Genomic DNA, 49,402 nt, shown 5'->3' on the forward strand with positions numbered 1-49,402 from the left:
GAACATAAGACGCCGATACATTAAGTAATCCTTACCTTTTAATCTGCAGATTGGCGAAAGCAAATACAATAGCTTCACTATCATGATAAGTGGGCTGGCGAAGGGTGTCAAGTAAGTTTTTTCGTTTCTGTGGGCTACCTGGTTTTCCTACTGAAATTTTGAAAAATGTAATCTACTCCTATATTCAAATATATCAAGCAGTAATTCAAAATCAGCCATTGCGCCTTTTGCGTTATTATACGCGAGATTGAGCAGCTCTTTGTCCTGATATAAATCAGCAAATTTAAATTCCATACATCCTGATTGTTTTGTGCCTAAAATATCTCCACTGCCTCTTAGCATCATATCCCTTTCAGCAATGTAAAATCCATCTTGTGACTCACACATGATCTTTAACTTTGAAGATGAGCTTTTACTTAAATTATCGTATAATAATACACAAAAAGATGGCTTGTTTCCTCGCCCTACTCTGCCTCTTAACTGATGCAATTGTGATAACCCAAATTGCTCTGCATTTTCTATAATCATGATGGTTGCATCTGGCACATCTATACCAACTTCTATCACAGTGGTTGCAACAAGCAGAGAAAATTCATTCCTTTTGAAGGAAAACATAACTTGATCTTTCTGCTCCTGAGTCAATTTTCCGTGTATTATCCCGACTTTATCAAGAAATGTTTTTTGTAATTCCTGAAAACGCATCTCTGCTGCAGCAATATTGGTCTCTTCGTTTTCTTCTATATATGGACAAATCCAATATGCTTTTTCGCCCCTGTTTATAGCACCTTTTAGCTTTTCAATAACATCTGGCACCCTACTAATGTTCATAGTTACAGTTTTTATTGGCAATCTGGATTTTGGTTTTTCTTTCAAAATTGAACATTCAACATCACCATACATAGCTTGCTGCAAGGTTCTTGGAATGGGAGTTGCAGTAACGAAAAGTATATCGGCATTTTCTCCTTTTCCTACCAAGCGATTTCTCTGCATCACTCCAAATCGCTGTTGTTCGTCTATGACTGCAAGCCCTAAATTTTTAAATGTAACGTTAGCTTGAAATAGTGCATGAGTGCCAATCACTATATTTAAAACACCACTTGCAAGTTCGTTCATGATAATCTTTCTTTCCTTGCGCGAAGTTTTACCAGTAAGCAGCGCAACTTTTATATCGGTACAGGATAAAACTTCCTCAATCCAATTATAATGTTGCTCCGCCAAGATAGTAGTCGGTGCCATTAGAGCTGCCTGCATGTTGTTTTCTACCACATTTATCATTGCAAAAAGTGCAACTACGGTTTTGCCACTACCAACATCACCTTGCAGCAAGCTTATCATGCGATACTTGGATTTTTGTCTCTCTGAGATCTCATCTATTGCACGAGTTTGATCATTTGTTAATTGAAACGACAATTCATTTAAAACTTGCTCTTTGTATTTACTCAATATTATAAATTCTCTTCCCCTTTCTTTCACATGATTTTTTCTTGCAAGTTTCAGCGCTAGCTGATACGCAAACAATTCATCATAAGCAAGCCTTTTTCTACAAACCTCAGCTTCCACCAATGAGCTTGGTCTGTGCAACTTTATGATGCTTTCCCTCCAACTTAACCATTTTTTTTGCTTGATTAATGTATCATCTATCCACTCTGGTAAATCAGGCAATTCCTTTAGATTAGAGCTTATTATGTTCCCAATGCGCTTATTGGTAATGCCACGGCATAATTGGTAAACTGGCTCTATGCAAGCTATTTCTTTAAATTGGTTGATGTCAAGCGACACGTAATCTGGATGAGTAATTTGCCAATGTTCAGCAAATTTTTCGAGTTTGCCACTGATGATCACATTCGCTCCAATTGGAAATAGTTTATATAAATACTTAACTGAGTAATTAAAAAAGACTATGAATATATACTGACTCTCACTTTCAACGACTATTTTATATGGTCTACCTCTAAAAGTGGGCGACTGATGCTCATAAACTTTTGCAATGAAAGTTGTAAATTCTCCAACTCGAGCATCAGATAGTAACTTGCTTCTATCCACATAACTAAGTGGCTTATAAAACAGCAGATCCACCACCTTGTCCCCACCACAAAGTTTAGGCAATATTGCGGAATGGAACTTAGGTATATTCTCCAGCCTGCTATTTAGAAAAATCTGATTGCTCATTGAGATTCATACATGTGTAAAACTGTTATAGAGCCTTTTTAAAATCTTGTCACCTTATGGTCAGGTATGCACTATAGCTAGCACAGCTCTCTAACGTTATACCGCGATTCATTCGCGGTATCTCAGCCGCTAACACGTAACGGAATGACGAATTTGTTGTTTTTAAAATCGTCGGTAAGCCTAAGTTACCCCTAACTATATTTGCTATCATAGGGCTTATAGTAGGTATTTTATTAACTTATTAATCATTTTTATGTATTATTATACCATTAGCAGTCTATATCAAGGTATTAATGATGAACGGCTCTACACCAAAAGAAAAGGAAAATCCAATAGTTACACTAAGAGCTCAAGCAGAAAAGTTTGGTTTTAGCAGGTTGAGGGCTGGTAAAGATAATGCTGAAGCGAATTCTGGTGCAACTATGTACGTAGATCTTCCAAGAATGAAACTTGTTATTCAGAACAAAGTTATAACAAAAGAGCTTGTTGATGAATTATATAATAAACATACCAACCTCATTTCAAATGACAAAAATAAGTACCGCCAATTTGTAAAACAAGTTTTTACAGAGCTATTTGAATATGCTGAAGCAGAAGTTCCAAATGATTCTATTCTAGAAGAACTAATCACTAATTGTAACCAGGCTGCTTATGTGGGTGCATTGTATGGTAAAGGAGGACCTATCCTTCATTTAGCTGAAACATATGGGTTATTGTTTCAGTCTAATCATGTAACACATATTAATTGTAGTGATCCAAGTCATGCGGCAATCAGAATTGAAGAAAAAATTGCAGTTCGCACTTTTGCAGAACTGGAAGAAGAATTATGTAAATTGGATAGCTCGCTAGAATTCACACTTAAGTCTCAAGGTGATAAAAATGTAACATATGAAGATGGTAAATTGTCACTTACTGTTCCTAAGAGACTGAAGGACTATAATATAGGTGATAAAAACTTGTTTGACGTTATAAAAGAGTGTTTTCAGAAATTTTGCGAGAGGCTTGGATTTTTTAAAATAAAAATAGAGCATGGCTTGGATAAGCCACCAAAAGTGAACAGCCATCTGGAAAATATGGAACCGCCCATTCATAGCAATGAGTATGGAAATACACCTGGAAACTAACAATTAAAATATTTCAAGCGCTGTTAGCTCATTTGCACAATCAATGACTTCAGAACTTGGGAACTGGTTTTTAAACCAAGTGTACTGGCGTTTTGCGTAGTGTCTTGTGTTTGTTTGAGCAATCTGTATCGCTTCGTCTAAAGTAATCTCACCTTTCAAATACTTTACAATTTCTGGCACTCCATGTGCTTTCATAGCTGGCAAATTTGGAGCTAAGTTCAGACTAAGTAGCTTTTTTACTTCATCAATTGCTCCATTTTCGATCATTTTGATAAAACGAGAATTTATTTTTTGGTATACATCCTCACGTTTAGGCAAAATTGTATATATCTTAAAATTATCGAATAAAGGAGGCTGTCTATTTTCTTGCCATACAAAGATTGTCTTACCAGTTTCAGTGATAACTTCAAGTGCTCTTGAAAGACGGTGCGAGTCATTAATACAGATTTTATCTTGAACTTTTGAGTCTTTGCTTAATACTAATTTATAGAACTCCTCTTTACTTAAATTTTTCCTGAGCTCACTTACGTTTTTTCTCACTTCCTGACTTATTTGTGGCATTGATGATAAGCCTTTGATGAAACTGCTGATGTAAAGCCCGCTTCCTCCAGTGATGATAGGTATTTGAGCATTTTCTAATGCGTGATTAACTTCTTTTTCTAAATCCTCTAACCATAGACCCACGGAATAATTTTCTTTTGCTGAAACATAACCATATAATTTATAAAATTCTTCTTGCTTTAGTGGTTGAGCAGTAATTATGGGAATTTCTTTGTATACCTGCTTTGAATCACAATTTATTATACTAATATTTCCATATTTTTCTCTCAGGTTATCGCATAATTCTGATTTACCTGAGGCCGTAATTCCTGTAATAATTACTATATTATTTTTCATTTATATTAATTTAATTAACATATGATAAAGTGTAGTAAAAGTTTGGATTCTACAATCTAAAGTTTGGAGATTTTTATGGCAGAAAACAACGACAATAATTCATTTGCTAAGCATTTCACAAACAGGACTCCTGGCGGTACAGGGGAAGGTTTTTCCAGTAAGTATTCGTCTCAAAACACCAAAGAACGGGCATTAGGGGAAAAAGGAAAAATTTCTGAATTAGCAGGCAAAAAAACCGAATCCAAGGAAGCTTTTTCTGAAAGTGGCGGCATAAAAAGTAAAAGCAGAACTGTCAATGAAAGATCTTTTGCTGATGCAACAAAAAGAAGTAGGTCAGATCTTATATACTTAGTCCGTGGTAAAGATCGTGGAAAATCAGCGTGGCATTATGTATTAGTTGATAAAGAGAAAAGAGAAATGTTTCTAGCAAAAAGCAGAACTGGCTCTATAGATGTTGCAGACTATGGAGAGATTTTGTATTCAGGATGGGGAGAGGATCCACCACAGGCAATAATTGATAAAGTCAATGAAGAGTTTGGGTTGTAGCAAATCTGCATAACAAATGGTAAGCTGCGTTGCATTACGTTTACAAAAACTAGCAGTTACTATATAAGATACAGTGCAACAAAACTGATCTAGTTGTTATGAATAAGTTTTTAGCTATATGGTATCTAAAATAATAAATGCAATACAGAACAATTTATTAGTGTGTTTTCCAACAGAAACAGTGTATGCTCTTGCTTGTAATGCACTAGATAATGAATCTATAGGAAAAATATATCAGATAAAGAAACGCTCTCAAAATAAACCACTGTCTATATTTGTTAGTGATATTTACAATTTGACAAAAATAGCAAAGGTAAAGGAAAGATATATTGATTTAATAAACCACTTTTCTCCTGGACCAATTACCTATATTTTACCACTTAAAAACAACAACATATTGCCAAACGAATTCTTTAAAGATAGTATAGGTATCAGAATTCCTGAGCATCCTATTGCAATTTCAATACTAAACAAACTGAAAGTTCCAATAGTTGCAACTAGTACAAATATTTCAGGAAAAGAAAGTGTATGTAAGGCAAACGATATACCACAATCCATTAAGCAACATTTATCTGTAGTGATTGAAGATGACGAACTAGTTTCTGGTATAGAATCTACTATTATTGACTTAACCGAAGATAAGATTAAGGTTTTAAGGGAAGGTGCAATTTCATTACAAACAGTAAACAACGCATTTTCAAACTAAAATCTATAGGAGAAAGAATGAAAAAAGTAATAGGCCACAACCAAGCCAAAAAAAAAATAATGAACAACTTATCTGTTCAGTCTTGGCTGATCTGTGGTAAAAAAGGTATAGGAAAAGCAACACTTGCAAAATCCTTCTCCAATTGGTTACTCATAAAAAACTATAATGAAGTAGCATTGGACTTACACATTGTTGAAGGTGATACTATCGGAATAGAAAAAGTCAGAGAAATGAAAAACTTTCTACACTTAAGTCCCATTCAATCAGAACACAAAATAGCTATAATAGATAGCTTAGAGGCAATGACTAATAACGCTAAAAACGCAATATTGAAAATATTAGAAGAGCCGCCAAAAAATTCTAAGATATTTATAATTAGCCATAAGCCATATGATATACAAACCACTATCCGGTGTAGGTGCTTTCAGCTAAATTTACTCCCATTAACTTATGATGAAACAAAGCAAGTTGCTTCATCTCAATGTAAATTTGATAATCAAACGTTTGACGAAATGATTACTTTATTTCCTGGAATGCCAGGAATGATAATAAATACAATAAGTAGTGATGCTTATGAAGCATACAAATGCTTTTATAAATTTCTTCATGATTTAAAGAATCCCAATATGATTAATAAAGTAATTAATAGCGAAATCGAACTAGAACTAGCATCATATATAATTCAGGCCTTCATTTTAGAAAGCATAAAGAGAGAGGTAAATGGTGTTGAAATTCTGCTAAGTCAGTGGAAAAAAATAGATGAACTTTTCGTTGCCGCAAAGCAACTCCACTTAGATAAAAAGCATGTTTTAGCTAATGTAGTTAATATCATGACATAAGTTTACAAAGTATAATACTTTTAACATAAATTCATGATAAAATTCTGTTAATTTAATACTCGAAGTATATAATTTGACTGATAATAAATTAACTGTATGGCAATCAATAGAAGTTTTGACGAAAGCCATATTGAACATGCAGAAAAAATTAAGCTTAATTAAGAATATAGCTTCAGATCAAGACATAACCCTAGAAAAAGGAAAGGAGTTGTTAAGTGGCATTTATGAAGCAAATTTTAAGCTAAACAAGACAATCAATATAGCTACTTTGCCAAAAATTGGCTATCATATGCTAAATGGTGAGCTTGTTGTACGTAATCATATTACGGAAGAGGAAGTAAAGATTCCTGGAGATTTTCATTACCTTAAAGTCGTAAAATCCGATCATGATAATTATAAATTAACGTTTTGTAATTTTTTAGGTAATGAGTTTTTTGAATATAAAAAGTATGATCCACAATATTCTGGTATTTCAGATGAATATAAATTTGTGGATTTTGGTAGTGTAAAAAAGACTCATAATCTAAAATTTAAGGAATACATTGGTCATGCACCTAAATTTTTTGCTGCAGAAGGGCCTATTGAGCCTGGATCCCAAAACCATGTAATTGATCTATTTGAGCTAGTCAAAAGTGGTAAAGGTAGAAAAGTGGGAACCTTTGCTGATGAATTTGGTTATTTTGATGATCAAAATAAATTACATTATTATAATTATCACAAAAGTGTAGAAAGTAATACTTATGATCCTGAAAATTTCAGTGTAAAAATGATAAATATAGATGTGAGCAAAATCGATAAATTCTACCTCATTGCAGAACAAGGTGATATAATCATTCATCCTATTTGGGAAAATTTAGACATATTTTAAAGTTTTTTTTAGAGTATCTAAGCTTATTGTTATTATAATGATCCGATTAGGTCTGGTAGTATTGTGTTATGGAAGATAAATTGCTTGAATCAGTAAAAAACAAAAGTTATTTCAGTAAAGCAGTCGAATGGTACTGCCATAGGTATCTGTTTTGTGTAGCAGAAAGATCTTGGATGGCATTAATAGTATCGCTTCTCCTAGTATGCTTATGTTTATTAACATTAAACATATACCTGTTATTTCCTATTAAAAAAGATTTAAATTTTGTGAAGTATATGAACCACACAGAAGATGAGTTCTCTGCAATGCATAAGCTTAGTTTCAGTAAAAAGGAAGATGAATACACTTCCACAGCGAGGTACTTAATAAGTAAATACATTGAAATATACGAGTCCATTAAGATCGTTGAACCGAAGTACCAAGAAAATTTTATAAGAAACAATTCTATACATAAAATCTATCAAGGCTTTCAGGAAAAAACGAATAATGAAGCTGGTAATTTGTCTTTATCTAAAAGAAAAATCGCCAACATAAATGTAATAACATTATCTATTGATCGATCGACCAAGGACTTAGTTACATTTGCTGGAAATGCTACTGTAGTTTTTACAACCGAGCAAAATAAGGAGGATACTGTGGAGATTAGCTTCACTTTGTCGAATATAAAAGCAACTCTGGCTGGTATAATACCATTTAAATTTATTGTTAATGGTTATAAATACAGATTTTAAAATATTACTTGGTAGCTAAAAAAAATAACCAAAGTGCACATAGCAGTAATAACTGGAGGTAAAACTAGAAGAATTGGTGTTTTTTTAATAAAGTAATTCTGAGAAGGTTTTAAGAAAAAGGCGTTGTAAATTATCGGTAAAAAGTACAGAGCGTTGAGTATAGTACTAACAATTAACACTAGAGTGACAAACACAGAAAGTATTACATTGCCAGAGTTGAAAACAGCTTGAAAAATGAGAAATTTACCCCAAAAAGTCGGAGCAGGCGGCACCCCTATCATAGACAATGCACCTATAGCAAATGCTGTCATGCTAATTAGCATACTGCGTCCTATACCGTAAATCTTATCTATATATTTCTCACCTGCTCTCGTTATTATTGCTCCGGCAACGAAAAACAAAGTGATTTTTGCAAATGCGTGGCAAACTAATTGAAAAATTGCAACCCTCATGCTGAGATCACTAAAAATTGAAGCGAATAATATAATATACGACAATTGAGAGATGGTAGAGTAAGCAAGCAATTTCTTTAATTCTTTTTGCTTTAGTGCAATCAATGATGCAGTAATAATAGTAAATCCAGCAGCGTACGGAAGCCACCCTCCAGCAAACCAATTTTGCTGCACAAAACGTTGCATATTATCGACGCCGAAAGTGTATAATATAACTTTGATGATGATGAAAACTCCGGATTTCACAACAGCAACAGCGTGCAGTAGTGCACTCACAGGAGTTGGTGCAACCATTGCTTTTGGTAACCAAAAATGCATTGGCATTAATGCAGCTTTTCCTATTCCGTAAATCAGCATAGCAAAACACACTGCAATGAAAGTGATGAGTGAAGTATCAAATTTGAATATTCCACCGCTTACAAAGTCTAAAGTAAGAAATTCATGATATAAAAGGCCTATTGCAGGAAAAAATAATACCAAAGAAGAGAAAAATAGCACGCCAAAGTAATAGCGTCCTGCAATCATTGATTCATTTGTTGAGTTGTAAGTAACCAGAGGGTATGTACTAATAGTTAGAAGCTCATAAAAGACAAATGTAGTGAGCAAGTCTCCAGAAAAAGCAATAAACATTGCACAGCCAATCGATATTGAAAAAAAGCATAGAAAACTTGAGTGATTGCTATCAGCATAGTTATTCTGCATATAACATATTGCATATATACTGGTCAGCACCCATAAAAACGATATTAATAAACTGAATATTACTCCGGTAGACTCTAGCTTTAAACTAATGTGCAAATTATTACCAAAATCCATGAGAATAAATTGAGAATGATCACCATATACCCAATATAAAGTGCACAGACACGTATACGTAAACAGAAGTACAGAAGAAGTGACAGTAATACTATTGTTCACTCCGGGCCATTTACCAGTAAAAAAAATAACTAACGCACTTAAAAGTGGAATCAACGCAGTAATTAATAAATAATTCTCAGTAATTGAAAATGGTAAGGAAAGAGACGTTAAAACACAGTCCATTAAATAATTCATCTTTTTGTTTGGGTAAAGCTAGAATTATACTAAAATCATAGAAAAACCGCTATGTTTTTTTTGCAAACTAGTCGTTTGTGTATGCTATAGCTATACTGCGATTCATTCCACAACTGTACGAACATTTGTTTTTGTTAAACACAACAAAGATGTCATCCCAGTGCCCTGACTACTTGGATCCAGGAAAGTTTGCTTGTGAGCAAGCAAACTAGCATAGAAAAACGTTTTCGATGAGATTGCAGAAAACCAGTGTCTGGGCACTGGGATGACAAAGGAGGACAGTGTCAAGCACTGACCATTTGCTGTGCAGTTTACCTTTAAAAATGAATGTTCATACAGTAAGCCATAAGATGACAAAAGAGTAAACTTTATCTGTGTGAGCTATAGACGCAAATTACAACAAATGCAGTAGCGTAATCTCCATCGTCACTTAAAGAAAGATGAATTTTGGAGATAAAATCCTTGCTAACGGTAAGATATGGCTTGCCTCTTACATCATTGTATATTTCTATATCTTTCATTGTAATACCCTGACCACTACCTCGTGCTTTAACAAAAGCTTCTTTTGCTGCAAAGCGTTTAGCAAAATACCTTGCTCGCATTTCTTGACTATTATACTTTCTACTTAGCTCTATTTCCTTTTCAGTGTAGATTCTATTGAGAAATTTTTCCCCGTATTTTTGTAATATTCTCAATATTCTTGGTATATATACTATGTCAGTGCCGATACCGTGTATCATTTTGCGCTAAAGTGATTTATTGCTTCCTCAATCTGCATTTCCTTTACCTCTCCAGTTGCTCTATTTTTTACTTCAACTATATTTTCACTTACTGCTTTCTTTCCGACAATTATTTGCCACGGCAAGCCTATCAGATCCATTCTAGAAAATTTTACTCCTACACTCCCTTCCGTATCATCGTAAAGCACTTCATCGCTCTTCAAAGCTTTGTATATTTTATCTGCAGCCTCCGTTACTTTCGTTTGTAAATTGATTAAACCAATTCTGAAAGGAGCTACCTCCTCCGGCCAGATAATTCCCTTATCATCATGAAAAGCTTCTATTATCGCACCAACAAGTCTTGAAACCCCAATGCCATACGAACCCATATGTATATTGACATTTTTTCCATCTTGAGAAGTAACACTTGCCTTCATAGGCTTTGAATATTTGTCGCCAAAATAAAAAATATGCCCTATTTCAATACCTTTACTAACATTTAACTGCTCTTGTGATATAGGGCAAGTCTCAGGATCATGCATATCATCTGCAACTGCGTATATACTCTTTAAACTTTCAATATCTTCACTCTCTAGTAGTTCAGAAAATTTATTGTCATAATATAAAGTGCTCTCACCAGTGTTTGCCAATATATGAAACTCGTGGCTCAAATTTCCTCCAATTGGCCCCGTATCAGCTCGAACTCCAATTGGAGTAAATCCCATGCGTTTGAAGATTTTTATGTAAGTTTTGTACATCAAATTATATGAATTCAGTGCATCTTCGTAATCTACATCAAAACTGTATGCATCCTTCATCAAAAATTCCCTGCCCCTCATAACACCATAACGTGGTCTTACCTCATCACGGAATTTCCATTGAATTTGGTATAAACAAAGTGGCAAATCTTTGTAACTTTTTACCACATCTCTAATTAAATCAGTTGCTATCTCCTCATGCGTTGGACCAAAAAGCATATCTTCCTCATGCCTATCCTTTATGCGTAGCATTTCCTTACCGTAATCATCGTAACGCCCTGATTCTCGCCAAAGACTTGCTGGTTGCACACAAGGCATTAATGCTTCAATAGCACCGGATTTGTTCATTTCATCTCTGATAATATCTTCAATATTCTTAAGCACTAAGAGACCAAGTGGTAACCACGTATAGATGCCAGATGCTATCTGCTTTATTAAACCTGCACGCAAAGAATATTGATGGGAGATAATTTTAGCATGGGCAGGCTTTTCCTTTAGAGTTGGCAGGTAATATTTGGATAAGCGCATATAATAGATCTGATTGTATTAAGTAATCTTAATACAATCAGACCTGTAGGTAAACTTATTTTGAAAAGGAAGGGAAGTGCATGGCTGACCATTTCATAGTTATCATAGTCCTTGTACAACATTTTCCTTTTGGCATCGCAACGCTTTTCCACCAAACTGTGCTATGCGATCCTCAACAGAAAGAGGAGGTGAATCTTGCACCTCATTATCCACTGAGTCAACATTATTTACTTGTGGTGAATCAACACACGAACTTGGCGGTACCGGTGACTCCTCTTCACTATCTGAGAATTGCATGACTGCTGCTCTCTCCTTAAGTCTCTTTGTCCAATCTGAATCATTATCATCCGACTTCTTTCTCTCTGCTTGCTCCCTATCTATTCTTGCAGCAAACTCTTCTGGTGTTTCTTTTTTGTCAGTGCCCCCACTACTTTCTAATTTTGCTTTCAATTCATTTGTAAAATTTTGTTGCTGCCCACTCTTTTTAACGTAGTACCTCCTCTTATCTGTTCAAACAGAGTAGAATGATTATTATTCTCAGGTTCACCAGCCTTCTTCGGTGCATCATTCTTAGGTTGCTCCGTACGCTTGGAAGCTGTAAAAAAATGCGGAGGCGGAGGTGGTAGTGCAGCATCTTGTGGCAATGGAGGAGGTGGCGGCGGTGGACTTGGATTTGGTTGTGTTCCAAACGTTACTGGAGGTGATTGAGGAGTAGGTACATTTGATTTATTCTCCAGATTAGTACAATTTTTACACACAAATTTTTGTGGTTCTTGAGATGGAGTATGGCCGAATTTCTGTCCATTAAGACCTACTTCTTTCTTATTATCATCTCTAGAAATAGCCAGTTTAACAAGATATGTCACTGAAATAAGTGCAACAACCGTAGAAACAGCAAAAATTGCTAAAGGAACTGCTGCAATAGGACCAGAACCAGAAACTGCTATAATAACATAAGGAAGATATTGACCAGATATGAAACTAAATATAGATAATAATGAAACAGCAATTAAAGGTTTCCATATAGTCTGCTTAGTTTTAGTAAGCTCCTGACTATCTTTTAGCAATGAAGAATTATTGGATATCATCATTTCTTTGCCTCACTTGTTAACGATAATTTAATAATAACCCAATTAATAATTTCTGTCAATAATTAATTATGAAAAACAAAGTTGCAATTTGAATAGATAAGCTATAAGTAATATACGACCAGCAATAGCCATACAATAGACTTCTTGTATAACCCACACTAAGTAGAAAAAAGGTGTCATCCAAGTAGCTGACACTGCTCTCCTTTGTCATTCCAGTGCTTGACACTGGAATGACACCGAAGGGGCTACTGCCGTCTTGGATGGAAACCAGTGTCAGAACTAGTTAACCATGGGGCTTCTTTTGCCTTTTTTCCATTTGGTAAATTTCTTAAATATTTATGGCTAACATGAAGCTAAGTACGAACTTTGTTAAACATAACAAATGGTGCCATTCCAGTGCTCCTTTTTTTGTCATCCCAGTGCTTGACACTGGGATCCAGTTTTCCATATAATCTCATCGAAAATGTTGTAACCACTTTCTGTGCTAGTTTGCTTGCTTACAAGCAAACTTTCCTGGATCCCAGTGTCTGGGCACTGGGATGACATCATAGGGACACTGGGATTACACCCTGACAATCGTCATCCAGCTACTTGTTAGCGGCTAAGAGATACCGCGAATGAATCGCGGTATGACGGTTCGTGGCGGCATGACGATAACCTCGTCTCACTGCCATTAAGTTAAGGAAAAAAGATAGATTTTATGGGATAATGATGTATACCAATAAGTTTAAAGGTAGTATGAGTAAAAAAGGCAGTAATAAAATTTATTCAAAATGAATTGGCAAGTCTAGAATTTATAGAATCCCATAAATCATCTTCAAAAGATTTTATGAGAAAGAGGAAGTTATCTTTTATTGACATATTTATCTTAATTTTAAGAAAAAGTGTAAAGTCGCTGCAAGTAATACTAAACGAATTTATTTTATATAGGAAAAAAGACTATACCGTTACTGCTAGTGCTTTTAGTCAAGCAAGAAAAAAAATGAAACACAGTGCATTTTCAGAAATTAACGAAGGTGTGGTTTCCTTGTACTACCAAGACCAAAAATTTAAAACTTGTTTTGGCTTTAGAGTGTTAGCTCTTGATGCCTCCAAAATCATTTTACCAACAAGCGTTGAAATAAAAAATGAATTTGGCTCAAGAAAAATACGTAACCAAAAACCAAAAGATTTAGGTGATTATGCAAGTGCAACCTTTGCGGTTTGTTAAGATGTGCTAAATAATGTTGCCATAAGGTCAGTGTTAGATAGAGGTAACACTCATGAAATTAACTTAGCAGATGGAATGCTTAAAGTTGTAAATACTAATGACTTACTGATTTGTATATTTATCTTATAAATTTCTTTCTAGCCTTACAAAAAGAAAAATTGCTTATGTCATTCGATGTCCCAGATCATCTTTTAATGAAGTGAATGCTATGTTTGAAGAAAAAAGCCCATCTAGTGTTGAGGTTACCATATGTGCTCAGCGTAAGATAAAACAAGAAAATAGTGGAATAACGCTTCAAAGTGGTACTGCCATCTGGTGAAATTGAAGTGTTAGCTACATCATTAATGGATGAACAAAAGTTTCAAACTGGAGGATTTAAGGAGTTATATTTTTTACGCTGGGGAGTTGAGACATTTTTTGCAAAACTCAAAGGAAGACTAAGTCTAGAAAATTTTACAGGAAAAAGTGTTGAGTCTGTTAAACAGGATTTTTGGTCAGCTATCTTTATTAGCAACCTAGAAAGTGTTATGACAGAAGATGTAGAAGAAGCGTTGAATATGGACTTAACCGATGATAAGCTTAAGAGGAGCATTAACAAATCTGTCTCATTTAACGCGATCAAAAACTTGGCTTTCGACATTTTTGCTACGGAATCAGATACTGACTGCATTATGGATCAATTATCAAAGCTATTTTTGATGAACACTTTGGCGGTAAGAAAGGGAAGGAAAGTTGATCGTCATAAGGTACCTTATCTTCGTTCGTTCAATTACCAAAAAAGGGTTAGAAAACACATATTTTGACTAGAGGTAGTATTCATATCTTCTGATAATAACTGGGTAGCTTATTGCCATAGCTCCTGTAAAATGACTTCTAAACAAACTATTTCTTAAGTAATTTACACTTCAGAGTTTATCTGCTTTAAAGTTTACTCTATTCTGTTTCAGTATTTGTCATAAATCCTTAATTATTTCTGACTTTTTAGTTCAGTTTTTAACCATTCTTTCCTTAACTTAATGGCAGTGAACCTCGTCATCCCGCTACTTGTTAGCGGGATCTCTTGTTAGCGGCTGAGATACCGCGAATGAATCGCGGTATGACGGTTCGCGGCGGTATGGACGTAGGAAAACCTTTCTTGGGTTAGCTATAGAGACTCTCATCTTTAGCGAGCTTCAAGGTAATTGGTTGCTATTTGCGAAAATATTCGCATAATTTAAGTAACATTACTTAATAAAAATTAACTATGGAGCTTAATAAGATTGCAGCATCGATTTTACTTTCTGGGCTAATCATTATGATAGTTAGTAATGTAGTTGATATGCTTTACAGTCCAGAAGAATATAAGATTGAACACCAAACGATAGTAGCTGCTGGCAGCAATGAGTTCCAGCAAAAAATCGAGCAAGTGGCGCTTGATATTGGAGCGCTCATGCAGAATGCTAGCTTTGAGAAAGGTAAATCAGCAGCAAAAAAATGTATAGCCTGCCATAGTTTTGAGAAAGGTGGAATGAATAAAGTAGGACCAAACTTATGGAACATAGTTGGAAATAAAAAGGCCCATCTTGGTAACTCATTCAATTACTCAAAAGCAGTGCTTGAAAGAGGTGGAAAATGGGGGTATGAGGAGCTATTTGCCTTTTTAAAGAACCCAAAAGCCTATATAAAAGGTACACGTATGGCATTTGCAGGTATTTCCAATCCACAAGAAATTGCAGATCTAGTTAGTTATTTGCATCAATTGAGTGATAGCCCGGTTGCTTTGCCAAAGTAGTATGGATTATTGTAAATTGTTTGATGGAAATAATGGTCACATAGCATATCGAAAGCTACAAGGAAAGAAAGCCTCTGTAGTTTTTTTCGGTGGATTTGCATCCAATATGGATGGAACTAAAGCAACTGCTATTTACAAATTTTGCCAAGAAAATGACGTAGCACTTGTGCTATTTGATTATTTTGGTCACGGTCATTCAAGTGGTAATTTTATTGATTACACGATAAGTGATTGGCAAAAAAATTGTGCTAAAGTAATGAGTGAATTAACTAGCGATAAACAAATAATTATAGGTTCAAGTATGGGAGGATGGCTGATGTTGCTCACTGCCCTTCAATTTCCAGAAAAAATTGCAGCACTAATTGGTATATCGTCTGCTCCCGATTTTACTGAAGATTTGATATTCAAGCAATTGTCAGGCAAGCAAAAAGAAGAACTAGATTCTAAAGGTGTAATAGATTTTACTTCAGAGCATTGTACATACAAAATAACTAAAAATTTGATCGCAGATGGCAGAAAGAACCTTCTTTTAAACAAAAAGACAATAGATATAAACTGTCCTGTGCGCTTGCTGCATAGCATTAATGATAAAGATGTTCCTTATCAAACTTCATTGAATTTAGCTGAAAAAATTAAGTCAACCGATGTTGAAGTACACTTAATAAAATCAGCAGAGCACAATATGTCTGACAATCATTCACTGGAAGTTTTATTTAAGACCATTAGAGAATTTTGTAACCAGACTGCATTCTGTGATTTTTAGCAAAACACGATTTTTCATTTGAGCTTTCTTCAACTTAAAATAAATACAGAAAATTGCTGCCTATAGCTAAACTGACTTAGATTTACCGACAATTTGAAAAACCGTCATCCCGCTACGTGTTAGCGGCTGAGATACCGCGGCGGTATGACGGTTCGCACCATCACACTTTGGAACCTTACAGATATTGAGCAAATCCGATAATATCCTTGATTTCTTTTATATTATGGGTTGCAATTTCTGCTGCTTTCTTTGTGCCTTTTTTTAATATTTCATGTAAATGGAATTGGTCTTTTAAAAGATCATTCATTTTCTCACGTATGGGTGATATAACACTGATAATTAAATCAGCTAACTCTTTTTTGAAGTGCTTCATGTCATGTTTGTTCACTTCTTCACATACTTTTTTCACATTTACATTACTAAGCACTGAATAAATGTTTATCAAATTGCTTATTTCTGGTCGGCACTCTAAAGTAGCAAAGCCTAGAATTGAATCTGTTTTTGCTTTTTCTATTTTTTTGACAATTAAGTCATCCGTATCATCAAGGTTAATGCACGAATGTTCTGAAGGATCAGATTTACTCATCTTGCTTGTACCATCTCTTAAGCTCATTATCCTTGATGTGCAATCCAAAGTTAAGATTTCAGGTACGATGAAATGATCCAGCTTATAATGATTGTTAAAAGCTGATGCAATATCACGTGCAAGCTCCAAATGCTGTTTTTGATCATCACCAACAGGAACGTATTTAGTTTGATACAACAATATATCTGCAGCCATAAGTACTGGATAACTATATAATCCAAGAGAGGCTTTTTGTTTATCGCTGCCAGCTTTATCTTTAAATTGAGTCATGCGATTAAGCCAACCAATTGGTGTATAGCACCCAAGCAGCCAGCCCAGTTCTGCATGACCACTAACTGTGGACTGATTAAAAATAATGGACTTTTCTGGATCTATTCCACATGCAATATAAGCTGCTGCTGTTTTGAAAATATTACTTTTTAATTCACTTGCGGGAAGCTTATTTGCTGTGATTGCATGTAGGTCGACAATACAAAAAAGAGATTTGTATTTATCCTGTAAGTCTATCCACTGTTTGATTGCACCAAGATAATTACCTAAATGTAGTACGCCACTTGGCTGGATACCTGAAAAGACAATACTTGTCATTATACATTTACCTCATGCTAATCGTTTCCACAATCAGCAGATTTCTTAGAAAGAATAACCATTGCAGGGCGGAGCAACCTATTTTTGATAGTATAACCAGTTTGTAGTACCTCTACAATGGTGCCAGGCTCTTTTTCATTGTCTTCTCTTTCCACAACAGCTTGGTGTAAATTACTATCAAAAAGCTCACCAAGTGGGTCTACTTCCTCTATTCCATGTTTTTTTAGATCATTTATAATTTTTTGATAAGCTACTTTAATCCCCTCATGAACAGGATCACCGTCTTTCAAAATTTCCATTACTCTTTTTAAATTGTCGCACGAGTCGATCATATCACGTGCAAGTTTTGTGACTGCGTAGTCACTTGCATCGCTAATTTGCTTTTGCATTATACGTTTGACGTTTTCATTATCTGCAACAGCACGGCGTAAATGATCTTCAAGCTGAACTGCACGTTCTTTTAATGTATTGAGATCTTCATTTAAATCATCAGTTTGCTTATGGTTATCACTTTGTTGGTCGTCACCTTTCTGCCTACTTACCATATCAGCAAACTTCTTCTTTTTCTCCTTACTGCTATCTGACATATCATTACCCTTAAGAATCTAATAAATATATAACAATTAATCTGAAAATATCAAGCGCCAGCTACATTCGTCTTTCTATGCTCGCATTTAAAAAGTTAATTAAAGTAGTTTTATAAAAAGAATCAGAAAAAGTACTAATATCATTTTGTGCTATATTAATGTAGTGTCTAGCTTTTTCCATAGAAAGCTGAATGGCATTATGGTGATTAATATAGTGTAATGCTTGGTCAAAATTGTGTCTAGCTGAAGAAAAGCATTTTTTCCAGAATTTTTGCTCTGCTGGACTGCCCTTTTCGTATGCTATAATAGCAGGTAAGGTGACTTTACCTTCGAAAAAGTCTTTTCCGACTTGCTTTCCAGAAGTGCCTTGATTAGCAGTATAATCGAGCATATCATCAACTATTTGAAATGCCATACCAAAATTAAAACCAAAATTCTTTAGCCTCTCTGTTTCGTCATTTGTTGCACCAGATACTGTTGATGCAGCTTCACAGCATGCAGAAAATAAAGATGCTGTCTTTTCTCCAATGATATCAAAATAATTTTCCCTGACTGTGTGGGGGTCAAAGCGTGCTGTCATCTGCTTTATTTCACCCTTCACAAGTAAATGCGATGCTTTAGATAAAATAGAGAGAATATTTAAATTTCCACACTCTATAAGCCATCTAAATGCTAGAGTCAACAATAGATCACCAACTAAAATGCTTGATTTATTCCCCCAAATCTTATTCGCTGTTTTAACTCCATGGCGTGCCTCACTTTCATCGAGCACATCATCATGAAGTAAAGTAGCATTGTGTATAAACTCTACCGATGCAGCAACGTTGATCCTATTCTCCCCAGAATAGTTTAGCATTTTACATATAATAAAAACTAGTTTAGGCCTTATTTTTTTCCCACCTGACCTAACAAGATGAGATATAATATCAGTAGCAAGCTTAGCATCTTCATCATTGACATTTTTGAAGACAAAGTCATTCATAGCTGACAAATCAGAAGATACAATATCGTCTAATTTATCGCTGTTTGTTAAATCAGTATTTAGCATTTTAAGAGACTTATGCCTCTTGCCCTTGTGCTTTCTCGTTCTCTACTTTCTTCTTTTCTGTTTTCTTTGGTTCTGTTTCTAAAGTTACTATGCCTTTTTTGATAAACCACAGTACTCTTTCAGTTGCCTGCGCGCCTACACTTAGCCAATGTTTTAATCTATCAGCTTTCACCACAACACGATTTTTATTGTCTTTTGGTAACATTGGATCATATTGTCCTATTTTCTCAATAAAACGCCCATCTCTTGGTGCTCGTGAATCAGCTACAACTATCCTATAAAAAGGGCGTTTCTTTGCGCCAAACCTCGCCAACCTTATTTTAACTGCCATGTTAACCTTTATTCATATATTAGCCACAATTTTATACAATGAGCCGTTTTAAGTCAAATGAATTATACAGCTTTTGCACCTTATAATATAATTACCAATAATGTAGGGCAGTGCCGGGCGCACAGCTATACGAACATTCATTTTTGAAGGTAAATTGCACAGCAAATGGTGTCATTCCAGTGCTTGACACTGGAATCCAGCCTTTTTTTAATCATTAAAACGTTGTATTTTAACATAAAACGGCTACTTTTATGCTTACCAACTTAATAAAATTCCTGGATCCCAGTGTCTGGGCACTGGGATGACATCCTTTCTAGTGAAGATTGCTCTCAAATCGCAATGTTCGTACAGTTGTGTGTCTGGGCACTGGATGCGTTTGAAGCAGCTTATAAGATTTTTGATTATATATCATCAAGTATAGCGTGATTAACTTCGACTTTATACTTTGATTCCAGATAGCTAATTAATTGCTCTTTTAGCGATATCATCACACGTTTTCCGGTGTCAAGCGTGTTTAATTTGCCATTTGATGAATGCATTTCTTTTAGAACACCTATTATAATTTCATTATTGTATTGAATAGGATCTGTCACTGAACCAGTTGTTTTCATATTGAAAATCTCTTCTACAAAAGAAAAGGGGTAGTTTTGTTGATCCACTTTATTGCGGTGCATCTGCTGACCTTTAACTAATTCCACACCTTGAATTTCTTCCAAATCTGTTTTTTCTCTTAGTTGAACTGCAACCTCTTGCCCGAATTTAAACATTCTTTCTTTTATAAACTCACTACGCCAAAGCTCTACCGCTAATGCCTTGCCTTCTTCAAAACTTTGCAATTTGGGTGGAAAGATATCGACGATTTTTACACTAACAACGGCGTCCCCAACACCCTTAAAATAACCTTTCTGATCCTTTTCTCGCGAAAAAATGAAAGAAATCAAATCACCAGAATCTCCTACGTTATTACCGCTTTGATCTTTTCCACTCGCATCTACTGGACCAATAGTTTGTATAGGTAAATTATATTCACTCAATATTTCTTCAATTTCTGAACCATTGTATATCTTATAGTTCACTTGGTTTATGAAATCATTGACTCTTTCAAAAGACTTTTGGTTAGTTAGAACTGACTTTATGTCTTTTTTTAAATCAACTAAGTCTTCATCAGAGATTTGATGCGCACTTTCCACTTTTACTATGTGCCAACCAAAACTGCTTGCTAAAACTTCACTTACTTCACCTACTTTAAGAGCAAATACCTTCTCTCTCACGTCTTCTGGTAAAAAATCCTTAGTTATATTATTTACTCTAGTTTCCTCAAGTTTTGCTTTGCCAAACTCTTCTACTATCTGTTCAAAGCTTGTTTTACCCTCCTCAAATGCTCTTCTTGCTGTCTCAGCTTCTTCTTTGGTAGAAAATATTGCATTGAATATATCTCTTTGATTTTTAAGTTCTTGTTGTTCTATTATACCATCAACTTCTTCATCTGAGATCTTGATTTGATCTTCAAAATACTTTTGGCCTAGGGAAATATATTGCGCAGTTCGATACTCAGGATAATAAAAATGGGATTTATTTCTTTCGTACAAATCAAGTAAGGCTTGATCATCTGGTTCAGGAATGTTTGTAACTGCATCTTCAGTTATTTTAACAATATCAACTACTCTAGTTTGGTAGCGACTTTTGTATATCTGCTCATCAATTTTCTCGCCAAAAGTTACTGGATAATTATCTTTAAATAATGAAGTCATGAACATCATTGCAGGCAGGACTTTCTCTAGCTTTGCTATATACTCTTTCTCTGTCATATGCAGGTCATTTAGCGTTTCATAGAATTTATTTTTGTCAAATTCACCTTTATCATTTTGAAAGTATTTGGTGTTTTTAATATGGTTTTTTATAGATTCTTCTCCAACTGTCAACCCCAGCTCACTAGTTAGGTTAAACAATAGTTTTTGCTCTATAAGTGCGTTAAGCAAATCATATTTCAGCTTTTTTACTTGTTCTCTACTCGCATCAGATCCAGAAATTTGTTTTCCATAATTTTGATATAGCGACTTATACTCATCTGACGTTATAACTTCTTTTCCAACCCTAGCTACCTCTTCTTTTTCATCATCACCTGATAAAAGGTTGCCAATTCCCATGAAGATTAACAAGCAAGCTAAAAGGACAACGGTTACTTTAGTGAAAAAATTTTTAACATTCATTTTAAACCCAGTTAATTAATGATTAATTATAGAATAGTGATAATTTAATGCTTGTAAACCTGTTGCTTTATTAGCTAATATATATAATATTACAATATATTAACTTAAAATTTAACTCTCTAATCTTAAATAGGAACATATGTTTAACTGAGTTATACTATACCTTAGGAAGGGGAAATATTTTGTTTGAAATATGCTTAAAGGTAAGCGCATTTAATTAACTTAAGAGGTGGGAAGTGACAAACAAAAAGTTATTGAATGACAAAATTAATGCTTTTTTAGTTTTAATAGTTTATATTTTAGCTCTGTATAACAGTAAGGGATACTTTAAATGGGAGATGCTTTTTTGATGTCAATGGAATCTTCTAAGGGCAATAACGATAGAAATAAACAGTTTCTAGTGCAAATAGCTGCTTGGTTAGTAGACAACACTGGTTTAACTTTTAATCAAATAGCACAATGTTGCAGATTGGCCCTTGAAGAAGTACAAGACATAGCTGATGAGGAAATAGAAGTAGAAAAATATAACCCTATTATTTCTGGAATAATTACTGAAAAAGAAATCGATGATTGCAAAAAAAATCCAAATCGTGTACCAAATTTGATTATAAAAAATATAAAAAAAAGGAGTAAAGCGATTGGTAGCATTCTTGGCTTTGCCTCTACGGCAAGACGTAGAGATAAACCTGATGCGATTTATTATTTAGTAAAAAAATTTCCTATCTTGGACAATAACGTTATAGCTAAATTAATTAGTACAACAAATTACACAGTTGAGCAGGTAAGAGATGGATCTCATCATAACATGCAAAATATAAAACCCCAAGATCCTGTACTACTCGGCTTATGTAGTCAAGAAAATTTAGAAGCAGAAGTGGAAAAAGCAAAAGTAGAAGAGGAGAAGCAAGAAAGGTTAAAAAAATATAAAGAATAGCTATTGAAAATCCTCAAATTTTTGTGTTTTGTTAACATTAAATTAACTTGACTTGCTAGTGTTTATTAGTATAATGTAAGTAAAGTACGGGGTTTAATGATAATTAAGCTTAATACGCACTGAAACTAACTCAGCCTAATTTATTATCTTATAGTCACATTTTAGGTTAGTAAGCATCAATTAAAATTTTTGGAGGATTATGACAACAATCAATGAAGATGTTTTGGCAAAAGGAAAGGTTACAGCTCAACCTGAAAAAAGTGAGCAAATTTACAATAACGATACAGTAAAACAGATGGTCAATGAAGGTACTGAGAAAAACAGAAAAACATTAGATCTGAGCGAATTAAAAGAGAAAACAGCAGAAGAATTGTTAGAGTTAGCTGAAGAAAGAAAAATTTCAACTAACGGTAAAAGCAATGGTAGAATGCTAAAGCAGGAAATAATATTCAGCTTAATGAAAAAAATGAGCGAAGAAGGAGGCATAACCACAGGGAGTGGAATAGTGGAAATATTGCCTGATGGTTTTGGTTTCTTACGTTCAGCAAGTGCAAATTATGCCCCAAGTACCGATGATGTTTATATTTCTAACGGGCAAATAAAGAAGTTTAATTTACGTACAGGAGATATGGCATATGGAGAAATAAGGCCACCTGGTGATAAAGAGAGATATTTTACTTTAACTAAGGTTCAAAGTATAAACTCTACTGAAGTAAGTGAATTAAGAAAGTACGTACATTTTGATAATTTGCTTCCTCTTTATCCTGAGGAAAGCATAGTACTTGAGTGTAATAATGGTGATGATAAAAAAGGCTTAAGCATGCGTGCTATAGATATAGTAGCTCCTCTTGGAAAAGGGCAAAGAGCGTTAGTAGTTGCTCCACCTCGCACAGGAAAAACTGTATTGCTTCAGCAAATGGCTAACTCTATAGCTATAAATCACCCTGAAGTAGAATTAATAGTGTTACTTATAGATGAAAGACCTGAAGAAGTAACAGATATGATACGTTCTGTAAAAGGTGAGGTAGTAAGTTCTACATTCGATGAGCCTGCTTACCGTCACGTACAGCTTGCTGAAATAGTAATAGAAAAAGCTAAAAGAATGGTTGAGCATAAAAAAGATGTGGTAATTCTACTTGACAATATTACTAGACTTGCACGTGCTTATAATGCGGTTATTCCTTCGTCTGGGAAAGTTCTAACTGGTGGTGTAGATTCAAACGCACTGCAGAGACCAAAACGCTTTTTTGGAGCAGCTCGTAATATTGAGAATGGGGGTTCTTTAACTATAATCGCCACAGCTCTTATAGAGACTGGTTCAAAAATGGATGAAGTTATTTTTGAAGAGTTTAAAGGTACAGGAAATGCTGAGATCATACTTGATAGAAAACTTTCTGATAAACGTATATTTCCAGCTATTGATATTACAAAATCCGGAACAAGGAAGGAAGAGCTATTAGTTGATAAGGCTATACTAAATAAAATATGGGTGGTGCGTAGGATACTCAATCCTATGGGACCCGTTGAAGCAATGGAATTTTTACGTGACAAACTACTTTTAACAAAGAGCAATGCTGACTTTTTTAACTCCATGAATCACTAAAAGTAAGCCAGTTATGATGGATATGCTGAGCAAAAAGTAAAACGCTCTTATAGCTAAAATAATTTGGATTTACCAAAATATATTTATAGTTAAGTTGGCAATTTACCTTAAGTTAGCGCGTGACACTGGAATGACACCCTTGGTGGCAGACAGCTAAAGGAAAATATCAACTAGGTTTATAATCTATCACTACCGTGTTTGCAATTTTGTCGTGAAAAGCTTGTTTATGTTCATCACCTACTGCACATACTAAAACTAAGATTAGTATAGCTAAGAATAAAATGGGATTACAAAGTGATATGCAATAAATTATAAAAAGAGCTATAGTCCTTTTCATTGCTTGCATTGTAGTGATTGACTCAAATGTATCTTTGTCTTTTACACGCATGCTAAATAACAAGTGTCCTGGAGTGCCGCCAAATTTTACTAGCATGAATATATGAAATATACATGGTATCATTAAAAATAAAGAAAATACAATCGTGGTGATTACAATTATTGCACCCATGATCCCTTGTATTGCGTGTGTAAGTGAGAAATCCACCGCCATTAAACCAAATGGTATTGCGATAAATAAAATACAATCAACTATAAATGCTAGAGTACGTCTTGTCATCGTTGAGTAGTTTACTTTTTTATCCATGTACTACCTATAAAGAAAAATATCAACTAGATTTATAGTCTATCACTACTGTTTTTGCAATTTTATCGTAAAAAGTCTGTTTGCGTTGATCAAATACTGCAAACAAAAATAAAATTAGCACAATTAAAAGATATAGAAAAGTATAACCATGATAATGCAGATGAAGCAAAAAGCGAAAAATAATCCAGATGCTTCCCTGAGAAATACATCTTATTGTTGCTTGCATAAGGGTAACATTTGTAAATGTATTAGCATCTTTAATATGCATACCACACAATAGTTTTCCTGGGGTACCACCAAGTTTTGTTACCATTAATATTTTGGATATTGTTAGTACTAATGTTGCGACCACTGTAGAAACTATAAATGGTATTTCTGTTGCTAGTTGTGCAAGTTCCTGAAAAGAGTCTTTATCTTGATCTTGTAATGATACGATGAATACACCATAGATAAAACCGAAGATAAAATGAGGGGAAAATATGATGAGGTCAAGTATTTCTGCTACAATACGCCTTGTAAATCCTACATAATTTACTTTAACATTTATTTCAGTATTCATAACCCACCTATATTTCATAATATCATCATATGATATAAAAATACGTTATTAAATAACCGTAAATATACTAACTTGGGTAATATTAGCTACTTGTGCCACTCTATTATTTAAATTAATATTAAATCATTTATAACTAGGGAAGTTATGTCAACACTAATCACAGTTGCATATGGCGACGGTATCGGACCAGAAATCATGGAAGCGGTGCTGTCGATATTGCGCGAAGCAGAAGCGGAAATCTCAATAGATATTATTGAAATAGGGGAGCGTGTTTACAGTAAAGAATGGTCTCACGGAATTTCTCCAAGTGGTTGGGAATCAATTGAAAGGACAAAAATATTATTAAAATCTCCGACAACAACTCCTCAAGGTAAAGGGCACAAAAGCTTAAACGTTGCACTCAGAAAAAATCTAGGGTTGTATGCAAATATCAGACCATGCATTTCATATCGTCCTGTTATAGAAAATAAATTCGATAAGTTTGATATCGTAGTGATACGTGAAAATGAAGAGGACGTTTACACCGGAATAGAGCATAGGCTCACTGGTGACTCTTACCAATGCACTAAAATTATTACTAGATCTGGCTCAGAGAAGATATGCAGGTACGCTTTTGAATATGCAAAAAAACACAACAGAAAAAAAGTAACTTGCCTGACTAAAGATAACATCATGAAAATGACTGACGGAACTTTCCATGCCGCGTTTGATCGCATTGCAAAGGAATACCCAGATATAAAGGCAGAACATTATATAGTTGATATTGGAATGGCGCGTGTTGCAACAGAACCGGAGAATTTTGATGTTATAGTAACCGAGAACTTATATGGCGACATATTATCAGATATAGTCGCACAAACCTCTGGATCTGTGGGGCTTGCCGGAAGTAGCAACATCGGGAATGAATACGCAATGTTTGAAGCAGTGCACGGTTCTGCCCCTGATATTGCAGGAAAAAACATAGCCAATCCTTCTGGTCTTTTAAATGCTGCAGTGCATATGCTAATTTACATAGGTCAAGTGGGTACTGCAAAACTAATCTACGATGCATGGCTCAAGACTTTGGAGGATGGAATACACACTGCCGATTTATATAAGGAGAAAAGAAGTAAACAGAAAGTTGGTACAAAAGAATTTGCAGAAGCTGTTATAGACAATCTAGGAAAAAAACCGAAAACATTATCTGAGCTTATAATTGGCAGTGATCCAAATAGTAAAGTGGATAAAATACAGGATAATTATGAACAGGATTATAAGATTAAAAAACTAGTGGGTAGCGATATAACGCTTGCCTGGAGTAAGCCGGCTGACTTTGACCAAATAGTGAAGTTGTTTGAAACAAGTAATCCGCAGATTATAGCAATATATTCAAAAGGCCTTGCGATTTGGCCAGGAAGTTCAAAGTCTTCAAGTGACCAAATAACCTGCAGGTTCATTGCAAATAATGAAATTACAAATAGTGATGTGAATAACTTGCTAATCAAATTTGAGGAACATAATTTTGATGTGGTGAGAATGGATAAGTTGTATTTGTATGATGGGAAAGAGGGTTTCTTCTCTTAGTGGTTGCTTGATATTTTTATGCTTGTGTGAAACATTAAATATATTATACTAATAGTATCGTGTATTTATGTGAGGTGTAGTAATGAGTGAACATTTTAAGTTAACTAGTCAGGAGTTTTATGATAATAATGATCTGTTTAACGTACTAGAGATAAAAGCTGAACAAATTGTAGGTAAGGATTATCAAGCTCTTAGCAAGTTTCTGAAAAAACAATATAATAAATTGATACTTGTAAACCATCCTGACAAAGGTGGAGACAAAAATAGATTTGATCAGATTTATAAAGCTTATCAAGAGCTAAAAAAGTACATTGAACCTTTAGGTCAGGAAATCCTTGTGTTAAAGTCAGTGTTGGTGCTGAAAGTGATGGGCGTTTAACGGCAAGAGAGTTTCACTATAGGAGAAGTTTGTTTAATAAGCTAAAAATAAGTTTAGAGGAAGATGCTGTAGGTAAAGATTTTGATGGATTGATTTCTATACTAAAAAGAAATGACTATTCGTTTAAAAAAGATCTAGAAAAATGCATGAAACTCCAAGCTCAAATAAATAGGATTTTGCAAAATCCAAATTTAGATAATTTTAAGAAGAGTGTAGAAAGTACAAAATTAATGAAAGAGCTATATCAATATATAACAAAGCCAAGCATACAATTATATTACTCCTCTAGAAGAAAAGAGAAGCCTAGTTAAAGAAGATAAGAAAGCATTAGCGTTGAAATTTATAGAGCGTAAAAATGCTCTACTGCTTGTCCCAAAAATAAGTCTTCTGCCTTTAGCTCTATTAACTACAGTTACTATAGGTTGCTATTTTTCATGGTGGATCATAGGATTTAATATCATTGCTGGTAATGCCTCTCATTTATTAGTAAATTATTATATGAAAAAGTATAAAAATTCAGAAATTTCCACTGATGAATTCATGAGTAAAATAAACTATATCACGCTAGGCAATAAGCTTCTTATCAACTATCCTTTAGCTGCTTTTTCTGTTTATCTACTTACAACAAATTTCATTGCTAATAGATTAACTGTTGGTGGAACCATACTTGGTTCACTATTGTTATTGGCAGTATTAATTGAAATGTTAGCTCCTGTTTTCTCAAAAGGCTGTGAAATATATGCTGAAAAGCACACAAAAGATTTACTAGAAGAGGATCCAAGAGATAGGGTACAAAAGGAAACTGACCTGTGAGGATGGTATGATCCACGAAAACTGTTAATGCCAATTGTTATGCCTCTTATTAAAAAGTGTTTTGCGGAAGTGGTAAGCGAATTTGCTGAGAGAAATTTTGATGAAGTGAACACTAATGTGTCTGATGTTAATACTGAAGGACTATCTAAGCCTCAAGGAATTGAATTTGCACAGTAACCAGTGTAGTATAGGCTTTTAGCTCTATGCATGGACTCAAAAAAAGTAGAATTGATATTTGAAAAGTTTCAAGAATCAAATTCTGCACCAAAAATAGAGCTAAATTATATCAATCATTATACGCTTCTGGTCGCAATAGTTTTATCAGCACGGACGACCGATGTAAGCGTTAACAAAATTACAAGAGAACTTTTTAATATCGCTGATACGCCAGAAAAAATGCTGAATCTTGGGCAAAACGAGCTAAAAAAACGTGTAAATAGTATCGGTTTATATAATTCCAAAGCAAAAAATATAATCGGGCTCAGCAAAATATTGATTGAGAGGTACAATAGCAAAGTGCCTACTGATTTCGATGATTTGGTGTCTTTGCCGGGAGTGGGAAGAAAGAGCGCTAATGTGTTCTTAAATTCGGGGCTTGGCATTCCAACATTGGCAGTTGATACTCACGTTTTTAGAGTGAGCAATAGAATTGGGCTTGTGAAAGAAAAAGATGTGTTTAAAACAGAGCAATCTCTTTTAAATGTGGTTCCCAAAAAATACCTGCTTTATGCTCATCATTGGCTAGTTTTGCATGGTAGATATGTTTGCAAAGCACAGAAACCTTCGTGTGAAACGTGCATAATTCATGATTTATGTGAATTTGAGTGCAAAAGGTATAAAGTCTAGTATTTCTTCTTTTGTCATCCAAGTAGCTATAGAAACGAAAAAACTTACTTGACACATTTTGCTGGAATGACACCAGTTGTTATTCAGACAACAGTTATGCAAGAGATCTGATTACATCTAAGCTAACAATGGACCACTAGATATATTACTAACTACGTTGACCTGATTCAATATTTTATTAGTGGGATTGAAATAATTTTCTATAAATTCCTTATATATAGCTGTTAACTTGTGTATATCGTTTACTGATACGCATTCGTTTATCTGATGTGCAGTTTTGTTGATTATACCAAATTCAATCACTGGACAAACATCTTTGATAAACGCAGCGTCAGATGTGCCACCACTTGTGCTAAGTATAGCATCAATGTTGGTAACCTTACTTATTGCATCAAGCATAATATCAGTATTTCTATCGGGAGTAGAGAGGAAAACGTCCCTGCTGCTATGCATAGAAAGTTTATAATCGTTAGTTACACTGGAGCATATTTCATCAATCAGCTTATATAAGCCACCCGGTGTTTGTTCATTGTTATATCGAATGTTAAAACGTGTAGTTGCTGAGCCAGGTATTAGATTGCTAGTATTATTTCCAACATCGATAGTAGTAACTTCGCAATGTGAAGGCTGAAAATATTTATTACCATGATCAAAAGTAGTATTTTTTACCTTACTCAATATCGATATTACCTTATATATTGGATTGTCTGCTAGGTCTGGGTAGGCAACGTGCCCTTGTTTTCCATGGCAAATTAATTCAAATGTTACAGAACCTCTTCTGCCTATTTTTATGGTATCACCTAATTTCTCACTACTGGTTGGTTCGCCAACCACACAAAAATCTATCTTTTGCTGCTTATTTTTCATCCATTCCAAAACTGCCTTTGTTCCATATTCTTCCATGCTTTCTTCAGCACTGGTAATCAATGCACTTATTGAACCATTAAATTGAAACTTCTCTGCAATCAAATTTACCATAGCAGCAATAAATGCAGCTACTCCGCTTTTCATATCAGCGGCCCCTCTTCCATATAGCATTCCATCCCTCACTTCTGGTTTAAATGGACCAAATGCCCAATCTTTTAACTGACCCGGTGGTACAACATCAACGTGCCCAGCAAAGCACAAATTTGGTACTCCATTTATATATTTCGCATAAAGATTTTTAACTTTATCACCAAATTCTAAAATCTCACAATCAAAGCCGCTCTTCTTGAAGATTGTTGCTATATACTCTATTGCCCCGCTGTCTTCTGGTGTTATACTCTCAAAAGAGATCAATTTCCTAGTTAGCTCTACAGGGTCAATTTTCATGTCAATCTTAAAATACTTATACTGCTATATTGTAAACACTCTATGCACTATTTAAAACAAATATTACATCAAACCGAACAAACTTTTCTAAGGGAAGTAATAACAGATTACCACCTTGCTGATGATATCTATGAAATATGCACACAACACGGAAATGACATCTTTCTAGTTGCAGATGAAAATACAGCAAAACTTTTAAACAAAAACGTATTTAATAAAATTTCTCATTTAATTATTCCAACCCCACCTGCCATTCCAGTGTCACGCGCTGGGATGACATCAAGTAGAGAAATGACACCAAGCAGAGCTGCCTCTCTTGAAACCGTAAATCTAGTGAGAAACAAAGTAAAAGACAGTGACTTAATAGTTGCATTTGGTAGCGGCACCGTTAACGATATCTGCAAATATGCAAGCTACCTCGAGAAAAAAGATTATATATCCTTTCCAACAGCCGCTTCTATGAATGGATATACATCCGCAAATGCTTCAATATTAGTAAATGGATATAAAAAATCGTTCAAAGCACATCTTCCAAGAGCAATATATATAGATATAGACATACTTGCCAATGCGCCACTGCGCCTCACATTAAGCGGATTTGCAGATTTCATTTGTCGTTCAACAGTTCAGGCTGACTGGCTACTATCTCATTTGTTGCTTAGCACAGAATACAATGAATTACCTTTTACACTTGTTCACGATTTGGAGCAAATTTTGCTAAGAGAATATACGGCGCTTACTAAAAGAAGTGGAAAAGAGGTCCTATTACTTATGGAAGTTCTACTAATTTCAGGACTTGGAATGGTGATGTCAAAAGGCAGCTATTCTGCAAGCCAAGGAGAGCATATGATAGCTCACGCAATGGAAATGGTAACAAAAGATTATTCCTCACTACATGGTGAAAAAATTGCTGTCACAACGATTACTATGGCTAATTTACAGGAAAAGATATTATCAATACAAAACCCGATTATCAAACCGACCACTTTAGATGTAAAACATATAACTCAGTACTTTGATAATATCGAATTTGTAAGAACTTTTGAACAGAAGCAAATTATGCAGCAAAAAATCCAAGAGATTATTTGTAAAGAATGGCATAATATTTCCAGTTTAATTAAGCAAAATTTACTACCTGCAAAACACCTGCAAAAAATATTTGAAGATCTATCAATTCCACACTTACCAGAGCACCTCAGTTGGAATAAAGAACAATATTGTAAAGTGGTCGATCTTGCGTTTACAACAAGAGATAGATTCACCTTTCTTGACTTAGCTAACTGCATAGAAGAAAGTTAAGTTTTGTAGTGAAATTCTGTCATTTAAAGAGATCATAGGCCAAAAGCTAAACCCTTTTCACAATCTCTTATCCATTGTCTCCTCACCTGAGTGGATATACAACTCATTCCAAGTAACTGACACTGGGTTTCACCAATAGCACTGCTTTGCTAAACATAGTTTAGTTCGAGTGGCTGAGGAGGGACTTGAACCCCCGACCAAGAGATTATGATCCTCCTGCTCTACCAACTGAGCTACTCAGCCTAATTAAAAACCTTATTATACACACGATCTATATGTTTCGTATAATACTTCAAATCAAACAAAGATTCAAGTTTTTCCGAGTTAATAACCTTAAGTAAGGGTTTATCTTGTTTCAATTCGGCCAGAAAATCACTGTTGTTTTGTTTCACTTTCATTGCATTGCTCTGAACAATTTTATACGCCTCTTCCCTCGCCAAACCACTATTTACTAACTCAAGCAATACACGCTGTGAGAAAACTAAACCTTTTGAAGAATTTAAGTTCTTTTCAATGTTTTCCTTATTGATCACCAATTTATCTATCAAATCTGTTAATCGCACTAAAGCAAAATCCATTGTTATACAAGCATCAGGAGCAATGCATCTTTCCACAGACGAGTGTGATATATCACGTTCGTGCCACAATGCAACATTTTCTAACGCAGGAAAAACATAACTGCGTATTAAACGTGAGAGTCCAGTCAGATTTTCACTTAAAATAGGATTACATTTGTGTGGCATAGCAGAGCTTCCCTTCTGCCCAGTGGAAAAATGCTCAGAAATTTCGCCGATTTCAGTTCTTTGCAAATGACGAATTTCAACAGCAACATTTTCTATTGAACTTGCAATTACTCCCAAAACTGAAAAGAACATGGCATGTCTATCACGAGGAATGATTTGAGATGATATGGTTTCAGGTATGAGTCCCATTTCTTTCGCTACATATTCTTCAACAAACGGATCAACATTTGCAAAATTGCCTACTGCACCTGATATTTTACAAATTGAGATCTCTTTTTGCGCGCTCATTAATCTCTGATAATTGCGTTTAAATTCAGCATAAAATCTGGCAAATTTTATTCCAAGAGTTGTTGGTTCTGCATGCATTCCGTGACTGCGTCCAACACAAACAATATCTTTATAGTCCTCAGCTTTTTTTTTCAATGCTGCAAGTAAATTTTTTAGATTCTCGAGCAAAATATCACAGGACTCTTTCAGTTGCACCGCAAGGCATGTATCCAAAACATCAGAACTTGTCATTCCATAATGAAGATAACGAACATCAACTCCCGCTTTTTTAGCAATATATGTCAGAAAAGCTATAACATCATGTTTTACAATGGATTCAATTTCGTTGATACATTCAACATCAAATTCAATAGCACCAGAGAGGTTCTCAGCAATATTATTCGGAATCACTCCTAACTTTGCTTGAGCTTCACACGCTAATTTTTCTATTTTAAGCCATATATTAAATTTATTATTTTCCTCCCAAATGGAAGACATTTCTTTTCTGCTATAGCGGGGAATCATTCTTGATTTATTCCAATAATGGTGTCATTCCAGTGCGTGACACTGGAATCCAGATATAAAAGTATTTGCAAATTATTCAATGGACAACGGATTCTAGAAGCATAAAATAATGTCCATGATGAAATAAACTGGATCCCAGTGTCACGCACTGGGATGACATGAGGGAAGCACTGGGATGACACCAGCTTAGCCATGGCAGACATTTCTTTACGACTATAACAAGGGATCATCTTTGATCAGCTATCATCACCATCAGTAGCTTCTTTATTCGCATCTTGCTCTGCCTCTTGTTGCTCAGACTTCTGATTTTGCAATTTTACTTGCCTTAGCTCATTTGCATCTGTTTCGGATTTCACGACGTATATAGTAATTGGTACTACTACTTCACTATGTAATTCTACGTTTACTTGGTATTCACCCAAGTTTTTGATGCTTACTCCACCAAAAGATAAACTACGGTGATCTATCACATGTCCTTCTTGTAGTAAAATTTTCGCAATTTCACGTGTTGTTACAGAACCAAAAATTTTACCATCCTCTGAAGCTTGCTTTATTAATACCACAAACTTATCATGTAGTGACAACGCAAGCTCTTTTGCTACATTTAATCTTTTTATATTCTCTTCTTCCAGTAATAAACGTTGCTCCTCTAGCTTTGTTAAATTTTCCTTGGTAGCTTTCACCGCTTTTCTTTGTGGAAAAAGAAAATTACGTGCATAACCTGGTTTAACTTTGACAACTTCACCAAGCTTACCTAAAGTCCTTATATTTTCCTTTAAAATTATCAACATAAATTACCTAAATTTTTTTAGTACAGTAAGGAATAAGAGCTAAAAAACGTGCCCTTATGATCGCTAAGCGTAACTTCCTTTGTTTTTTTGCACATACGCCTGTTAATCTTCTAGGTAATATCCTACCATAGTCAGAGGTAAACTTGGATAATAAATCTATATTCTTATAATCTATGTCTTCATCTTTAGACGCAGCAAGAGGGCAAACTTTAGAACGCCTAAAGCCAGTCCTATTATTTACAGATACGTAAGAATTATTAAAACTATTTCGTCTTTTCATCATTATGCGCTTTGCTCCTCAATTTGTTTATTCATCATATGAGATTTACCTTCAAAAATTTTATCAACCTGCACAGGAAAGTGGCGAATAACGTTCTCATTAAGTTTCATTCTACGCATAAATTCATCCAGAATGCTTGCAGTAGAACTTATGCACATTATACAATAATGACCGCTCTTCATTTTATTTTTGTGATATGCAAAATCCAAAAGACCCCAATGTTCATACTTGATTAATCCTGATGCTTCAATGTTTTTCAAAAGCATTTCCAACGCTTTGCTCGATTGAGTTGGACCGTTTATTCTAAAATCTTTCAAAATATCTTGAAAAATCTTTATTAGATGTTCTGAAATATTTCTCTTCAAAGCATTTACTGCGTTATGGATAAACGCACTTTTAGTACTGCCTCCTAGAAATTTTGTAAAATCTTGCGTTATTCCTAAATCTTTTAGGTCATCTTTCAACTCTTTATCGATTTTTGACTTCACTTCTTTCAAATTTGAAAGATCTTCTTCTAATTCAACCCATAAAATTTTTGTAAGATCTTCCAAGAAATCAGAGTAAGCAACTAGACTTTCTTTAATGTCCTCAGCACGCACTTCTAACTCTTGTTTTGTAAGCTTGTCATTTCCTTTTTTCAGAATATCCCTGATTTGCTGGAACATAATATCTGCTTTAATATTTTTCAATGAAACAGCTAGCTCTTGGACCATCTCCTCTACTTCTTGCTGTAACAATCCTTGTTGTGCTATAAAAGTAAATTCATAAAGATTCACTATATCTTCCTTTAATACCGATTAAATATTTCATTATATAAAGCTTTTTTATATAAGCAAGTTATTTGTATTAATTTCTACGCCTTTAATCCAGCTTAAATTAGATATTTCATAAATTACTTGAGGAGCAATTGAGTATGCACCTGGTAATAAGATGCTCACTTTATGTTTTTCGAGAAGAAGTTTTAGCATTATTTTGGTTCTGCCTTCATCTTTCAATATTGTGTTTAATTCCATAGCGGCTTTTTGCGAATCCGTGCACTCAGTGGTGAGAACTAATTCTTTTATTGTAGAAGTGACTCTTTTTGTAAACTCAGATATATCCTTGCCTGCTAATCTTGTTGTATTTTCCGAAGCTTCAAGATCAATTATCACAAATGTTCCTGGTGAAAATAAATCTCTTTTTTCTTCTATTATTTCATTATTATAGAATGCTATTTCAGAAACGTTATGGGGATCAGAAAGTGTGAGGATAACAAACCTTCCACGCTCTGAAGTTCTCATACGTGCATTTAATATTACCCCAGCAGTTTTTGCTGTTCTATTTTCTCCGATAAACCCAATATTTAACTTTTCCAGAAGAGTTCTAAATTTTTCAAGCGGATGATTAGTTAAATAAAATCCTAGTGAAAATAACTCATGTTCTAATTTTTCCTCTTCATCAAAATCTTCCACATTCTCAAGTTTCGGTTTGAGGACATCAAGACTACCAAACAAAGCAGCTTGACTTGATTCTCTATCCTGTTTGTTTTTATTTGCAAAGTAAATCAGCGTGTCCATTGACTCATATAGCTGCTTTCTGTTCTTATGCACGCTATCGAATGCTCCGGATTTAATCAGGCTTTCTAGCGCTCTCTTATTTATTATATGACCTGAATTTTGAATGAATTCCCATATGTCCTTACAAGCGCTTGAACGTACGTTCACTATTCCTTCCGCTATAGAAAAACCAACATTCCTCAAGGCAGCAATACCATAACGTATGCGTTCATCCTCTATTGAGAATTCAGCTTGAGACTTGTTTATATCAGGTGAAAGAACGGTAACGCCACTAAACTTTGCTGCATGATAAAATAAATTCAGTTTATCTCTATCATCAATATTCAGATTCATTAGTGCTGTAAAAAATTCTAATGGATAATTAGCTTTAAGGTAAGCCGTTTGATAAGATATCACCGCATATGCTGCAGCATGAGATTTATTGAACCCATAACCAGCAAATTTTGCAACAAGGTCAAAGATATAACTTGCCCTGTCGTAATCAACGCCATTCTTCGTTGCCCCTTGGATGAAAAGTTCACGTTGTTTATCCATCTCTTCCTTGATTTTCTTACCCATAGCACGTCTCAGCAAATCTGCTTCCGCTAAGCTATACCCGGAAAGAATACGGGCTATTTCCATCACTTGTTCTTGGTAAATTATTACCCCAAATGTCTCTTTTAATACTTCCTCAAGTAACGGATGAATATAATCTGGCTTTTCAAGTCCGTGTTTTCTTGCAACATAAGTTGGAATGTTATCCATAGGTCCTGGACGATAAAGGGAAATTAAAGCGATAATATCTTCAATGCAGTCCGGTTTTAGTTTAATTAAAGCTTCTCTCATTCCCGAACTTTCAAGCTGAAACACTCCAATTGAATCACCGCTTGAGAGTATCTCATAGGTTTTTTGGTCATTTAAAGGAACTGAAGAAATATCAATCTTTTTTCCATCACGATTAATTAAACGACATACATGATCTATTAGCGTTAGCGTACCAAGCCCAAGAAAATCAAATTTTATTAGCCCAGCTTTCTCCACATATTTCATGCTGTATTGAGTGATTGGCAAAGCCGAATTTGGATCATAGTACACAGGAACAAAATTTTCCAACTTTTGATCACATATTACAATTCCAGCAGCATGAGTTGAAACGTGACGATATATTCCTTCGAGCCTTAGCGATATATCAAGAAGCTTTGCAATTACCTCATCACTATCCCGCTCTTTCTGCAGGTTTTGATCAAACTCTATCGCTTGTGATAAAGTTACAGGATTTACTGGATTAAATGGAACCATTTTAGATATTTTATCCACTTGAGAGTAAGGCATTTGCAATACTCTACCAACGTCACGCAATACTGCCCTTGCCTGCAATTTACCAAAAGTGATTATTTGAGCAACATAACCGTACTTTTTCTGAACATAATCAATAACCAGGTCCCTTTTCTCTTGGCAGAAATCGATATCAAAGTCAGGCATCGATACACGATCAGGATTCAAAAATCTTTCAAATATTAGGCCAAACTTTATTGGATCAAGGTCTGTAATCTGCAAGCCCCAAGCAACAATTGATCCAGCACCAGAGCCTCTTCCTGGACCAACTGGAATGCCATTTGCTTTGCTCCAACGAATGAAATCAGAAACTATCAAAAAGTAGCCAGCGTAGTTCATCGAAGTTATCACACTCAGTTCGTAATTCAGCCGATCGTAGTATTGTTTAAGGTCTATGTCTGTCTCATTCGCAATACGGAATTCTAATCCTGCAACTGCCTGCTCCCTCAGTTCTTCATTCTCAGTTTTATTTTCTCGACAAGGAAATTTAGGCAAAATAGGCTGCCTGCTTCTTGGCATGTAAGAGCACCGCTTAGCTATCACTAAAGTGTTATGAATTGCTTCGGGAATGTCGCTGAACAGCTCCTCCATTTCTGCCACAGACTTGAAGTAATGCTCGGTAGTTAACTTCTTTCTGTTATTCTCCAGGGCATAACTCCCCTCCGATATACACGTTAATATATCATAAGCCTCATAGTCAGACCTATTTGGAAAAAACACATCGTTCGTTGCAACTAGTGGTATATTGCGCTGATAAGCAAAGTCTATCAAAGCTTCTTCAAGCTCTAGCTCTTTATTCAGCCCATGACGCTGCAATTCAACATATAAATGACCATTAAATGCTGAAAGCAGTTTTTCAACCGTTTCTTTATCTTGCCCCAACAATAGTTGAGCCAAACATCCACCGGTTAAAGCGATCAGACCCGTACTTAAATTCAATAGCTCATCAAAATCAACGTAAGGAATATCGCTGTTATTCTTGCGCTTTCTAAAAGACTCACTCACCAAAGTGACTAAATTAGTGTACCCTTGCTCATTTTTTGCAAGCAATAATATAGGTAAATTTTGTTCTGAATGTTTAACTATAATATTGCATCCTATTATTAGCTGTATTCCCCTACTTGCCGCATATTCTGCAAATTCAAGTGAGCCAAACAAGTTACCTGAATCAGTAATTGCAACCGCTGGCATTTTATTTCGCAAACAAAGGCCGATCAGCTCCTCAATTTTAACCGAGCTTTCAAGCAGCGAATAAACACTATGAACACGCAAGTGTATGAACATAAAAAACTTTAGATCAACAAAAAAGGATAACATTAATTTACTCATGAGAACATAATTTTCATGAGAACAAAAGCCTATAAAATTCTAAAATTAAAATACAAAAACTTACTTGACAAACTCCGCCAGCTCCCTTATCATGATAGTGAAGCTATTGTATTTGCTTTCGCCAATCTGCAGATTAAAAGGTAAGGGTTACTTAATGTATCGGCGTCTTATGTTCAATTTTTTGCAGTATATAGATACTGTATGTCTTTACAAAACTTCATCTACATCTAGATTTTTATCTAAATAAGCTGAACGCGCTTATAAAGCGTTACAAGACATCAAAAAATGCCAATACTCGACAGAGATAGTAAAAGACTAGCTAACTCTGGGATTCTTTGTCTTTTTTTCTGCTTAGTAAATTTCTTAAACATTTGCAGCGTAAGTTAGTTGCAATTAAAAGCGGCTTAATCTCGCTTGTCAAGCGTTTAAAACATAAAAAACGCCAATATTTTAAAGCGGATAATAACCACGGGGCTTCTTTTGCCTTTTTTTTCATTTGGTAAATTTCTTAACGTTTGTAGCTAAACGACAACCGTCATCCCGCTACTTGTTAGCGGGATCTCTTGTTAGCGGCTAAGAGATACCGCGAATGAATCGCGGTATGACGTAGGGATTGCATTAGCTATAATTCTTTAGTTTTCACTTTTCTTTTAACCTTGCAATGATATTTTCTTTGCCGATAAAAATTAATAGTTTAGCGAGCTCTGGTCCTGTTTCTGTTCCTGTTAAAGCTGAACGCAACTGCGTAAATAGGTTTTTTGCCTTTATATCCACTGTTTGTCGAATAGTTTTGACCCATTCTGACAACGTGTTTTCATTACAATCACCTTGGGGCAATGCATTGAACGCAATTTTTATAAGCTCCTTATCAAGAATCACAGGCTCTATATCAGATTTGCATATTTTCCACCACTTGGCCACCTCAGAAAACCTTTCTATATTGTTCCTTATAAAATACCAAAACTCTGAGGAGCCCACTCCAATTTGATTTAAACGGTCTTGCACCATTTCAAATAGCATTTGTTGCAGCACTTTGCTATTTAGCTTATACATTTCACTCAAGCTGAATTGTGCAGATGCTGAGCTAAATTTTTTAATGTCAAATGAATCAATCAAAGATTGCATACAGGCGCAAGCTTCAATTGGATTGGATGTTCCAAGCTTCACTAAATAACTAACTAGTGCCATCGGTTCAATTTCATCTTCTTTTATAGATTTGATATCCAGCCCGCCTTTCCGTTTCGATATCTTGCTATCATCAAAATGTAGCAAAGGCAGGTGAGCAAATGTAGGGATTTTCGCTTTTAATGCTTTAATCATTTGGATTTGCACTGCGGTATTAGTTACATGATCTTCCCCGCGTACAATATGAGTTACATTAAAGTCAACATCATCAGTAACAGAAGGTAACATGTATGTGTAAATTCCATCTTCTCTTTTTACCACAGGGTCGCTGACGCTACTGGTTGCAATATTTATTTCACCTTTAACTTCATCATTCCATTTTACAACTTCATTTCTATCCAATTTAAATCTAAAATGTGGTCTTCGTCCTTCTTGCTCATAACGAATTTTCTCTTGCTCAGTTAGAAGTAACGCGCTTCTGTCATATACCGGGGGAAATCCTTGTTTTAACTGCAATTTTCGTTTAATGTCTAACTCTTCTCTTGTTTCATAGCATGCATAAATATGCCCTTCTTTTATTAACTGCAAAAACACCTCATTGTAACGCTCAAAGCGCTCTGATTGCTTAAAACTTGCATCCCAATCTATGCCAATCCATTTTAGGTCTTCTATGATATCATTTATATATTTGACATCTGAACGCTGAAGGTCAGTATCATCAAAACGGAGTAAAAATTTTCCGTTTTGATTGCGTGTGTACATCCAACAAACCAAGGCAGTTCGTACGTTTCCTACGTGGAGGTAGCCAGTTGGGCTTGGAGCGAATCTTGTTAGCATTTAAATAGCAATATTGTTTACTCTAATTTATTTTAATTTTATATAAATATATGGCTAGAGCAAGCGAGATCTGCTAATACAATTGAGCAAGAGAAGAATAAGTATGGCTATAGCATTGTGGCACCTTTGATATTTGATGGATTAAGACCATATGATAAATTCAAGAAAATTCACAGCTTGACGACAAAGGCTAATGTAGCATTATATTGGTATCATGACTAACTTAGAAAAGATGAGAGAAAAACTGCAAGATCAAATAAATTATCATAATGTTTTGTATCACCAAAAAAATAAGCCAGAAATAAGTGATGCTGAATATGATGAACTGAAGAAAAAGTTAGCTGAAATAGAGCCAGAAATTTATGCAACACAAGATAGTGTTGGTGCTCCACCTGATGAGAGGTTTTCTAAGGTGGAACATCAAGAACCTATGCTTTCCCTTGAGAATGCTTATGATGAACAAGGTGTAGAGAAATTTTTGTCTAAAATAAAGAGGTTTTTAATTGAGGACAAAATAGAGATATTATGTGAACCAAAAATTGATGGGTTGTCGTTTTCTGCAATTTATGAGGATGGAAGATTTGTTAAAGCTGCAACTCGAGGTGATGGTTTTGTAGGGGAAGATGTCACTCACAATGTTGCAACAATAAAAGGCTTTCCTAAGTTTTTGCAAGGTGTGCAAGGAAGACTAGAAGTAAGAGGTGAAATATACATCAGTAACAGCGACTTTTTAAAGTTAAATGAAAACGATGAATTTGCCAATCCTCGAAATGCAGCCGCTGGTTCTCTAAAGCAATTGGATGCAAACATTACAGCAAGCAGACCTCTTAGATATTTTGCTTATTCTTTGATTGGTGGAGCAGAGAAAAGTCAAAGTGAGGTACTAAATAAGCTTGAGGCACTTGGTTTTTGCGTAAATGAGCATCAGTCCTTAACGAGTAGTTTAGATGGAATGCTGAAGTTCTATAATGAAGTCTATAACTGTCGCTATAACTTGGATTATGATATTGATGGAATAGTCTATAAAGTAAATGATTTGGTACTACAAAATCGTCTAGGGAATACTCACAAAGCACCGCGCTCAGCACTTGCATACAAGTTTTCTGCGGTTTATGCAAAAACAAAGTTAAACAAGATATTTATACAGGTGGGCAGAACAGGGGTTTTAACTCCAGTTGCAGATTTAGTGCCAGTCAATGTTGGTGGGGTGCTAGTTAGTAGAGCAAGTCTGCATAACCAAGATGAGATAAAACGTAAAGACATAAGAGAGGGAGATATTGTAACAATCAAAAGGGCAGGTGATGTAATTCCCCAGATCGTTGAAGTAAGCAGAGATTCTCGTCTTCCAAATACACCTGAATTTGTGTTTCCTGAAGTATGCCCTGAATGTGGTAGTAAAGTACGTCAGGTTGAGGGAGAGGCAGCAGTAAGATGTCCTGAGGAATTTGCCTGTAAAGCTCAAATGATAGAAAAACTAAAGCATTTTGTATCGAAAGATGCATTTGACATTGTTGGCCTTGGTGATAAGCAGATAGAGTTTTTTTACGACCTTGGTCTGATAAAACAAATCCATGATATTTTTACTTTAGAAGAAAGATTGGATGAATTTAATCTGGAAGAACAGTCTGGTTGGGGCGAGAAATCTATAGCTAATTTGTTAAATTCTATACAAAGCAGAAGGGTAATAACTCTAGATAGGTTTATATTTTCTTTAGGTATTAGATTTATTGGCCAAGTTGCAGCAGAATTGCTTGCAGATTATTATGTTTCTTATAATAACTGGTATAATTCGATGATTGAACTGTCATTAGATAATACTGAGCTAGTAGGTATAGATGGCATAGGAAAAAAAGGGGCTGAATCTTTGGAATCATTTTTTTCTAAGGAACATAACATCAAAATGTTAAATGATCTTACTGCTTGTCTTCAAATTCTTCCTGTGAGCTCCAACTCTAGTAACTCTGTTTTAAATAATAAAATTATAGTGTTTACTGGTAAGCTACTTGCTATGAGTAGAGGAGAGGCAAAAGTAAGAGCCAAAACTCTGGGAGCAAAGGTCAGCTCACATCTTTCTGCTAAAACTGACTACCTAATTGCAGGAGAAAAACCAGGATCCAAATATAAAAAGGCAGTGGAATTAGGTGTAGAAATTTTAGATGAAGACCAGTGGCATAAAGTGATAAGTTTGGGAGTGTTCAAATGAAACTTGGATTGTATATTAAATCAAAGTTGCAAGACTATTTAGAGAGTAGCCAATTCTTTCCATCCAAGAATCATTTTATTGACTTGCCTCAATTTTTCAACAGAAGGCAAGTCTTCTGTGCTGAGCGGTAGGCGGACAGTTTGATGTTCTATGAGCCCAATATCATGCAAAAGTGCTTTAGTGGGTATTGGGTTGCTGGCAATAAATAGGGCTTCGCAAGCCTGTTGCCAGATATCTGCCTGAGGGTTCCTGCCATTGAGGCACTTCTTAACATATTCATGTGCTACATATGGCCAAACATTGGAAGCAACGGAAACCAGGCCAGCCGCACCATAAGCGGCCATATCGGATATCATATTATCATCTCCACAAAAGACCTCAATATTTGGTGCAACTTTCTTATACTGAGCTAAAGTATCAACAGTGCCACTTGAATCTTTGATAGCCCAAAATTTTTCGTGGCTGGATAAGTTGCGTACAGTTTCAGCGTGAAGATTTATTCCTGCTCTTGATGGAATATTGTAAAACATAACCGGCACATGTGCTTTCTCAAGCAGCTTTTCAAACCATAAAGTCTGCCCCATAATTCCGGGCTTTGCATAAATGGGAGTTGTCATTAGATAGCCATGAATAGGCATACCCTTGCAAAAATCAAGCCATTCAAGAGTCTGATATAGATTCACTCCTGGTACGCCAATTATAATTTTCGTATTTAATTTTAGCTTACATACGAATTCAACTAATGTACGCTTTTCAGAATCAGTAAGCGATAGGCTCTCACCTGTGCTACCCAGCAACACTACGCCATTTTCAGCTTTAACTTGCATTGTCAGTAAACGCTGCAAACTGCTATAATCTATACTATCTCCATTGCAATTAAAAGGAGTAACACAAGCAGTCCATAAAAATGTAGATTTCAATTTAAATTGTTAAAATGGTATTTCATCGTCGAGTAGTTCCTCTTTTATATCGTTGTCAAAACTTTCGTGTTTATCTTTTTGTTCTGTTTCACCTTGTTTGTATTCACTTGGCTTGTAATCAGAATTTGGCGCACTATTTCGTGAATCCAAGAGAGTAAGAGCGCTATTAAAATTATATAGAACCACCTCTGTTGTGTATCTTTCACCACCGTTTTGGTCAGTCCATTTTCTAGTTCTCAAAGAACCTTCAACATAAACTTTACTGCCTTTACGTGCAAAATCTTTGACGATTTTTACTAATCCTTCACTAAAAATTACGATATTATGCCACTCTGTCTTTTCAGAGCGCATACCGGAAAGTTTGTCAGTCCAACTTTCAGACGTGGCTATTGAAAAACTTGCCATTTCTTTTCCATTTTGTGTAGTCCTAATTTCAGGATCTTTTCCTAAATTACCAACTAGTATGACTTTGTTTATGGTACCACCAGACATAATTATGCTCTAAATAAATCCTTTTATTATCTTATGTGAAAATACTATTGTCAAATTTAATTAAAAGTGCGCTTGGAGGGATTCGAACCCACGGCCTTTGCCTCCGGAGGGCAACGCTCTATCCAACTGAGCTACAAGCGCATATATATTTAAGTTATTTAATAGATAAGCCATCCAAGTCAAATTTTTGTTTTGGATAAAGCGTAAACATAATACTCCCATATCCAAAATATACATTTTGAGAATCATTCGCATGCTTTTTTATTGCTTTTTGATCTACGGTCCATACAAAAGTTACATAATTTTCAGTGACTGAGTGCACTTTTAAATCCTTAGTATTTATAAACAGTTTTCCATTTACCCATATTTTCCATGTATCGGGAGAAAGATATAAAATTGAGTCTAAACTCACTACCTTACCGTTGAAATTATCTGATACCTCCTCTTTTGCAGCTCTTGAAGATCGTAAATTGAACTTTTCCATTTCATTGACCATTCTATTAACTGGCTCTTCATCAAAAAAAATGCTTTTTACGTTACTATATTGTGACAAAACGTCAAAGTCACTTTCCACTGCTTCTCTTATTATATCGTCCCGATCTGTATAGCTTAGTTTTTGATTGTTGATAAAGAAACACTCTTTTGCACGCAAATTTGCTATATCAATAAAATTGTCGATTTCTTGATTGCCAACTTTAAGAATACTTTCAAAATATCTTTTTTCTATCATCATTCCATACTGAGAATGATGACAAACCATTTCATCATTACCTTGTTTTTCTATATATACGCATAAATTTCCACTATTTAATCCTAATATTTTATGCTCAATAAAATCTTCATTGCCAATATATTGTCGGCAAGAATACTCCTTACAAATTTCTATGCTTTCTATGATATCTTCACAACTGCAATATGCATTAACATTGGAAATGAGTAGCGTAAAAATAAAAAACAGCTTTATGTTCATCACCTTATCTACTTAATATAGTATACCAATCAAAGACTATATTAGCTCTCACTATCTCTATCATATTACCATTCAAAATCTGATTCATAGTTGCAGCATCAATATTTCTCTGCTTATTTAAAATAAGAGATTTGATCATAACATAACCTGGCAGATTTGGAATAGACTGTAGAAATAAAAAAATATGCTTATCGCTGATTGAGCTTAAATTTAGGATCACTTCACTTTTTATTACTTTTGTGCGTTCACTTTTGTTGTGGAGCTCAACTTCTTCGGGTATAGAAATTGATATTTCAGGTTCTAATATATAGTACTTTTTATATAACTCGCTAAGCTCGAAATTTAAATTTGCAATGTATCTGCTACTATGTAAATTTGAAGAGGAAATTTTTTTCCATAAATCTAGGTTTTTATTTAGAACAACTTCCTTTTTTTGAATTCCAGTAATCTGTAAATTAATAGAACGTATTTTATCAATCGCAATTTGGTTTTTATTATAAATCTTTTCGTTATAGATAACAACATATGTTAATAACCCTATTAATCCAACAGATAATAACAAATACGATATAAACTGAATTGTAGCTTTTCTTTTTAATTGAGAGATAGTCATTAATCTACATTGCCTCTCCTATTTCAACATCAATAGATAGATTTTGCTCTTTAGCAGCAGGTAAGCTAGAAGTATTAATGTCATAGGTACGAAAATTATCGTTTAAATTTTTTCGTAGTTTCTCGTATTGATGAGAAATATTTTTACCGGATTGAAAATTAAACTTTAAAGTTGTGGTAATATAACTTTTTGCCTCATTATAATTCCATTCAAATGATCGAAGCTCTATACCTGGTATTTTTAACTTTTCTACATACTTAACTTGTGTAAGAGGAGAGTATTCTATTTTTGATAAAATATTATTGATATTAATAAAATCATAAATTTCATCTATTTTTTTTACATTATAGCTTTGGCTAAGTTTTGTTAATTGGTTATTTAAGGTGTTCTGCTTTGCTGATAAATTATCAGCGACATTGAAATTTGAATACAAATTTAGCAAACAAAGGGTGTTTGTTATAACTAAAACCAGGGCGAAGTATAGAAAAATTCGAGGAGAGTTTAAATAAAGGTAATTGAATAGATAAAATTCTTTAGTTTCCTTTGTATTAAAAATAACTGCTAATTTATTCTTAAAGCTATGAAACAAAATTATGGTATCGCAAAAGTTATCTTTTTCACTTATAGCTAGTTCTGCTCCTAATAGTTTGCCTAACTCATATGGAGTTAATATGTTCACACTGTTCTCTGAAAAATTTATGACTGATAAACTAGCTTTGATATCTTCTGACACTATGATACAAAGGTCGATAGGGTTATTTTTTTCAAACCCAAACTTAGTTAAGGATCGAATAGTATCTTGCACTTCCTGATATATTCCACCAGCGATAATTCCTGGTAAATTATCATTAGTAAATGATGTTAAGCGCGTAAATACCATTTTATTCTCTTTAAGAACCACTTGTCTATAGCCTCCCGTTTTAGTTGCAGCAACTATAATTTTCCAATTATTAGGATCTTTATGTAGAATCTTTTTTGTTATATTACTTATTTCTATAGGAAACATTAATATTCCCTTAAAGTTGGAGCCTATCTCAATAAACACATTCAACCAATATTCTACTAAATGCTTTGCTTTTGATGAAACAAGAAGATAGCACCAGTTTTGATTGAATTTGTTTGGCTTCTCAACCAAAAAAACTGAACTTATGTCATTATTACGAGAAAAATGCTCCATCTTTGTTTTTGCTGATAGATAGGCACTAATCTTGTTTGCCCTTGTAATAAACTGTAGCGAGTAATTTTGATCTGCATGATTAAGCACCAGGTATAAAGGTGCTTTTTTATCTGACGAAAGACATGAAATTAAATCGGAAACTGCTTTATCGTTTTTGCCCTTAACAAAATACCTTTTATTTAAAGTATTATTTTTAAAATATAGTAACATTATGCCTTCTTCTCCAATAGAAAGCATAAACTTACTTTTGGATTTTGAACTAAACATATTAACAAAGCATATACTTATCTAGAATTAAAAAGGCAATTTATTGAAATTCATTAAACGTTAGAGGGAAATATTGTTATAAATTTTCGCAGCAACATTATTTATATTATAATTTTTTTATAAAATTACCACTAATATTAAGTTATTTAGATAGCAAATTAAGAAAATTCATTAAGACGAATTTGTTGTTTTTCAAATTGTAGGTAAACCTAAGCCACTTTAGCTATATCTGCCGATTGACTTTAATTAATAAGAGTTATTAATCTATTTACTATTCTTGTAATATTATTTCTAATGGTAAAGAAATATATATTTTTCTGGAACAGTTGTTATTTCAGATACAGAATTTATTGTAAGTAAACTAACCATTTGCTGAAGAGCGCTCATCTTCTGTGGTACTTGATGATGGAGCAACTAATTTGCTCAAAATCTCATCTTTTGGTCCCATAGCGTAAATGATACCATCTGACATGAGGATCACCTTATCAACTACGGACAATAACGGTAGCTTGTGAGTGATGATAACAGTAGTAGTATTTTGTTTTCTTGCAATGCCAATTGCATTAATTAAGCATGCCTCTCCATTGCTATCTAAGTTAGCGTTTGGTTCATCAAGTACTAAAAGTTTTGTGTGACCATAAAAAGCTCTGGCAAGTCCAAGAAGCTGTTTTTGGCCGCCAGAGAGCGTTACTCCTCCAGGACCTCCTATTGTTGTATCATATCCATTTGGTAAGCTTAGTATTAGTTCATGTATTCCTGCAATTTTTGCTGCTTTGATTATTTCTTCAGGATTTGGATCTGGCCTCATGCGAGCAATATTAGCTTTGACACTAGTGTTAAATAACTCAATATCCTGAGGTAAGTAGCCAACATAATTACCAAAATTTTCTCGATTCCAAGTATATACATCAGCGCCATCTAGTCTGACTACACCAGATATTGGCTTCCATACACCAACAGTTAATTTTGCGATAGTGGATTTACCAGAAGCACTTGCACCAATAACACCAACTACATCTCCAGGATCTATAATGAATGATATTCCTTTTACTGTTGGCTTATTGCTTCCATAAGGAGTAAAAAATACTCTATCAAATTCCAATTTTCCTTCAGGTTCTGGTAGAGCCATCGTTTGCTCTCTTTTTGGCGATGTTAATATAAGTCTTTGTAGCCTTCCATATGACATTCTAGCCTGATTTAAAAACTTCCAAGTATGAACCGCAGCGTCAAATGGTGCTAATACTCTACCCATTAAAATTGAAGCAGCGATGATGCTACCGGCAGTCTTATGAGCTGTGATTGCAAGTAATGCACCTGTTCCAATTACTGATATTTGCAGAGTTGAGCGCAAAAATTTAGTGATTCCAGTAATTACATTAGAGCGATTTTGTGCTTTAATTTGCATTGCTCGGTTCTGATCATTTCGTTTACACCAATCAGAGACTATGAATTCTGACATGCCCATAGCTTCAACCACTTCTGCATTTCTTGTTGCAACATCTATAGCATTGATATTCCGTATAGTTTCTTCGTTGGTTTCTTGTAATATTCGTTTGGTGGCAAGTTCATTCCATATTGCCATAGAGACTAATATAATAATTCCAGTAATAGCTATAAACCCCGTGGAGGTATGTATCATGAAAATCACAACAAGGTAAATTAACGACCATGGAGTATCAAACAGTGAGAATATACCATTTCCTGTAATGAAATTTTTTATCACTCCGAGATCTCGTATTGCTTCACCACTTGAAGTTGAGCTCTGCACTGACGTTAGCCTGATTGACCTTACTATCAGATCTGGTGTTGCAGTTTTATCGATCCAATCACCTATTTTTGCCATGGCTAAATATCGACAAGTTTCAAGCATTGCAGAACATGCAAATGCAGATAAAGTGATAATTGTCAGCATAGTTAGTGTTGATACACTTTCGCTCGATATCACCCGATCAAGCACTTGAGAGGTATAAAGTGGTAGGAATAACATTAATAAATTGATTCCCGCACTAAACCAAAAGATAAACCAAAATGCACTTTTGCATTTTTCTAGGCAAACATATAGAGTACTTTGCTTCAATTCTTTTTTTATTGATGGCGTAATTTCCACAATCTTCCTCTTAATTTGATTACATGCACCATATACAATTTTTATTACAAAAATATTAATAACGGTAGTTAGCTTACTTTAAGTGAGTAAAATATTAATATATGTGAATAGGAAATATAAACAATGGTAAAAAGAAGTATAGTTAATATTTCCTTCATTGCCTATAGCGAAGCTACGTCATACCGCGATTCATTCCATAGCTGTACGAACATTCATTTTTGAAGGTAAACTGCACAGCAAATGGTGTCATGAAAGTAGCTGACACTGGGATGGCTTTGTTGCATCGCTACTTATGAAAGGCTAACTATAATTAGGATTATAAGCAACTTATTGAAAATCTTGTTTTTTTGCAATCAAT

At 34.6% G+C, this 49,402-nt stretch carries 44 protein-coding genes, 2 tRNA genes and 3 pseudogenes; 17 read left to right on the forward strand and 32 right to left on the reverse strand.

Going from position 1 to position 49,402, the window contains the following annotated elements; translation table 11 throughout:
- Positions 1 to 147: 147 nt before the first annotated feature.
- Complete coding sequence (recG, locus tag OZD64_RS06130) at positions 148 to 2,169, reverse strand: ATP-dependent DNA helicase RecG (RefSeq protein WP_038199133.1); 2,022 nt, start codon at positions 2,167 to 2,169, stop codon at positions 148 to 150.
- A gap of 296 nt (positions 2,170 to 2,465) precedes the next feature.
- Between recG and OZD64_RS06135 the strand changes: the two genes are divergently transcribed.
- Positions 2,466 to 3,293, forward strand: coding sequence for a hypothetical protein (locus OZD64_RS06135; protein WP_038199131.1), 828 nt, complete (start codon positions 2,466 to 2,468; stop codon positions 3,291 to 3,293).
- A 3-nt stretch (positions 3,294 to 3,296) separates the two neighbouring features.
- Here the strand turns inward: OZD64_RS06135 and miaA are convergent, their stop codons facing one another.
- The gene (gene miaA, locus OZD64_RS06140; RefSeq protein ID WP_038199130.1) at positions 3,297 to 4,190 is read right to left on the reverse strand and encodes a tRNA (adenosine(37)-N6)-dimethylallyltransferase MiaA; all 894 of its coding nucleotides are present in this window, start codon (positions 4,188 to 4,190) and stop codon (positions 3,297 to 3,299) included.
- Positions 4,191 to 4,265: 75 nt separating this feature from the next.
- Between miaA and OZD64_RS06145 the strand changes: the two genes are divergently transcribed.
- The 5 genes from OZD64_RS06145 to OZD64_RS06165 all read left to right on the forward strand — a co-directional run bounded on the left by OZD64_RS06145 (position 4,266) and on the right by OZD64_RS06165 (position 7,880).
- A complete protein-coding gene (locus OZD64_RS06145) occupies positions 4,266 to 4,736 on the forward strand; it encodes a hypothetical protein (RefSeq protein ID WP_274999530.1) in 471 nt (156 codons plus the stop codon).
- A 118-nt stretch (positions 4,737 to 4,854) separates the two neighbouring features.
- Positions 4,855 to 5,442, forward strand: a complete 588-nt coding sequence (locus OZD64_RS06150; RefSeq protein WP_006280292.1) for an L-threonylcarbamoyladenylate synthase — start codon at positions 4,855 to 4,857, stop codon at positions 5,440 to 5,442.
- Positions 5,443 to 5,459: 17 nt separating this feature from the next.
- Positions 5,460 to 6,281 (forward strand): AAA family ATPase, encoded by an 822-nt coding sequence (locus tag OZD64_RS06155; RefSeq protein ID WP_038199127.1) that lies wholly within the window; start codon positions 5,460 to 5,462, stop codon positions 6,279 to 6,281.
- Between the two features lie 73 nt (positions 6,282 to 6,354).
- Positions 6,355 to 7,149, forward strand: coding sequence for a hypothetical protein (locus OZD64_RS06160; protein WP_022626354.1), 795 nt, complete (start codon positions 6,355 to 6,357; stop codon positions 7,147 to 7,149).
- A gap of 68 nt (positions 7,150 to 7,217) precedes the next feature.
- A complete protein-coding gene (locus tag OZD64_RS06165; RefSeq protein ID WP_010082435.1) occupies positions 7,218 to 7,880 on the forward strand; it encodes a hypothetical protein in 663 nt (220 codons plus the stop codon).
- Here OZD64_RS06165 and OZD64_RS06170 read toward each other — a convergent pair.
- From OZD64_RS06170 to OZD64_RS06200, 7 genes are all read right to left on the reverse strand, one after another.
- Positions 7,877 to 9,373 (reverse strand): proton-conducting transporter transmembrane domain-containing protein, encoded by a 1,497-nt coding sequence (locus OZD64_RS06170; protein ID WP_274999542.1) that lies wholly within the window; start codon positions 9,371 to 9,373, stop codon positions 7,877 to 7,879. The two genes, OZD64_RS06165 and OZD64_RS06170, sit on opposite strands and share 4 nt — an antisense overlap.
- Positions 9,374 to 9,487: 114 nt before the next feature.
- Positions 9,488 to 9,673, reverse strand: coding sequence for a hypothetical protein (locus OZD64_RS06175; RefSeq protein WP_187470113.1), 186 nt, complete (start codon positions 9,671 to 9,673; stop codon positions 9,488 to 9,490).
- 80 nt (positions 9,674 to 9,753) lie between these two features.
- Positions 9,754 to 10,125, reverse strand: a complete 372-nt coding sequence (locus OZD64_RS06180) for a holo-[acyl-carrier-protein] synthase (RefSeq protein ID WP_010082456.1) — start codon at positions 10,123 to 10,125, stop codon at positions 9,754 to 9,756.
- Positions 10,122 to 11,390, reverse strand: a complete 1,269-nt coding sequence (proS, locus tag OZD64_RS06185; RefSeq protein WP_274999531.1) for a proline--tRNA ligase — start codon at positions 11,388 to 11,390, stop codon at positions 10,122 to 10,124. Before proS ends, OZD64_RS06180 begins: the two co-directional genes overlap by 4 nt.
- A 102-nt stretch (positions 11,391 to 11,492) precedes the next feature.
- On the reverse strand, positions 11,493 to 11,840 hold the full coding sequence (locus OZD64_RS06190; RefSeq protein WP_010962849.1) for a hypothetical protein: 348 nt from the start codon (positions 11,838 to 11,840) through the stop codon (positions 11,493 to 11,495).
- On the reverse strand, positions 11,837 to 12,481 hold the full coding sequence (locus OZD64_RS06195) for a hypothetical protein (RefSeq protein WP_010962848.1): 645 nt from the start codon (positions 12,479 to 12,481) through the stop codon (positions 11,837 to 11,839). Before OZD64_RS06195 ends, OZD64_RS06190 begins: the two co-directional genes overlap by 4 nt.
- A 411-nt stretch (positions 12,482 to 12,892) precedes the next feature.
- Complete coding sequence (locus tag OZD64_RS06200; RefSeq protein WP_162829040.1) at positions 12,893 to 13,057, reverse strand: hypothetical protein; 165 nt, start codon at positions 13,055 to 13,057, stop codon at positions 12,893 to 12,895.
- Between the two features lie 181 nt (positions 13,058 to 13,238).
- Between OZD64_RS06200 and OZD64_RS06775 the strand changes: the two are divergent.
- From OZD64_RS06775 to OZD64_RS06215, 4 genes and pseudogenes are all read left to right on the forward strand, one after another.
- A pseudogene (locus OZD64_RS06775) lies at positions 13,239 to 13,936 on the forward strand (transposase); the annotation flags it as partial.
- Between the two features lie 51 nt (positions 13,937 to 13,987).
- Positions 13,988 to 14,494: pseudogene (locus OZD64_RS06780) on the forward strand (transposase); the annotation flags it as partial.
- Between the two features lie 440 nt (positions 14,495 to 14,934).
- Positions 14,935 to 15,462, forward strand: a complete 528-nt coding sequence (locus OZD64_RS06210; protein WP_010082469.1) for a c-type cytochrome — start codon at positions 14,935 to 14,937, stop codon at positions 15,460 to 15,462.
- Position 15,463: 1 nt separating this feature from the next.
- Positions 15,464 to 16,225, forward strand: coding sequence for an alpha/beta hydrolase (locus tag OZD64_RS06215; protein WP_010082470.1), 762 nt, complete (start codon positions 15,464 to 15,466; stop codon positions 16,223 to 16,225).
- 175 nt (positions 16,226 to 16,400) lie between these two features.
- On the opposite strand, the gene trpS is transcribed toward OZD64_RS06215, so the two are convergent.
- The 5 genes from trpS to OZD64_RS06240 all read right to left on the reverse strand — a co-directional run bounded on the left by trpS (position 16,401) and on the right by OZD64_RS06240 (position 21,575).
- A complete protein-coding gene (trpS, locus tag OZD64_RS06220) occupies positions 16,401 to 17,399 on the reverse strand; it encodes a tryptophan--tRNA ligase (RefSeq protein WP_070356910.1) in 999 nt (332 codons plus the stop codon).
- Between the two features lie 17 nt (positions 17,400 to 17,416).
- Entirely contained in the window at positions 17,417 to 17,986 is a 570-nt protein-coding gene (locus tag OZD64_RS06225) for a nucleotide exchange factor GrpE (protein ID WP_182282656.1), read from the reverse strand.
- A gap of 61 nt (positions 17,987 to 18,047) precedes the next feature.
- Entirely contained in the window at positions 18,048 to 19,034 is a 987-nt protein-coding gene (locus OZD64_RS06230; protein WP_274999532.1) for a polyprenyl synthetase family protein, read from the reverse strand.
- Positions 19,035 to 19,044: 10 nt separating this feature from the next.
- A complete protein-coding gene (rpsP, locus tag OZD64_RS06235) occupies positions 19,045 to 19,365 on the reverse strand; it encodes a 30S ribosomal protein S16 (RefSeq protein WP_006279266.1) in 321 nt (106 codons plus the stop codon).
- 401 nt (positions 19,366 to 19,766) lie between these two features.
- A complete protein-coding gene (locus OZD64_RS06240; RefSeq protein WP_095742751.1) occupies positions 19,767 to 21,575 on the reverse strand; it encodes a peptidylprolyl isomerase in 1,809 nt (602 codons plus the stop codon).
- A gap of 331 nt (positions 21,576 to 21,906) precedes the next feature.
- Here OZD64_RS06240 and OZD64_RS06245 point away from each other — a divergent pair, with 331 nt between their 5' ends.
- Entirely contained in the window at positions 21,907 to 22,509 is a 603-nt protein-coding gene (locus OZD64_RS06245) for a cell cycle transcriptional regulator TrcR (protein ID WP_010082495.1), read from the forward strand.
- Between the two features lie 199 nt (positions 22,510 to 22,708).
- The gene (gene rho / locus OZD64_RS06250) at positions 22,709 to 24,112 is read left to right on the forward strand and encodes a transcription termination factor Rho (RefSeq protein ID WP_007549497.1); all 1,404 of its coding nucleotides are present in this window, start codon (positions 22,709 to 22,711) and stop codon (positions 24,110 to 24,112) included.
- 166 nt (positions 24,113 to 24,278) lie between these two features.
- Here the strand turns inward: rho and OZD64_RS06255 are convergent, their stop codons facing one another.
- Positions 24,279 to 24,755 (reverse strand): RDD family protein, encoded by a 477-nt coding sequence (locus tag OZD64_RS06255; RefSeq protein ID WP_010082496.1) that lies wholly within the window; start codon positions 24,753 to 24,755, stop codon positions 24,279 to 24,281.
- A 22-nt stretch (positions 24,756 to 24,777) separates the two neighbouring features.
- Positions 24,778 to 25,314: an RDD family protein gene (locus tag OZD64_RS06260; RefSeq protein ID WP_038199117.1), complete on the reverse strand. Its 537-nt coding sequence runs from the start codon at positions 25,312 to 25,314 to the stop codon at positions 24,778 to 24,780.
- 144 nt (positions 25,315 to 25,458) lie between these two features.
- On the opposite strand from OZD64_RS06260, the gene icd reads away from it, so the two are divergent.
- The 3 genes and pseudogenes from icd to nth all read left to right on the forward strand — a co-directional run bounded on the left by icd (position 25,459) and on the right by nth (position 28,915).
- Entirely contained in the window at positions 25,459 to 26,877 is a 1,419-nt protein-coding gene (gene icd / locus OZD64_RS06265; protein ID WP_038199115.1) for an isocitrate dehydrogenase, read from the forward strand.
- Between the two features lie 82 nt (positions 26,878 to 26,959).
- Positions 26,960 to 28,246 (forward strand): annotated as a pseudogene (locus OZD64_RS06910) (molecular chaperone DnaJ).
- Between the two features lie 30 nt (positions 28,247 to 28,276).
- Entirely contained in the window at positions 28,277 to 28,915 is a 639-nt protein-coding gene (gene nth / locus OZD64_RS06290; RefSeq protein ID WP_010082499.1) for an endonuclease III, read from the forward strand.
- 117 nt (positions 28,916 to 29,032) lie between these two features.
- Here nth and dapE read toward each other — a convergent pair whose 3' ends face one another.
- Positions 29,033 to 30,229 carry a succinyl-diaminopimelate desuccinylase gene (gene dapE, locus OZD64_RS06295; RefSeq protein ID WP_038199113.1) on the reverse strand — a complete coding sequence of 399 codons (1,197 nt, stop codon included), beginning with the start codon at positions 30,227 to 30,229 and terminating at the stop codon, positions 29,033 to 29,035.
- Positions 30,230 to 30,271: 42 nt separating this feature from the next.
- On the opposite strand from dapE, the gene OZD64_RS06300 reads away from it, so the two are divergent.
- Positions 30,272 to 31,528 carry an iron-containing alcohol dehydrogenase gene (locus OZD64_RS06300; RefSeq protein WP_010082501.1) on the forward strand — a complete coding sequence of 419 codons (1,257 nt, stop codon included), beginning with the start codon at positions 30,272 to 30,274 and terminating at the stop codon, positions 31,526 to 31,528.
- Between the two features lie 170 nt (positions 31,529 to 31,698).
- Here the strand turns inward: OZD64_RS06300 and OZD64_RS06305 are convergent.
- From OZD64_RS06305 to gltX, 8 genes are all read right to left on the reverse strand, one after another.
- A tRNA-Met gene (locus tag OZD64_RS06305) sits at positions 31,699 to 31,771 on the reverse strand.
- Positions 31,771 to 33,063 (reverse strand): adenylosuccinate lyase, encoded by a 1,293-nt coding sequence (purB, locus tag OZD64_RS06310; protein ID WP_038199106.1) that lies wholly within the window; start codon positions 33,061 to 33,063, stop codon positions 31,771 to 31,773. The genes OZD64_RS06305 and purB overlap by 1 nt, the downstream gene beginning before the upstream one ends.
- Positions 33,060 to 33,293 carry a hypothetical protein gene (locus OZD64_RS06315; protein ID WP_080717629.1) on the reverse strand — a complete coding sequence of 78 codons (234 nt, stop codon included), beginning with the start codon at positions 33,291 to 33,293 and terminating at the stop codon, positions 33,060 to 33,062. Before OZD64_RS06315 ends, purB begins: the two co-directional genes overlap by 4 nt.
- Positions 33,294 to 33,299: 6 nt before the next feature.
- Complete coding sequence (gene rplI / locus OZD64_RS06320; RefSeq protein WP_006279792.1) at positions 33,300 to 33,854, reverse strand: 50S ribosomal protein L9; 555 nt, start codon at positions 33,852 to 33,854, stop codon at positions 33,300 to 33,302.
- Between the two features lie 7 nt (positions 33,855 to 33,861).
- Entirely contained in the window at positions 33,862 to 34,137 is a 276-nt protein-coding gene (gene rpsR, locus OZD64_RS06325) for a 30S ribosomal protein S18 (protein ID WP_274999536.1), read from the reverse strand.
- Complete coding sequence (locus tag OZD64_RS06330; protein WP_010082465.1) at positions 34,137 to 34,910, reverse strand: 30S ribosomal protein S6; 774 nt, start codon at positions 34,908 to 34,910, stop codon at positions 34,137 to 34,139. Before OZD64_RS06330 ends, rpsR begins: the two co-directional genes overlap by 1 nt.
- A gap of 48 nt (positions 34,911 to 34,958) precedes the next feature.
- Positions 34,959 to 38,288 (reverse strand): DNA polymerase III subunit alpha, encoded by a 3,330-nt coding sequence (dnaE, locus tag OZD64_RS06335; protein WP_182282684.1) that lies wholly within the window; start codon positions 38,286 to 38,288, stop codon positions 34,959 to 34,961.
- 684 nt (positions 38,289 to 38,972) lie between these two features.
- Positions 38,973 to 40,295, reverse strand: coding sequence for a glutamate--tRNA ligase (gltX, locus tag OZD64_RS06340; protein WP_010962828.1), 1,323 nt, complete (start codon positions 40,293 to 40,295; stop codon positions 38,973 to 38,975).
- Between the two features lie 214 nt (positions 40,296 to 40,509).
- Here gltX and ligA point away from each other — a divergent pair, with 214 nt between their 5' ends.
- Positions 40,510 to 42,498, forward strand: a complete 1,989-nt coding sequence (gene ligA, locus OZD64_RS06345) for an NAD-dependent DNA ligase LigA (RefSeq protein WP_010962827.1) — start codon at positions 40,510 to 40,512, stop codon at positions 42,496 to 42,498.
- Between the two features lie 38 nt (positions 42,499 to 42,536).
- Here ligA and dapA read toward each other — a convergent pair whose 3' ends face one another.
- The 7 genes from dapA to OZD64_RS06380 form a co-directional block, all read right to left on the reverse strand.
- Positions 42,537 to 43,418 (reverse strand): 4-hydroxy-tetrahydrodipicolinate synthase, encoded by an 882-nt coding sequence (gene dapA / locus OZD64_RS06350; RefSeq protein ID WP_038199100.1) that lies wholly within the window; start codon positions 43,416 to 43,418, stop codon positions 42,537 to 42,539.
- A gap of 9 nt (positions 43,419 to 43,427) precedes the next feature.
- Entirely contained in the window at positions 43,428 to 43,910 is a 483-nt protein-coding gene (gene ssb / locus OZD64_RS06355; RefSeq protein ID WP_274999537.1) for a single-stranded DNA-binding protein, read from the reverse strand.
- Between the two features lie 67 nt (positions 43,911 to 43,977).
- Positions 43,978 to 44,051 (reverse strand) — tRNA-Arg (locus OZD64_RS06360).
- 13 nt (positions 44,052 to 44,064) lie between these two features.
- The gene (locus OZD64_RS06365) at positions 44,065 to 44,880 is read right to left on the reverse strand and encodes a hypothetical protein (protein WP_038199176.1); all 816 of its coding nucleotides are present in this window, start codon (positions 44,878 to 44,880) and stop codon (positions 44,065 to 44,067) included.
- Positions 44,881 to 44,884: 4 nt separating this feature from the next.
- The gene (locus OZD64_RS06370) at positions 44,885 to 45,493 is read right to left on the reverse strand and encodes a hypothetical protein (protein WP_038199098.1); all 609 of its coding nucleotides are present in this window, start codon (positions 45,491 to 45,493) and stop codon (positions 44,885 to 44,887) included.
- A 4-nt stretch (positions 45,494 to 45,497) separates the two neighbouring features.
- Complete coding sequence (locus OZD64_RS06375; protein ID WP_274999538.1) at positions 45,498 to 46,937, reverse strand: hypothetical protein; 1,440 nt, start codon at positions 46,935 to 46,937, stop codon at positions 45,498 to 45,500.
- A gap of 361 nt (positions 46,938 to 47,298) precedes the next feature.
- On the reverse strand, positions 47,299 to 49,044 hold the full coding sequence (locus OZD64_RS06380; RefSeq protein WP_010962824.1) for a type I secretion system permease/ATPase: 1,746 nt from the start codon (positions 49,042 to 49,044) through the stop codon (positions 47,299 to 47,301).
- Between the last annotated feature and the right edge of the window lie 358 nt (positions 49,045 to 49,402).

The organism is Wolbachia endosymbiont of Drosophila tristis (genome assembly GCF_028981745.1).
Lineage (GTDB): Bacteria > Pseudomonadota > Alphaproteobacteria > Rickettsiales > Anaplasmataceae > Wolbachia > Wolbachia pipientis.

Coding starts and splice junctions, on each gene's coding strand:
- gltX (WP_010962828.1), bottom strand. CDS start 40,295: ATGCTAACAAGATTCGCTCCAAGCCCAACTGGCTACCTCCACGTAGGA.
- OZD64_RS06180 (WP_010082456.1), bottom strand. CDS start 10,125: ATGATACACGGTATCGGCACTGACATAGTATATATACCAAGAATATTG.
- proS (WP_274999531.1), bottom strand. CDS start 11,390: ATGCGCTTATCCAAATATTACCTGCCAACTCTAAAGGAAAAGCCTGCC.
- OZD64_RS06375 (WP_274999538.1), bottom strand. CDS start 46,937: ATGTTTAGTTCAAAATCCAAAAGTAAGTTTATGCTTTCTATTGGAGAA.
- OZD64_RS06145 (WP_274999530.1), top strand. CDS start 4,266: ATGGCAGAAAACAACGACAATAATTCATTTGCTAAGCATTTCACAAAC.
- ssb (WP_274999537.1), bottom strand. CDS start 43,910: ATGTCTGGTGGTACCATAAACAAAGTCATACTAGTTGGTAATTTAGGA.
- OZD64_RS06240 (WP_095742751.1), bottom strand. CDS start 21,575: ATGAATGTTAAAAATTTTTTCACTAAAGTAACCGTTGTCCTTTTAGCT.
- rho (WP_007549497.1), top strand. CDS start 22,709: ATGACAACAATCAATGAAGATGTTTTGGCAAAAGGAAAGGTTACAGCT.
- OZD64_RS06170 (WP_274999542.1), bottom strand. CDS start 9,373: ATGGACTGTGTTTTAACGTCTCTTTCCTTACCATTTTCAATTACTGAG.
- OZD64_RS06195 (WP_010962848.1), bottom strand. CDS start 12,481: ATGATGATATCCAATAATTCTTCATTGCTAAAAGATAGTCAGGAGCTT.
- OZD64_RS06165 (WP_010082435.1), top strand. CDS start 7,218: ATGGAAGATAAATTGCTTGAATCAGTAAAAAACAAAAGTTATTTCAGT.
- OZD64_RS06300 (WP_010082501.1), top strand. CDS start 30,272: ATGCACTATTTAAAACAAATATTACATCAAACCGAACAAACTTTTCTA.
- recG (WP_038199133.1), bottom strand. CDS start 2,169: ATGAGCAATCAGATTTTTCTAAATAGCAGGCTGGAGAATATACCTAAG.
- OZD64_RS06225 (WP_182282656.1), bottom strand. CDS start 17,986: ATGTCAGATAGCAGTAAGGAGAAAAAGAAGAAGTTTGCTGATATGGTA.
- rplI (WP_006279792.1), bottom strand. CDS start 33,854: ATGTTGATAATTTTAAAGGAAAATATAAGGACTTTAGGTAAGCTTGGT.
- OZD64_RS06230 (WP_274999532.1), bottom strand. CDS start 19,034: ATGCTAAATACTGATTTAACAAACAGCGATAAATTAGACGATATTGTA.
- OZD64_RS06315 (WP_080717629.1), bottom strand. CDS start 33,293: ATGATCCCTTGTTATAGTCGTAAAGAAATGTCTGCCATGGCTAAGCTG.
- OZD64_RS06215 (WP_010082470.1), top strand. CDS start 15,464: ATGGATTATTGTAAATTGTTTGATGGAAATAATGGTCACATAGCATAT.
- rpsP (WP_006279266.1), bottom strand. CDS start 19,365: ATGGCAGTTAAAATAAGGTTGGCGAGGTTTGGCGCAAAGAAACGCCCT.
- nth (WP_010082499.1), top strand. CDS start 28,277: ATGGACTCAAAAAAAGTAGAATTGATATTTGAAAAGTTTCAAGAATCA.
- OZD64_RS06155 (WP_038199127.1), top strand. CDS start 5,460: ATGAAAAAAGTAATAGGCCACAACCAAGCCAAAAAAAAAATAATGAAC.
- miaA (WP_038199130.1), bottom strand. CDS start 4,190: ATGAAAAATAATATAGTAATTATTACAGGAATTACGGCCTCAGGTAAA.
- rpsR (WP_274999536.1), bottom strand. CDS start 34,137: ATGATGAAAAGACGAAATAGTTTTAATAATTCTTACGTATCTGTAAAT.
- ligA (WP_010962827.1), top strand. CDS start 40,510: ATGACTAACTTAGAAAAGATGAGAGAAAAACTGCAAGATCAAATAAAT.
- OZD64_RS06365 (WP_038199176.1), bottom strand. CDS start 44,880: ATGAACATAAAGCTGTTTTTTATTTTTACGCTACTCATTTCCAATGTT.
- OZD64_RS06260 (WP_038199117.1), bottom strand. CDS start 25,314: ATGAATACTGAAATAAATGTTAAAGTAAATTATGTAGGATTTACAAGG.
- OZD64_RS06135 (WP_038199131.1), top strand. CDS start 2,466: ATGAACGGCTCTACACCAAAAGAAAAGGAAAATCCAATAGTTACACTA.
- OZD64_RS06370 (WP_038199098.1), bottom strand. CDS start 45,493: ATGACTATCTCTCAATTAAAAAGAAAAGCTACAATTCAGTTTATATCG.
- dapE (WP_038199113.1), bottom strand. CDS start 30,229: ATGAAAATTGACCCTGTAGAGCTAACTAGGAAATTGATCTCTTTTGAG.
- dnaE (WP_182282684.1), bottom strand. CDS start 38,288: ATGTTCATACACTTGCGTGTTCATAGTGTTTATTCGCTGCTTGAAAGC.
- purB (WP_038199106.1), bottom strand. CDS start 33,063: ATGATTCCCCGCTATAGCAGAAAAGAAATGTCTTCCATTTGGGAGGAA.
- OZD64_RS06245 (WP_010082495.1), top strand. CDS start 21,907: ATGGGAGATGCTTTTTTGATGTCAATGGAATCTTCTAAGGGCAATAAC.
- OZD64_RS06150 (WP_006280292.1), top strand. CDS start 4,855: ATGGTATCTAAAATAATAAATGCAATACAGAACAATTTATTAGTGTGT.
- OZD64_RS06210 (WP_010082469.1), top strand. CDS start 14,935: ATGGAGCTTAATAAGATTGCAGCATCGATTTTACTTTCTGGGCTAATC.
- OZD64_RS06255 (WP_010082496.1), bottom strand. CDS start 24,755: ATGGATAAAAAAGTAAACTACTCAACGATGACAAGACGTACTCTAGCA.
- icd (WP_038199115.1), top strand. CDS start 25,459: ATGTCAACACTAATCACAGTTGCATATGGCGACGGTATCGGACCAGAA.
- trpS (WP_070356910.1), bottom strand. CDS start 17,399: ATGACAAGTATTGTCTTTTCAGGTATCCAGCCAAGTGGCGTACTACAT.